The 57,671-nt window shown below is 46.6% G+C and carries 46 protein-coding genes (1 of these 46 running past the window's edge); 26 read left to right on the forward strand and 20 right to left on the reverse strand.

Features of this window, described 5'->3' with window-relative positions:
- Positions 1–6 precede the first annotated feature (6 nt).
- Together corA and nth are read left to right on the forward strand one after the other, a co-directional pair.
- Positions 7–1,047, forward strand: coding sequence for a magnesium/cobalt transporter CorA (gene corA / locus H9626_RS06755; protein WP_191710101.1), 1,041 nt, complete (start codon positions 7–9; stop codon positions 1,045–1,047).
- A gap of 15 nt (positions 1,048–1,062) precedes the next feature.
- On the forward strand, positions 1,063–1,710 hold the full coding sequence (gene nth / locus H9626_RS06760) for an endonuclease III (RefSeq protein WP_191710014.1): 648 nt from the start codon (positions 1,063–1,065) through the stop codon (positions 1,708–1,710).
- Here nth and H9626_RS06765 read toward each other — a convergent pair.
- Together H9626_RS06765 and H9626_RS06770 are read right to left on the reverse strand one after the other, a co-directional pair.
- Positions 1,707–2,924, reverse strand: a complete 1,218-nt coding sequence (locus tag H9626_RS06765; protein ID WP_191710015.1) for an S-adenosylmethionine:tRNA ribosyltransferase-isomerase — start codon at positions 2,922–2,924, stop codon at positions 1,707–1,709. The genes nth and H9626_RS06765 overlap by 4 nt on opposite strands.
- 335 nt (positions 2,925–3,259) lie before the next feature.
- Positions 3,260–4,147, reverse strand: a complete 888-nt coding sequence (locus H9626_RS06770) for a hypothetical protein (RefSeq protein ID WP_191710016.1) — start codon at positions 4,145–4,147, stop codon at positions 3,260–3,262.
- Between the two features lie 227 nt (positions 4,148–4,374).
- On the opposite strand from H9626_RS06770, the gene H9626_RS06775 reads away from it, so the two are divergent.
- The 3 genes from H9626_RS06775 to phnW all read left to right on the forward strand — a co-directional run bounded on the left by H9626_RS06775 (position 4,375) and on the right by phnW (position 7,718).
- On the forward strand, positions 4,375–5,760 hold the full coding sequence (locus tag H9626_RS06775; protein ID WP_191710017.1) for a DUF5690 family protein: 1,386 nt from the start codon (positions 4,375–4,377) through the stop codon (positions 5,758–5,760).
- Positions 5,757–6,551: a phosphonoacetaldehyde hydrolase gene (gene phnX, locus H9626_RS06780; protein WP_191710018.1), complete on the forward strand. Its 795-nt coding sequence runs from the start codon at positions 5,757–5,759 to the stop codon at positions 6,549–6,551. Before H9626_RS06775 ends, phnX begins: the two co-directional genes overlap by 4 nt.
- A gap of 75 nt (positions 6,552–6,626) precedes the next feature.
- Entirely contained in the window at positions 6,627–7,718 is a 1,092-nt protein-coding gene (gene phnW / locus H9626_RS06785; RefSeq protein ID WP_191710019.1) for a 2-aminoethylphosphonate--pyruvate transaminase, read from the forward strand.
- 50 nt (positions 7,719–7,768) lie between these two features.
- Here phnW and H9626_RS06790 read toward each other — a convergent pair whose 3' ends face one another.
- Together H9626_RS06790 and H9626_RS06795 are read right to left on the reverse strand one after the other, a co-directional pair.
- Positions 7,769–8,245 (reverse strand): GNAT family N-acetyltransferase, encoded by a 477-nt coding sequence (locus H9626_RS06790; protein WP_178257585.1) that lies wholly within the window; start codon positions 8,243–8,245, stop codon positions 7,769–7,771.
- A gap of 184 nt (positions 8,246–8,429) precedes the next feature.
- Positions 8,430–9,320, reverse strand: coding sequence for a hypothetical protein (locus tag H9626_RS06795; protein ID WP_191710020.1), 891 nt, complete (start codon positions 9,318–9,320; stop codon positions 8,430–8,432).
- A 211-nt stretch (positions 9,321–9,531) separates the two neighbouring features.
- Between H9626_RS06795 and H9626_RS06800 the strand changes: the two genes are divergently transcribed.
- The 6 genes from H9626_RS06800 to H9626_RS06825 are packed head-to-tail and all read left to right on the forward strand — an operon-like array spanning position 9,532 to position 17,202.
- Positions 9,532–10,851, forward strand: coding sequence for a DUF5690 family protein (locus tag H9626_RS06800; protein WP_178257587.1), 1,320 nt, complete (start codon positions 9,532–9,534; stop codon positions 10,849–10,851).
- A 3-nt stretch (positions 10,852–10,854) separates the two neighbouring features.
- The gene (locus H9626_RS06805) at positions 10,855–12,081 is read left to right on the forward strand and encodes an NAD(P)/FAD-dependent oxidoreductase (protein ID WP_191710021.1); all 1,227 of its coding nucleotides are present in this window, start codon (positions 10,855–10,857) and stop codon (positions 12,079–12,081) included.
- 60 nt (positions 12,082–12,141) lie between these two features.
- On the forward strand, positions 12,142–12,921 hold the full coding sequence (locus H9626_RS06810; RefSeq protein WP_191710022.1) for an electron transfer flavoprotein subunit beta/FixA family protein: 780 nt from the start codon (positions 12,142–12,144) through the stop codon (positions 12,919–12,921).
- Between the two features lie 12 nt (positions 12,922–12,933).
- Positions 12,934–14,139: an electron transfer flavoprotein subunit alpha gene (locus H9626_RS06815; RefSeq protein ID WP_178257590.1), complete on the forward strand. Its 1,206-nt coding sequence runs from the start codon at positions 12,934–12,936 to the stop codon at positions 14,137–14,139.
- The gene (locus H9626_RS06820; RefSeq protein ID WP_191710023.1) at positions 14,136–15,260 is read left to right on the forward strand and encodes a porin; all 1,125 of its coding nucleotides are present in this window, start codon (positions 14,136–14,138) and stop codon (positions 15,258–15,260) included. Before H9626_RS06815 ends, H9626_RS06820 begins: the two co-directional genes overlap by 4 nt.
- A 52-nt stretch (positions 15,261–15,312) precedes the next feature.
- Positions 15,313–17,202, forward strand: a complete 1,890-nt coding sequence (locus H9626_RS06825; RefSeq protein WP_178257592.1) for an AAA domain-containing protein — start codon at positions 15,313–15,315, stop codon at positions 17,200–17,202.
- A 2-nt stretch (positions 17,203–17,204) separates the two neighbouring features.
- Here H9626_RS06825 and H9626_RS06830 read toward each other — a convergent pair whose 3' ends face one another.
- On the reverse strand, positions 17,205–18,224 hold the full coding sequence (locus tag H9626_RS06830) for a BF3164 family lipoprotein (RefSeq protein WP_191710024.1): 1,020 nt from the start codon (positions 18,222–18,224) through the stop codon (positions 17,205–17,207).
- Positions 18,225–18,831: 607 nt separating this feature from the next.
- Positions 18,832–19,653 (reverse strand): tetratricopeptide repeat protein, encoded by an 822-nt coding sequence (locus H9626_RS06835; RefSeq protein ID WP_191710025.1) that lies wholly within the window; start codon positions 19,651–19,653, stop codon positions 18,832–18,834.
- A 113-nt stretch (positions 19,654–19,766) separates the two neighbouring features.
- Between H9626_RS06835 and msrA the strand changes: the two genes are divergently transcribed.
- The 3 genes from msrA (at position 19,767) to H9626_RS06850 (ending at position 21,911) form a co-directional block, all read left to right on the forward strand.
- Positions 19,767–20,252 carry a peptide-methionine (S)-S-oxide reductase MsrA gene (gene msrA / locus H9626_RS06840; RefSeq protein ID WP_191710026.1) on the forward strand — a complete coding sequence of 162 codons (486 nt, stop codon included), beginning with the start codon at positions 19,767–19,769 and terminating at the stop codon, positions 20,250–20,252.
- A gap of 6 nt (positions 20,253–20,258) precedes the next feature.
- Positions 20,259–20,870, forward strand: coding sequence for an L-threonylcarbamoyladenylate synthase (locus H9626_RS06845; protein ID WP_178257596.1), 612 nt, complete (start codon positions 20,259–20,261; stop codon positions 20,868–20,870).
- Positions 20,871–21,047: 177 nt separating this feature from the next.
- Positions 21,048–21,911 (forward strand): mechanosensitive ion channel family protein, encoded by an 864-nt coding sequence (locus H9626_RS06850; RefSeq protein WP_191710027.1) that lies wholly within the window; start codon positions 21,048–21,050, stop codon positions 21,909–21,911.
- Between the two features lie 52 nt (positions 21,912–21,963).
- Here H9626_RS06850 and thrC read toward each other — a convergent pair whose 3' ends face one another.
- From thrC to H9626_RS06885, 7 genes are all read right to left on the reverse strand, one after another.
- Positions 21,964–23,265, reverse strand: a complete 1,302-nt coding sequence (thrC, locus tag H9626_RS06855; RefSeq protein WP_191710028.1) for a threonine synthase — start codon at positions 23,263–23,265, stop codon at positions 21,964–21,966.
- 20 nt (positions 23,266–23,285) lie between these two features.
- The gene (locus tag H9626_RS06860) at positions 23,286–24,497 is read right to left on the reverse strand and encodes a cofactor-independent phosphoglycerate mutase (RefSeq protein WP_191710029.1); all 1,212 of its coding nucleotides are present in this window, start codon (positions 24,495–24,497) and stop codon (positions 23,286–23,288) included.
- Positions 24,498–24,520: 23 nt separating this feature from the next.
- Positions 24,521–26,953, reverse strand: a complete 2,433-nt coding sequence (gene thrA, locus H9626_RS06865) for a bifunctional aspartate kinase/homoserine dehydrogenase I (protein ID WP_191710030.1) — start codon at positions 26,951–26,953, stop codon at positions 24,521–24,523.
- Between the two features lie 369 nt (positions 26,954–27,322).
- The gene (locus H9626_RS06870; protein ID WP_191710031.1) at positions 27,323–29,152 is read right to left on the reverse strand and encodes a DNA polymerase III subunit gamma/tau; all 1,830 of its coding nucleotides are present in this window, start codon (positions 29,150–29,152) and stop codon (positions 27,323–27,325) included.
- A gap of 472 nt (positions 29,153–29,624) precedes the next feature.
- Positions 29,625–31,424: a RagB/SusD family nutrient uptake outer membrane protein gene (locus H9626_RS06875; protein ID WP_178255729.1), complete on the reverse strand. Its 1,800-nt coding sequence runs from the start codon at positions 31,422–31,424 to the stop codon at positions 29,625–29,627.
- A 30-nt stretch (positions 31,425–31,454) separates the two neighbouring features.
- The gene (locus H9626_RS06880) at positions 31,455–34,718 is read right to left on the reverse strand and encodes a SusC/RagA family TonB-linked outer membrane protein (RefSeq protein WP_191710032.1); all 3,264 of its coding nucleotides are present in this window, start codon (positions 34,716–34,718) and stop codon (positions 31,455–31,457) included.
- A gap of 29 nt (positions 34,719–34,747) precedes the next feature.
- Positions 34,748–36,181, reverse strand: a complete 1,434-nt coding sequence (locus tag H9626_RS06885; protein WP_191710102.1) for a calcineurin-like phosphoesterase C-terminal domain-containing protein — start codon at positions 36,179–36,181, stop codon at positions 34,748–34,750.
- Positions 36,182–36,493: 312 nt separating this feature from the next.
- On the opposite strand from H9626_RS06885, the gene H9626_RS06890 reads away from it, so the two are divergent.
- Entirely contained in the window at positions 36,494–36,799 is a 306-nt protein-coding gene (locus tag H9626_RS06890; protein ID WP_191710033.1) for an FtsB family cell division protein, read from the forward strand.
- Positions 36,796–37,146, forward strand: a complete 351-nt coding sequence (locus H9626_RS06895) for a hypothetical protein (protein ID WP_225230912.1) — start codon at positions 36,796–36,798, stop codon at positions 37,144–37,146. Before H9626_RS06890 ends, H9626_RS06895 begins: the two co-directional genes overlap by 4 nt.
- A gap of 205 nt (positions 37,147–37,351) precedes the next feature.
- Here H9626_RS06895 and H9626_RS06900 read toward each other — a convergent pair whose 3' ends face one another.
- Together H9626_RS06900 and H9626_RS06905 are read right to left on the reverse strand one after the other, a co-directional pair.
- Positions 37,352–38,809 (reverse strand): aminoacyl-histidine dipeptidase, encoded by a 1,458-nt coding sequence (locus H9626_RS06900; RefSeq protein WP_191710034.1) that lies wholly within the window; start codon positions 38,807–38,809, stop codon positions 37,352–37,354.
- The gene (locus H9626_RS06905; protein WP_178255733.1) at positions 38,806–39,819 is read right to left on the reverse strand and encodes a lysylphosphatidylglycerol synthase transmembrane domain-containing protein; all 1,014 of its coding nucleotides are present in this window, start codon (positions 39,817–39,819) and stop codon (positions 38,806–38,808) included. Before H9626_RS06905 ends, H9626_RS06900 begins: the two co-directional genes overlap by 4 nt.
- A 102-nt stretch (positions 39,820–39,921) precedes the next feature.
- On the opposite strand from H9626_RS06905, the gene rsmA reads away from it, so the two are divergent.
- From rsmA to H9626_RS06920, 3 genes are all read left to right on the forward strand, one after another.
- Positions 39,922–40,710: a 16S rRNA (adenine(1518)-N(6)/adenine(1519)-N(6))-dimethyltransferase RsmA gene (rsmA, locus tag H9626_RS06910; protein ID WP_178255734.1), complete on the forward strand. Its 789-nt coding sequence runs from the start codon at positions 39,922–39,924 to the stop codon at positions 40,708–40,710.
- Complete coding sequence (mgtE, locus tag H9626_RS06915) at positions 40,707–42,050, forward strand: magnesium transporter (RefSeq protein WP_178255735.1); 1,344 nt, start codon at positions 40,707–40,709, stop codon at positions 42,048–42,050. The genes rsmA and mgtE overlap by 4 nt, the downstream gene beginning before the upstream one ends.
- Positions 42,051–42,175: 125 nt before the next feature.
- Complete coding sequence (locus H9626_RS06920) at positions 42,176–43,990, forward strand: DUF349 domain-containing protein (RefSeq protein WP_191710035.1); 1,815 nt, start codon at positions 42,176–42,178, stop codon at positions 43,988–43,990.
- Between the two features lie 80 nt (positions 43,991–44,070).
- Here the strand turns inward: H9626_RS06920 and H9626_RS06925 are convergent, their stop codons facing one another.
- Both H9626_RS06925 and mnmL read right to left on the reverse strand, forming a co-directional pair.
- Positions 44,071–45,261, reverse strand: a complete 1,191-nt coding sequence (locus tag H9626_RS06925) for an FprA family A-type flavoprotein (protein WP_178255737.1) — start codon at positions 45,259–45,261, stop codon at positions 44,071–44,073.
- Between the two features lie 14 nt (positions 45,262–45,275).
- On the reverse strand, positions 45,276–46,202 hold the full coding sequence (mnmL, locus tag H9626_RS06930; RefSeq protein ID WP_191710036.1) for a tRNA modification radical SAM protein MnmL/YtqA: 927 nt from the start codon (positions 46,200–46,202) through the stop codon (positions 45,276–45,278).
- A gap of 297 nt (positions 46,203–46,499) precedes the next feature.
- Between mnmL and H9626_RS06935 the strand changes: the two genes are divergently transcribed.
- On the forward strand, positions 46,500–47,294 hold the full coding sequence (locus H9626_RS06935) for a thymidylate synthase (RefSeq protein ID WP_191710037.1): 795 nt from the start codon (positions 46,500–46,502) through the stop codon (positions 47,292–47,294).
- Positions 47,295–47,356: 62 nt separating this feature from the next.
- The gene (locus tag H9626_RS06940) at positions 47,357–47,845 is read left to right on the forward strand and encodes a dihydrofolate reductase (RefSeq protein ID WP_191710038.1); all 489 of its coding nucleotides are present in this window, start codon (positions 47,357–47,359) and stop codon (positions 47,843–47,845) included.
- A gap of 3 nt (positions 47,846–47,848) precedes the next feature.
- On the opposite strand, the gene H9626_RS06945 is transcribed toward H9626_RS06940, so the two are convergent.
- Complete coding sequence (locus tag H9626_RS06945; RefSeq protein WP_191710039.1) at positions 47,849–48,325, reverse strand: Lrp/AsnC family transcriptional regulator; 477 nt, start codon at positions 48,323–48,325, stop codon at positions 47,849–47,851.
- A gap of 86 nt (positions 48,326–48,411) precedes the next feature.
- Between H9626_RS06945 and H9626_RS06950 the strand changes: the two genes are divergently transcribed.
- Both H9626_RS06950 and H9626_RS06955 read left to right on the forward strand, forming a co-directional pair.
- Entirely contained in the window at positions 48,412–49,701 is a 1,290-nt protein-coding gene (locus tag H9626_RS06950; RefSeq protein ID WP_178255742.1) for a M64 family metallopeptidase, read from the forward strand.
- A gap of 62 nt (positions 49,702–49,763) precedes the next feature.
- A complete protein-coding gene (locus H9626_RS06955) occupies positions 49,764–50,291 on the forward strand; it encodes a GNAT family N-acetyltransferase (RefSeq protein WP_191710040.1) in 528 nt (175 codons plus the stop codon).
- Positions 50,292–50,476: 185 nt separating this feature from the next.
- Here H9626_RS06955 and H9626_RS06960 read toward each other — a convergent pair whose 3' ends face one another.
- Together H9626_RS06960 and rplS are read right to left on the reverse strand one after the other, a co-directional pair.
- Positions 50,477–52,075 carry an aspartate:alanine exchanger family transporter gene (locus tag H9626_RS06960; RefSeq protein WP_191710041.1) on the reverse strand — a complete coding sequence of 533 codons (1,599 nt, stop codon included), beginning with the start codon at positions 52,073–52,075 and terminating at the stop codon, positions 50,477–50,479.
- 398 nt (positions 52,076–52,473) lie between these two features.
- On the reverse strand, positions 52,474–52,830 hold the full coding sequence (rplS, locus tag H9626_RS06965; RefSeq protein ID WP_178255745.1) for a 50S ribosomal protein L19: 357 nt from the start codon (positions 52,828–52,830) through the stop codon (positions 52,474–52,476).
- A 223-nt stretch (positions 52,831–53,053) separates the two neighbouring features.
- On the opposite strand from rplS, the gene H9626_RS06970 reads away from it, so the two are divergent.
- The 3 genes in view from H9626_RS06970 to H9626_RS06980 are tightly spaced (at most 34 nt apart) and all read left to right on the forward strand, a layout consistent with a single transcriptional unit that may run on beyond the window.
- A complete protein-coding gene (locus H9626_RS06970) occupies positions 53,054–53,833 on the forward strand; it encodes a 5'-nucleotidase C-terminal domain-containing protein (protein WP_191710042.1) in 780 nt (259 codons plus the stop codon).
- Between the two features lie 3 nt (positions 53,834–53,836).
- Positions 53,837–54,679: a bifunctional metallophosphatase/5'-nucleotidase gene (locus H9626_RS06975; RefSeq protein ID WP_178255747.1), complete on the forward strand. Its 843-nt coding sequence runs from the start codon at positions 53,837–53,839 to the stop codon at positions 54,677–54,679.
- A gap of 34 nt (positions 54,680–54,713) precedes the next feature.
- On the forward strand, positions 54,714–57,671 hold the 5' portion of the coding sequence (locus H9626_RS06980; RefSeq protein ID WP_191710043.1) for a serine hydrolase domain-containing protein. Its footprint extends 24 nt past the window's final position; 2,958 of the gene's 2,982 nt are visible here — the first part of the coding sequence; its start codon is at positions 54,714–54,716; the stop codon falls past the right edge of the window.

The following is a 57,671-nucleotide window of genomic DNA, read 5'->3' on the forward strand; positions in this document are numbered from 1 at the left end:
ACGCTTATGACGAGAAATAACCAGTTGAGCGAGCAACTCAATTATACCGGAATCAGCCGCACACCCACTCATTTGTATCTGCACAGTTACGATACCGAAAGAGTAGATGTCCATGAAGGAGAAAACATGGATGAAATCAGCCCTTATATTCGGAGCAACGCAATTAACTGGATACATGTGTCGGGGCTTCAGAATACGGAGGCAATACAGCAGGTATGCCGTTTCTTCAACATAGACTTCCTTACCACCCAAGATATTCTTAATGCAGAACATCTCACGAAGATAGAAGTGCATGAGTCTTACAATGTGATAATCCTGAAATTGCTTTTCGCAGAAAAGGAAAACGGATATACCCCGCAGCAGTTTTGTATCATTCAGGGAGAAAATTTTGTGCTTACGTTTCTTGAGCGCGATACAGACAGGCTGAACGAAATAGTCTCCGGTTTAAAGAACAATGTGCTTAACATCCGTAACCGCCATTCCGACTTTCTGCTTAGCGTAATCCTTAACAGTGCGATGACCAGTTATATGGCTATTATTTCAGAGATAGAAGACGAGTTGGAGGATTTGGAAGAGCGGCTCCTTTCGCCGGATGAATATCGCGATTCAAGCATCAAAGACATGCAACCTTATCGGCGTAGCGTGCGGTTGATAAAGAAGAGTATCCTTCCGCTGAAAGAAGAAATGAGCACGCTGCTTCACGATAACAATAAGCTGATACATAAGGCAAATCATCCGTTTTTCAGCGATGTGAACGATCATCTGCTGTTTATTCTTCAAACGCTCGACGGATGCCGTGACATGCTTTCGGCGCTTGCCGACCTGTATCTTTCAAACAATGACCGCCGCATGAATAATATCATGAAGCAACTCACCATTGTTTCCACCATCTTTATTCCGATGACCTTTCTTGCCGGCATTTGGGGAATGAACTTCAATTACATGCCCGAACTGGACTGGAAATACGGTTATGTGTTTGCATGGGTCATTATGATTCTGCTTGGCGTGAGCGTATACATTTATTTTAAACGCAAGAATTGGAATTGATAAAACGATATTGATATGAGAAAACAAGAACTATATAATAAGGTAATAACCTACTTTCAGTCGGCTATGCCGGTGGCAGAAACCGAGCTTCATTACAAGAATCCTTTCCAACTGTTGGTGGCAGTGATTCTGAGTGCACAGTGTACCGACAAGCGTGTTAATCAGGTTACTCCTCCACTGTTCGAAGCGTATCCCACGCCCGAAGCCCTTGCAGCCGCCACTCCCGAGGCTGTTTATGAGTACATCCGCAGTGTGAGTTACCCCAACAACAAGGCTAAACACTTGGTAGGCATGGCACAAATGCTGCTGAAAGACTTTCAGGGCGAAGTGCCCGATACGTTGGAGCAACTGGTCAAACTGCCCGGAGTAGGGCGGAAGACGGCAAACGTCATTCAGAGCGTGGTATTCAACAAAGCGGCGATGGCGGTCGATACGCATGTGTTCCGCGTAAGCCACCGCATCGGGTTAGTGCCGAAAACCTGTACCACGCCGCTCGCCACCGAAAAATATCTGGTAAAATATATTCCCGAATCATTGGTTGCCACCGCCCACCATTGGCTGATTTTGCACGGGCGTTATGTTTGTACGTCCCGTTCGCCGAAGTGTGAAACTTGCGGTCTGAACGGGATTTGTCAGGAATCGCTGAAAAGCAAAATCCGTTAAGGTATCAAGAGCGAGGAGTCTCCGTAGCTCAAGAATCGGAAATCGTGGTCAAGTGCGTAGTCGTAGATGCGGTGCCAGTCTCCTTTTACGAATGCCGATACGAGCAGCAACAGCGTGCTTTGCGGCTGATGGAAGTTCGTAACCATTTTTTTCACAATCTTATAGCTGTATCCCGGAGCAATGATGATTTGCGTGCTGGTATGCAAGGCGTCTAACCCGTGGCGCTCCATGTACGTCCGTATGTGCGTCAGTGCCTCAACCACGCTGAGCGAAGGTTGTGTTTCATACGGTTGCCACTGGCGCACGTGCAGTTCCTCTTGTCCCGCATCGGGATGCTGACTGAGGGTTACGCCTATATAATATAGGCTCTCCAGCGTGCGGACAGAGGTAGTGCCCACGGCAATCGCTTCTCCGTTATGGGCTATCAGCTTTTCGATGGTCTGCCGGTTTACCGAAATGTATTCGGTGTGCATCTCGTGTCCCTCTATTTCTTCACTCTTTACCGGCTTAAACGTACCGGCACCTACGTGGAGGGTAACTTCTTCCAAGTCTACACCCTTATCTTTCAGTGCAGTCAGAACCCGTTCGGTGAAGTGCAGCCCTGCCGTAGGAGCAGCCACCGAGCCTTTTATCTTCGAGTAAACCGTCTGATATGTCTCCTTGTCGCTTTCCTGCGTCTCACGGTTCAGGTAAGGCGGAATAGGCAGTTCACCGAACACCTCCAATATATCGGCAAACGTAACCTCCGGGTTATCCCACGCGAAGTCCACCCAATGGCTCGTACCGTGACAGGCTCCGCGTGTGGCAGTCAGCGTTACAGGCTTTCCCTTGACCGTCATTTCGCGCCGGAGCGTACCCTCTTTCCATTTCTTCAGATTCCCTATCATGCAGAGCCAAGCGGAGTGGGCCGTCTGTTGGAAATTCAACGCATAATCGTTGGGTTGGATGGGTTCCAGACAGAAAATCTCTATTAATGCTCCCGTTTCTTTGCGGAAGTGCAGGCGGGCTTGGATCACTTTTGTGTTGTTGAAAATCATCAGCTCGTTGGCTTCAAGGTAGTCGGGGAGTGAAGTAAAACGGGTTTCCTCTATCGTTCCGTGGCGGTAGACTAATAGTTTCGACTGGTCGCGTACCGCGAGTGGGAATTTGGCTATGCGCTCATCGGGCAGCGGATAATTATAATCGCTTATCTTAATATGTTTGGTTTCTTCCATACGTATAAATTTATTCTGCAAAAATAGGACTTTCTATCCGATAAACCTCTATTTTCCGGACCTATTTAAACAGGCTCTGAACTTTCCCGCCCGGCGAAAAATTACCCGGCAATATGCCTCCCGAAACGCTACCGTTAGTGTTACCCAACCCATGCGGTAGCGTTTACTGTTTCTACCCATAGAACCGACCGGTTCTACCGCAAGCGTTTTTTCAGATTTCGGAAAGCCGGAATTGTTTAATGGGTTTAGATGATAAGTTGTTGATTCATAGTGATGAACACGGAAAAAGAAGGGCGTGGAGGCTCAGCGGTCTGCCAGACAGCCGGAATCCCGGTTTACATGGAAAGAATCTTCTTTTCGATTATCAAATCTTCTTCGGTCATTTGTGGAGAAGGGATGTTACACATTCGTATGATGTCCTCCGGCTGGCAGGTATAATCGTAATACGCCATTTCTTTTTCGTTCAACACCTCACGCGCTTTCAGTTCGCCTTTCAGTTTCAGAAACTCATCGCGGGCAATGCTGTCAGAGTGTTTGACGAAAAGAATCCGCCTCGCCACGGGATTATAATTATAGTCGAAACACATATAAATGCCGCGCAAGAACGGGGGGCGGTCATACATCGGTAATTTGAGGCAGATGTGAAACAACGCCAGTTGAGGCGGCTGGTTTTCGTTGAACATCAGAAACAGGTGGTTCGAACCGTTAATCATTGCCGCCCCACGGTGAGTCACGCCGTAAGCATTGTTATGAATCACCTCAACATAACTTCCGTTCTCGGCAGGGGCAATCAGGTAGGGTTCTATTTTCAGGCTTCGGCTTCCCGATGATAAACTGTAACTGATATACGTTCCGTTGTAATTCGCTGTATGGTTCAGCGTATTGCGCATTCCGTTTTCTAATTGTCCGAGGAAAGGAATCGGCGCTTCTTCCGAGTAATTTTTCGGACTTGCCTCCATAGCAAACAGCGCAGTTTTCAGGCTGGTGAGCGAGCCGAGCAGTTTTTTCTTCGAAACATTGTTTACCCATACCAGCGCGTTGGTAAGCGCTTCGTCTTCGCCCTGTCCTTTTTCCTTATTCTTGAAATAAGCCGGCAGTACGGTAGAATAAATGGCAGACAGTACGCTGGGCGAGAATCCGGCTTTCTCTGCCATTTCTTTCATTTTGATTCCCCTTTGTCGCAAGAAAGTCATGCGGTCGTATATCTCTTTCAGTTCCTTCATAACTCGATAGATGTTTTGCCGGAGTAAAGATACACATTATTCTTCCTGCGCGGAAATACTTCGTGTTACAAAGTTGTTTCAATCGGGTTTTATCTTTGTTTCAGCATTGTAAAAGTATTGTTTCATGAATATTTCTGAATTGTTACGGCTTTATGATTCCTGTTTTATTCATTTTTGCTTTGGAAGTGAGGGTTTACTTTTGCACCGGAATCAAAAAACGAAAGTGAATGGAAACATCAACTCAAACATATACCAACGGCGGAAGCAAAGAAAAGAAACCGATGCCCGACTGGATTTTCGTATTATGGGCAGGAGGTACGGCGCTTCTCTCTTATTCGTTGGTTTACGCCCTGCGCAAACCGTTTACGGCGGCAGAATTTGAAGGACTGCAAGTATTCGGTATGGATTATAAGATAGTGGTCAGTATCATTCAGCTGTTGGGATATGTAAGCGCAAAACTGCTGGGTATTAAATACATCTCCGAACTGCGTCCTGAGGGGCGGTTGAGGTTCATCATCGGTTCGGCAGCGTTGTCGGAAATCTCCCTGATAGCGTTCGGTCTGCTGCCCATGCCTTATAACATCATGGCGCTATATTTCAACGGACTTTCGCTGGGGTGTATGTGGGGAGTTATTTTCAGTTTCCTTGAGGGACGACGCACCACCGACATCCTTGCCAGCATAATGGGAGTTAGTATGGCACTTAGTTCCGGTGTGGCAAAATCATTGGGATTATATACCTTGAACGTGCTTCATGTCAGTGAATTCTGGATGCCCGCCCTGATTGGTGCCATAGCCTTTCCGCTGCTTTGCTTCACGGGATGGATGATGACCCGCTTTCCTCAACCCACGGCGGCGGATATTGCTTCTCGTTCGGTACGTGTTACGCTGAACGGCCACCAGCGATGGGCACTGTTCCGTCGGTTTATGCCTCTGCTGATTATGCTGTTTGCAGCCAACCTGCTGCTTACCGTACAGCGCGATATCAAAGAAGACTTCATCGTATGTATCATCGACGTCAGTACGGTATCTTCATGGGCTTTTGCTCAGATAGACTCTATCGCCACGCTGGTATTGCTTGCCACTTTCGCCTTGCTTTCTACCACGTACGACCATCTGAAAGTGCTTTGCATCCTGCTGGTACTATCGACTTGCGGAATGGGGACACTTGCCTTTCTCGGAGCAAACTTTGAACAGGTTGGATTGCCTACCACCATTTGGCTTTTCCTTCAGAGTCTTTGCCTCGACATGGCATACCTGAGTTTCCAGACCATTTTCTTTGAACGCTTTATAGCCTGCTTCAAGATAAAAGGAAACGTAGGATTCTTTATCATCACGATAGACTTTGTAGGCTATCTCGGAACATTGGCATTACTGCTCTTCAAAGAGTTTTACGCATCGCATATCGACTGGGCATCGTTCTATAACAGCATGAGCCTCTATATCGGTATTGTCTGCTGCCTTGCCTTTATCGGTTCGCTGGTTTATATGATTCAGGTGCGCAAACGCAAGGAAGGTCCCCTGCCCGAAAAAGCAGAGGAACCGGAAAAGAAAGAAGAAACGGATAAAGAAACAGATAAAGAAAATATTTATTTAACAACTACTGCTATATGAAAAAAATTGAATGTGTTATTTTAGATTGGGCAGGAACTGCCGTAGACTATGGATGCTTTGCTCCGGTATCTGCCTTCATTGAAAGTTTTAAGACCTTAGGTCTGGAAGTTACTGCTGCTGAAACACGCGCCCACATGGGTTTGACCAAGATTGAAGAAATCCGTGCGCTGTTCAAAATAGAGCGTGTAAGTAAGGCATTCTATGAAAAATACGGACGTGAGTATAACGAAAGCGACGTACAGGCATGTTATACCGAATTCCAACGCTTGCTGTTCTCTACCCTGCGCAGTTACTCTGGTCCTATTTCGAAGGTAGTTGAAACCATCGATGCCCTCCGCGCAAAGGGCATCAAGATTGGGTCTACTACGGGATATACCAAAGAAATGATGGACATCGTTATACCGGCAGCAGCCGAACAGGGATACCATGTTGACAATCACGTAACCTCAGACGGTTTGCCGGCCGGCCGCCCGTACCCGTATATGATTTATAAGAACATGTGCGATCTGAACGTTCCTTTCCGTACCTCGGTATTGAAGTATGGCGATACGATTTCGGATATCAAAGAAGGCATTAATGCCGGAGTGTGGACGGTTGGCGTTGTGTTGGGAAGCAATGAATTGGGTCTGACCGAAGAAGAAGTGAATAACATGCCTGCCGACGAGCTGAAGAAACGCATGATGGATGTAAGATACCGCATGTATGCTGCCGGTGCGCATTATGTAGTGGACTCAATAGAAGAACTTCCGGCGCTGATTGAGGCTATCAATACGCGGATGAATAACGAGTAAAAGAATGCATACGTTTTAAATCCATTGAGAAACAATAATCTAAATAACTGATAACGAATAAAGATAATACGCAATATGAGACCTTATTTATTATTGACACCCGGACCTTTGACTACAAGTGAAACCGTGAAAGAAGCGATGATGAGCGACTGGTGTACGTGGGATGAAGATTACAACGTGGGCATCGTAGAGGTTATCCGCAAAGAACTGGTAGAACTGGCAAGCAGCCGCCCCGAAGAATATACGGCAGTACTGATGCAGGGCAGCGGCAGCTTTTGTGTAGAAGCTACGTTAGGCTCGGTGGTTCGCCCCGAAGACCATCTGTTGGTTGCTGCCAATGGTGCGTATGGTAAACGTATGGGAGTGATAGCCGACTATTATCACCTGAACTATCACTTGATGAAGTTTGAGGAAACTCAACAGGTAGACCCGCAGGCGGTAGACGCTTACCTGAACGAACATCCTGAAGTGACCCACGTTTCTGTGGTACACTGTGAAACCACTACCGGCGTGTTGAATCCGCTGGAAGCCATTGCCGAAGTGGTAAAGAAGCACGACAAGGTACTGATTGTCGATGCAATGAGCAGTTTCGGCGGTGTTCCTATCGACATGGCAACGCTGGGAATCGACTTCATGATAAGCAGCGCCAACAAGTGTATTCAGGGAGTTCCCGGTTTCGGCTTCATATTGGCTCGCCGTTCGTTGCTGGAACGTTGCAAGGGAGTAGCGCGCTCACTGTCGCTCGACCTCTACGACCAATGGGAAACAATGGAGAAAGGACACGGAAAATGGCGTTTTACTTCGCCCACCCATGTGGTTCGTGCGTTTATGCAGGCGCTGAAAGAGTTGAAAGCCGAAGGCGGCATCGCAGCCCGTCATGCCCGTTACTGTGAAAACCACCGTACGCTGGTAGAAGGTATGCGTTCGTTGGGCTTTAAAACTTTATTGTCCGATGAAGAACAGTCTCCTGTTATCACTTCGTTCTATTATCCCACAGCCGATTTCGATTTTAAGGATTTCTATCAAAAACTGAAAGCCAAAGGTTTTGTGATTTATCCGGGTAAGATATCACAGGCAGATACGTTCCGTATCGGTAATATCGGAGATGTATTTCCTGCCGATTTCGTTCGCTTGACAGAAGCTGTAAAAGAACTTCATTTGCAGTAATTGTTTTTATTTTCCCTGCTTCGGCTTTTTGGGTCGGGGCAGGGATTTTTTTATCTGCCCAACCGGTTCACGCTGTCTTGCGGTGAAGCAAAATTGAGTGAAAACTTATAGTGAAAATTATGCATCCCCCGTGCTTCATAAAAACGGTGCGTGCGGGTTCTCAACCGGTTGCAACATACTTCTATCTGTGTACATCCCTCTTGGCGGGCATGGTGGCAAGCCTCGTCAAACAGTTGTTTCCCGATACCCCTGCTGCGGCATTCCGGAGAAACCGACAGCTCCATGATTTCGCAAATACGTTCCGCATGATGAAGCTGGTATTCCATCCGCAAATTGATGCATCCCTTTACTTTACCGTCGGATACATAAACCAGACACGCATAATCCGCATCCTTTAGTTGCTGTTGAAAGATCCGCTCGAACGCCGCATACGGAAGTTCTTTTTCCTCCATGTTACAGATGAGGGCGTACACATCCCGGCAGTCATCTGCCGTACTGCTTCTGATAAATTCTGTCTCTGATTCCATAAGTATATATTGGCATTTGCGTTGGTTGTTTTAGGGCTTATTCTGCGCCTCAAAAATTCTATTCGGAAGACGACCGGACTCTCCGAATAGAATTGAGGGACTTTTCGGGATGAAATAAAATTTCTAACCGTAGCGTTTCAGACTCCATGTTTTAACGGTAAAATGTTGAAAGAGAAGTAGCTCTTCAGAGTAATTTCAGCAAATCTTTTTCACGCTTTAAGTCGTCCACATTCTTCTCCGGCGAGACCAGCATCATACTCTTAATCACGTCGCCCGGTTCGCAGGTGTAGTGGTAATATGACAGTTGATCCTCGGTCAGTTTCTCCTTCGGAATCACCTCGGTATGCAGTTTGGCAAATTCGTCTAATGAGATTTCGTCTCCCTGCCGAATGAAGATAATCCGCCGCGCTATGGGATTACGGTTGTAATCGTGCGTCAGATAAATTCCCTTTAAAAAGGTAGGATATTCGATGATGGGCAGTTGGAGATATACCACTTTCAGCGCCAACTGCAAACGTTTCTGTTCGTTGAACATCAGGTAACCTATCTGGAAAGGAGAAAAAAGTCCCACCCCCGTGTAATAATCGCCCGACATGTTTTGCGAGTAAACTTTCGGCATCGTGTCGCCATCGGTAATGGAAGCAATCATGTACGGTTCAACTTTCAGTCCGTCAGAGAAAGAAGAGGAGCTGTATGCCAGATACAGTCCGGTATACACCCCGGCATTGGGCAGGTAATTGATGGCTTCTTTCTCAATGTCGTCCAGAAACGGACGTCCGTTGTTCTTCGAGTTAATCAGTCGCGGCTCAATGGCATGAACCTTTTCGTAGAGAGCGTCCAAACAGCCCAACAGTTTGCGTTTCGATACATTGTTTACCTGTTGGAGCGATTTGTCGAGTGCCTTTTCCTTCTCTTCCCCGTTGGAAAGCAAGTTTACATACATAGGCAATACCGAAGAATACAGCGACGACAGCACGCTCGAAGCGATGTCGGTTTCTTCGGATATGTCTTTCATTCTTACTCCCGATTCGCGGAGTTTTTTCATCCTTTCGTAAAGAGATACTAATCTGTCCATAAGCTGAGTCTTGTTGAGGCAAAAATACGATTAAGATGTTACAATAGTATTTCATTTGTTGCATTTTTATGACATTATCTTTTAATAAACATAACATTATAAATACAGGGCAGCCGGCTTTTATAATACATAATAAATTAATTCTTTCAGACGGTTTCTTGGTGTAGTTTTGCTCCCGAAAAATTTAGAAACATCTTATTATCAGGTTTATATGGAACAGATTACGAAAAACAAGAAACTTTCAGAAGTGCTTCTGATTCTGTGGGCGGGTGGAGCTGCCCTGCTCTCTTATTCGTTGGTTTACGCATTGCGAAAACCTTATACAGCCGCTTCGTTCGACGGGCTGACCTTTTTCGGCAGCGATTACAAGGTGGCTGTAACTACCATTCAGATTTTAGGATATGTGATTGCAAAGTTTTTCGGCATCAAGATTATTTCGGAGCTGAAAAAAGAAAACCGCTTCCGTTTCTTTGTCGGTTCGGCAATTCTTGCCGAGGCAGCTCTTATAGGTTTCGGTATGCTGGATACTCCGTACAATGTGATAGCCATGTTTGTCAACGGACTTTCGTTAGGATGTATGTGGGGAGTGATATTCAGCTTCATCGAAGGCCGTAAGGTGACCGATATACTTGCCAGTCTGTTGGGCGTAAGCATGGTTTTCAGTTCGGGTGTGGCGAAGAGCTTCGGTTTGTTTGCCATGAACGAAATGCACATCGATCAATTCTGGATGCCGGCAGTTATCGGCGGTTTTGCCCTGCCTCTGCTGGTTTTTATGGGATATATGTTGAAAAGACTGCCTCAGCCTACGGCAGAAGACATCGCCCTGCGCAATGAGCGTGTGGTGTTGGACGGCAAGGGACGTAAGGCACTCTTTATGAAGTACGCGCCGATATTGTCACTCTTGTTTGTCGGTAACTTCATGCTGCTCGTGCTTCGCGACATCAAAGAAGACTTCCTTGTTTACATCCTTGACATGAGTAACCAGTCGTCGTGGATGTTTGCCCGCATCGACACCATTGTTACACTGATAATCTTGGGACTGTTTGCACTGTTCATCTTCTTCCGCAGCAACATCAAAGCCTTGCTCTGGCTGATGACGCTGGTAATAGCAGGCTGTCTCACCATGACATACGTGTCGTACCATTACGAAACCCTTGACTTGGAACCGGTAACTTGGTTGTTTATCGAAAGTCTCTCGCTCTACATTGCATACCTGACTTTCCAAACCATTTTCTTCGACCGCTTTATCGCTTGCTTCCGCATTAAGGGAAATGTGGGATTCTTTATCGCAATGATTGATTTCATCGGCTATTTGGGAACCGTTACCTTGCTCTCTACCAAAGAGTTCTTAGATATCAACATCGAATGGTTTGCCCTGTTCAATCACATAGCCTGCGCGGTAGGTGCGGTATGTACTGTCCTTTTCACGGTAGCGGGAATACTGATTTATCGGAAATACAACAAGACTTTCCGACTGAAAGAAGCCGACAAGACTTACATGAATACACAATATAACATACTATCGGAATAAAAAATGGAAAAGAATTACGACATTATCATTATAGGCGGAGGGCTGTTAGGATGTGCCACGGCATATCAGCTTGCCAAGCGTAATGCTGGGAAGATATTGCTTCTCGATGGAAACGAAATAGCTTCGCAGGCATCATCGCGGGCTGCCTGCCTGTTGACGAGGGCACGCACAAAGCCGGGACTGATGGAGATTGTTCAGGAAACGTATGACTGTATCGAAGAAATCGAACACTTGTTGGGCGAATCGCTCGAACTCCAGCAGTGCGGAAGCATCACCATCGCTTCGTCGGAGGCTTCGCTGAAAGAGGTGGAGACATTGGAAAATGCGGCTACACGGTTTGGCATCCCGAACGAACGCATCACCCGTGAACGTACGCAGGAACTTTTGCCGTGGATTGATGCCGAAGCCGTAGACGTGGCGCTGTATATGCCCACCGATGCGTTTATCGATTCGGCACTGCTTTGTTCAGGCTATGCAAAAGCCGCTGCCAAGTTGGGTGTGGAACTGCGTCCGAACTGCAAGGTGAAAGAAATCGTAACCGCTGACCGGAAAATAGCTGGCATCAAGCTCTGTGACGATGAAGTTGTGTCGGCTCCCGTGGTGGTCAATGCCGCCGGAGCATGGGCAAACCTGCTGATGCGTCCGCTTGGCGTAGGGCTTCCTTTTACGCCCGTCCGCAGTCACTTCTGGATAACGGAGATTGACAAAAAACGTTTTCCGGCGGGACATCCCTTTACGGTAATCCCCGATGCACGGGCATTTACACGTTCCGACGTAGGTGCATTGATCATCGGACTGCGTGAAAGTCATTGTCAGGCATTCAATCCCGATACGCTGACCGAGAAGTTGGAAGACTTTGACTTCAATAAAGCAGCGAAATGGACGGTGCTGGATGAATGTGCTCCGCTGCTGAAACGTTACTTGCATGACATCGACGACCTGCCCATCGCTCACTACATGTCAGGACCTTCCTGTTACGTTCCCGATGCTTTTTTCATTATCGGAGCTGTAAAACCTTACGAAGGACTGTATACCGTAACAGGTTGTTGTGGCGGTGGAGTAGCTGCCGGAGGCGGAATGGGACGTTTGGCTGCCGAACTGATTCTGGGTGAACAGCCGTTTGTCGACCCCATCCGGTTTGCTCCCGAACGCTTTGGCGAGGTTAATCCTTTTTCTCCTGAATTCCAGCAGCGGTGTGCCGATGCCCGTTCCAATAAAAAGGGTGGATAACAGATACTTGTCTATTACAAGCCTCTAAACAGTTGTAACAATAAACAGAAAATCGAATCAATGAAACGCTATATTGTATTTTTAAAGCAAGTTCCCGCCTCAACAAAAGTTGGGATAGACCCTGTAACCAAAACCTTGAAACGTTCGTCGGCACTGACTCAGACCAATCCGGATGATTTGTATGCCTTGCAAGCAGCCCTCGACTTAAGTCGCGCCACGGGAGCAGAAGTCGTAGCCGTCAGCATGGGTCCGGCTTCGGCAGAAGAAGTGTTGCGCGAAGCGCTTCAGCGTGGGGCAGACCGTGCCATCCTGCTCTCTTCTCCCGCCTTTGCCGGCAGCGATACATGGTGTACCAGCTTGGTGCTGGCTTCAGCCATTCGTCGGATAGGAGAGTACGACCTCTTGTTTTTCGGGCGGATGGCAATCGACGGCGATACGGCGCAGGTAGGTCCGGAAGTAGCCGGTCAGTTAGACATCCCGCAGATAACCTGCCTCTCGGCGATTGAAAACGTATCGGCAGACCGTATTTGCGTAAGCCGGAGGGTGGGAAACCTGACGCAGCGTATGGAAGTAAAGACTCCTTGTGCCGTTATGGTGAGTCGCGAGAATGGAGAACTGGCTTCTCCCACCCTGTCGGGATGGCGGCGCGCACAGGCTCAGGAGATTACCCGCTGGAGCGAAACCGACCTCGGATTAGACCGCTCATTGATAGGGCTGTATGCTTCGCCAACGAAGGTAGTTACCACCGCCGTTCCCCAAGTAACCAAAAATATCCGGTGGCTTGACGGTGGGGGTGAGGTCTTTGCTATCATTCAATCATTTGTTCAACCTTCTTGTTAAAATACCAATCGTATGACAGACAATACTTCTTTTGCGCTTCGTGTGCTGAACGACCGTTGTACAGGTTGCGGGCTGTGTGCCGATACCTGTGCTTACCATGCCATCCGTTTTACTGATTATCCCGAAATAGACCCATACGCTTGTCGCCTGTGCGGAAGTTGTGTACAGGCATGTCCCGCTGAGGCTTTGCAAATGACCGAACCGGAAAATTCCTGCTCTGTCACATCCTCCGGACAATCGTCGAAAGGTATTTGGGTACTTGCTGAAGTAGAAAATAATGAACTTGCACCGGTTACCAAAGAATTGTTGGGTAAAGCGGTGGAACTCTCGACAAAACTTCATCAAGACGTTGAGGTTGTTTTGGTGGGACGCGAAGTAGTCTCGCTCGCACCGTGTCTGATAGCTTACGGAGCCAAACGTGTACATGTGGTGGAAAATGAATTGTTTGCTTCGTTCATCGAAGAAAACTATGCCCGTGCGGTGGTGGAGCTGGTTGGAAAACACAATCCTGAAATTCTGCTGGTAGGAGCTACGCTTCGCGGTCGCGGACTGTCGGCCCGCATAGCCTCGTTGCTGCAAACCGGACTTACAGCCGATTGTACCGAGTTGGATATTGATTCGGAGACCGGACTGCTTCATCAGATACGCCCTGCCTTTGGCGGAAACCTGATGGCAACCATTGTAACCCCCGACCGTCGTCCGCAAATGGCATCGGTTCGTCCGGGAATCATGAAAGCCATCATTCCGGATGCTTCGGCAGAAGGCGAAATCATCCGTCACGATTTCTCGGCATTTGAAGGCGATAACCGCATCCGTCTGATTAGTGAAATTACGGAAGCAATCAGCGAAGAGTCGTTAAGCAACAGCAAAATCATCATTGGAGTAGGGCGCGGCGTTAAGAATAAAGAAACGGTGGCACAGATTCATCGCTGGGCAGAGCGTTTGGGGGCTGTGGTGGCAGGTTCGCGTGCAGCTGTAGAAGCCGGACTGATTGATGCCCGGATGCAAGTAGGACAGACGGGACACACCATTGCGCCGGATTTATACATTGCCATCGGCATCAGCGGACAGATTCAGCACACGGCGGCTATCACCGGAGCTAAGAAAATCATAGCGATTAACCCCGACCGCACAGCTCCGATATTCAACGTGGCAGATTATGGGTGGAATACATCAGTAGAAGAAGCATTACCCCAACTGACAAACGGATGGTTATGAAAAAACTGTTGACCTGCATGGTTATCTTCTTTGTCGGAATGATAACACTACAAGCCCAAGAGTCTTTAAAAGTCAAGTTCCGTTCGCGTGCCTTGCTGGATGCCACGCTGTCGGGCTATGGAAAAGAAAGCACGCAGGGATATTACCGGTTGGAAGACTTCCGGGTGGGTTTTAAAGCAACCTACCAGAAGTTTGAAGTAAAAGCAGACATCGGTCTCGGGGGAGGAAAAGTCGCCATCAAGGATTTGCTGTTGAATTACCATTTCAAGAACAGCGTGCTTTCTTTCGGCAACGGCTACGAACCCTTTTCGATGGATATGCTCATCAGTACCGCCGACCTGCGTTTTCATCAGTCGGCAGCCTCGGTCTTGGCGTTTACCAACAGCCGAAAGTTAGGCGCTACCTACCATTTTTACAATAATCACTGGTATCTGGCTACGGGAGTTTATACACATAATGATATCAACAAGCTCGGCAGCGAACAGAAAAATGCTTTCGTATCGACTTCGCGCGTGGTGTGGCGCAAAATGGAAGAAGAGCATCGGCTGTTTCATATCGGCGGAGCTTTCTCATTCCGCACGAAAGAAGTAAACACCGATACACCTCCCACTGGCAGCATATCGAGTGCCGGAGTTACATCCATGTTTCCGGCATCCATGCTCGAAGCCGAAATCCCCAATATGGGTACGGAAGTAAAGGGGTTGGTTGAGGCACTGTATACAGCTCCCCGTTTCATGCTTCAGGCAGAATACTACTTCGACCGCATGAATCGCACCGCAGGCGGAAAGGCATATCGTCCGCACGGCGGATACATTCAAGGAGGTTTTTTGCTGAAAGGACGAGGATTTGAGTACGATGTCATGTATGGCGTTCCCGGTCGCCCCGTTACGCCGCAGGCGATAGAGTTGGTAGCCCGTTTCAACTATACAGACCTCAACGATGGGAGTGCCGGCATAATGGGAGGCGAAGAAAAAGACCTCTCAGTGGGTGTAAACTTTTACTTGAACCAATATTTTGGAGTAAAACTAAACGGAAGCTACGTATGGGTGGGCGACCATTGCAATGAGTTCTACCGGGAAAACTTCTTTTTGGCACAGTTGCGGCTGCAGTATATATTTTAAGTATTTTTCTTTACCTTTGTGCAAGTCCGGATAAAACCGGATGCTGAGAGAAATGAAAGAAAATACAACCATACAGTCTCCTATCCTTTATTTGCAACGTCAGTACGACTTGCTGCGGATGGAGTATGAATACGAAAAAGAACAGTTTAAACAACAGACGGAACTGATGGGCATCGGTCGCAAAATCAAGCGCGGGATGTGCTGGTATCCGTTAAACGTAGGACGCAGTTATTATAACGCATTAAATCAGTTGGTGGTAGAGGTAGAACGGCGTGAGGATAAGGAAATCGAACACCTGTTTGAGTACGGACGCCCCGTCTGTTTTTTCACGCAGGAATTGTCCGGCAAGCTGAATTATCTGAATTTTACCGCTACCGTTAATTACGTCGACGAAGACCGTATGGTGGTTATCCTTCCAAACGCCGATGCGCTGCTCGCTTTACAAAGCAAGGAAGTGCTTGGCGTACAACTTTACTTCGATGAAACCAGTTATCGGCTGATGTTTGAAGCACTGAAACAGGTCATTGCGGCAAAAAACAACCGGCTGGCAGAGCTGCGCGATATATTCCACGGCTCACAGCCTGCTTCCTCTTTTTCTTTCCAGCCCATGCGCTTCCCGTGGCTGAACCGCACGCAGGAAGAAGCCGTGAATAAGGTGTTGCACGCCAAAGATGTGGCAATAGTCCACGGGCCTCCGGGTACGGGAAAGACTACCACGCTGGTAGAGGCGATTTATGAAACGCTGCACCGCGAAAATCAGGTTTTGGTGTGCGCGCAGAGTAACATGGCGGTGGATTGGATTAGCGAGAAGTTGGTCGACCGCGGGGTAAGTGTGCTCCGCATCGGCAATCCCAGCCGTGTGAACGACAAGATGCTGTCGTTCACCTACGAACGGCGTTTCGAGGCGCATCCCGATTATCCGCAACTGTGGAGCATCCGCAAAGCCATCCGCGAATTATACTCCAGAAGCCGGAAAGGGGCGGAACGTGAGTCGGTTCGTCAGAAGATAAATTCGTTGAAAGACCGTGCCACGGAGCTGGAGATACGCATCAACGAATCGCTTTTTGCCGAAGCCCGCGTGATAGCCTGTACGTTAGTAGGCAGTGCCAACCGCCTGTTGATGGGACAGAAGTATGGGACGCTTTTTATTGACGAGGCGGCACAAGCCCTTGAACCTGCCTGCTGGATTCCCATCCGTAAGGCAGATCGGGTAATCCTTGCCGGCGACCATTGCCAGCTTCCTCCCACCGTGAAGTGTTTGGAAGCATTGCGTGCCGGATTAGGCGATACGCTTATGCAGTCGATTGTGCGCAACAAACCCGGCGTGGTGTCTCTGCTGAAACTCCAATACCGGATGAACGATGAGATAATGCGCTTTTCCTCCGATTGGTTTTACGGCGGGATGCTCCAATCGGCTCCCGAAGTGAAATACCGAAGCATTCTCGACTTCGACACTCCGATAGAGTGGGTAAATACCGAAGGAATGGACTGTAACGAGGAGTTTGTTGGCGAGAATTACGGACGCATCAACAAGCCCGAAGCCGAACTCTCGGTCAATCAACTGAAGGAATACATCACCCGAATCGGCCGCACCCGTTTCCTTGAAGAACGTATTGATGTGGGACTGATTTCGCCTTACAAAGCGCAAGTACAATACCTGCGTCAGCTACTGAAGCGCGACGCATTCTTTAAGCCTTTCCGTCCGCTAATAACCGTCAACACCGTCGATGGCTTTCAGGGGCAAGAGCGCGACGTTATCCTCATCAGCCTCGTGCGAGCCAACGAAGAAGGGCAAATCGGTTTCCTCAACGACCTGCGCCGTATGAACGTAGCCATTACCCGCGCCCGTATGAAACTGATAATCTTAGGCGATGCCTCCACCCTGACCAAACATGCGTTTTATAAGAAATTGTACGAATACATTCAGGGTTTGAATACGTAATTTCATTCTAATGACGACAAGTCAATTTTGATTAAAGTGTAATCAGGGGCAAGTACGATGGCATACATGAAGTCGGTTTTAGTATCTCCGCATATTCTCAGGATAGGGAATTTCGTATTTACGATGTGTGTCAGATTCAAATTGTAATCATATACAAATAAAGAATGGGGTAAAACCGAAAGGTCACGCGGGGATTTGCTTTCAGTTTTTTCCCCTTCTGTTACTACGTCTCTATCTAATGTTACGATAGACCTCTTGGTCAAAGCGAGTTCCATAGCGCCTCGCTTTGACTGTTTTTCTAATACGAGGTTGCCATCGCGGACACTGCTTTCTATTTCGCCGACAAACTCTTTCTCTAATGTTAATGCTTTGTTTTTCCATGCGTAAACAGCAAGGTAAGGCAAACTCATGCAATTATAAACCAACAAGTTCTTGTCCGCATTGTATGTTATCTGCCCTTGATACAGGTAGAAAGAATTTTCATATTTTTCTGACAGGGGAAATTTTCCGCATACATCAACCTTGCTGTTTGCGATAATCTTAAACAGATTATTGGCGCCGGGCGTTAAATTAACGGTAGTGTTATCATCCAAATGAGCCAACGCCGTTGTTTCCATATCCCTTTCATATTTCGCTTTCTTAATCTGGTAGGTCCCTGTTTCGTCTACCGTGTACAAGTGTTCTATACCTTTTTCAGTGTCATTTAAAAAGAAACCCTTTGTGGGAGAAACAGACGGGATAGGCAACACGAAATCATCAGGGCCATCGCCTTTATTACCGAAACTGCATAGTTCTTTACCCGACCGGATATTTACTACATGAATAAAATTTTCAATCCCGGTGGCGTCGTGCCAATAAACATTGCCATCTATGGCAGAAATCGTACCGGGCATACTGCTGTAAATGCTATCAGTAATGACTGAATAGTTGATATCGTTTATGCGTTCTATTTCTTTTTTCTCATTCGTAGTGCAATTTGCCAGTAAAAAAACGGATAGAAGGCAGTAACATAGTTTCTTCATAGCGTTGTTCTGATGATCATTCCCAAATGTACGAATTTCTTTTAGATAATATCCAAAAGCCTCATAAAATGGTAGAAACTGTTTTGAATTTCTCCAAAAAGTTTTTTTCGTCTTGATGCATTCCTTTTCGTGTGTGCTTTGGGCGATTTTTTGGTCCTTTCCGCTTCCGTTCTTCGTCAGATAGCCCGCTATCTTTCTCATCACACAAGCGGAAATGCCTCAAAAACTCATCCCAAATCATCGCACGATAAATTCAAAACAGTTTCTAATATCTTGATAATAATATCAATTTGTGAAGAAATATATTTTCGTTCATCCGCATAAATTTTATAGCCCTGCATGGTGGGTTGTATAACCCGCCTTGCTGAGTCGTATAACTCTCCATGCCGGGTTTTATAACTCACCTTGCAGGGTTGTAGAGTTTGATGGGAAGAAATGGGGATTTAATAGGCAGTGGCTGAAATCTTGTTCTTCTAATATTGGATATTAGAATGAACCACTTGTGATGAGGAAAATCATTGATAAAAAGGCTTTTGGGGATAACTAAAAGCTTTGATTGTGGATATTGGCAGGCAACTTAATAAGTTTGCGGTTTCTCCGAATAAACTTATTTGCACTGCCTCAGTCTTTCTTCCAATTCCGGGCGGGGGATTCCCTGCCTGATAGCCTGCTCGTAAGCCTTGCGTGCTTCGTCTTTCTTCTTCATCGATAACAGGATGTCTCCCTGCATGATGTAAGCCTCTGCGTCGGCAGGCGTTACGTTTATAACCTCTTCGATGTCTACCAAAGCAAGTTCGGGGTGATTGTCCTCTAATTCGATGTTGGCACGCATCTTTAAAAGCGACGTGTCATGCGGATTTTCTTGTATCATCAGGTTCAAACCATCGCGTGCCGATGCGTAACGCCCTTCTTTCTCGTCGAGCATAATGATGCCTAACCGGGCGGTACGGTTTTTGGCATCTTTCCCCAAAACCACATTGTAATCTATCCGCGCTTCTGCATATTGCCGCTGCTCCATGTAGATATATGCCCGGAAAAGACGGGCTTCTATGTTTTCGGGCAGCAGGTCGATTACGTTACAGTAGTCTACATACGCTTTGTTCAGCAGGTTCTTTTCCATGTAAAGTGCGGCGCGGTTCAGCAGGATGGAAGTGGCATACGGCGTAATGTTCAGCGCCATCGTGTATGCTTCAAGTGCTTCATCGGTCTTTCCCTGACGTTTCAGTACCGTACCCAAATTGGAGAAAAGCAAAGCGTTGCGGGCATTTTTCGGGTCGGATTTCAGTGCCTGCCGGAATAAGTCTTCGGCCTGTACGAGACTGTCGCGCTTGGTATATTCCATCGCTTTTTCAATTAACTGGTTATACGACTGGGCTTTTACGGATAAAGCCATGAAGAGGCAGACTATAATGCTAAGTATTTTATTCATCAGTATATTAATAATTTATCCGCAAAAGTAACAGATTTATCCATGCCCGGCGGATTATATTAAAAACTTTTTGTAAGTTTGAACAATCATTATACATAAAAACAAGAACTGACATGGAAACAGAAAAAGCCATATTTGCCTGCGGATGCTTTTGGGGAGCGCAACACCTGTTTGAACGCGCTGCGGGGGTAGTCCGGTCTACGGTAGGCTATATAGGAGGACATAAAGAAAAACCTACTTATCAGGAGGTGAAAGCCCACACTACCGGACATGCCGAAGCGGTGGAAGTGGAGTTTGACCCGGCGCAGACTTCGTTTACTGAACTTTGCAAACTGTTTTTCGAAATCCACGACCCGGCGCAAACCGACGGACAGGGACCCGATATAGGGCCTCAGTACCGCAGTGAGATATTCTATCTGAACGAACCCCAAAAACAACAGGCAGAGGAGGTTATCGCCCTGCTTCGCTCAAAGGGGTACGAAGTGAATACCCGCCTTACGCCTGCTTCTACATTCTGGAAGGCGGAAGAATACCATCAGCATTATTATGACAAAACGGGTGGAGAGCCTTACTGCCACATCCGTGTGAAAAAGTTTTAAGCGACTATGATACTGAAACTATACGACAAAAACAATAATCCGGACGATTTGCAGCGCATCGTCGACACGCTGGAAGAGGGGGGCATCATTATTTATCCTACCGATACAATGTATGCCATCGGCTGTCATGCGTTGAAAGAACGCCCCATAGAGCGTATCTGCAAGCTGAAAAATATTGACCCTCGCAAACATAATCTTTCAATTATTTGTTATGATTTGAGCAACATCAGCGAGTATGCTCGTGTGAGCAACGCTACGTTTAAGCTGATGAAGCGTACGCTGCCGGGGCCTTTTACATTTATTCTGAATGCCGACAGCCGTTTGCCCAAGATATTCCGCAACCGTAAAGAGGTGGGAATCCGTGTGCCGGACAATAATATCATCCGGGAGGTATGCAGGATGTTGAACGCTCCGATACTGACTACTACATTGCCGCTGAAAGAAGGGGAGGACATAGAGTATGTAACCGACCCCGAACTGATAGACGAGAAGTTCGGCGATAAGGTAGATTGGGTTATCGACGGGGGAATAGGCGGCATAGAGCCGTCGACGGTCATTAACTGTTGCGGCGACGAACCGGAAGTGGTGCGTCAGGGAAAAGGACGGTTGGAAGACTGATTGATATGTTCCGAAAAAACGCTACCGTTAGTGTGGGTTGTTCCATGCTGATAAGTCGGTTGGTTCTACCCATAGAACTTGTCTGTTCTACGGGTAGCGTTTCTTAGCATCGGGATGAATATTTTTTGCACTGAAAAACAGGCTATTATGTTTAATTGTATTTAAAGTAAAAAGATTATGTTTTTAACGACTACATTGTTAGACGCTTCGGTAAAACTTGCATCGAGAGTAAACGTCGAACAGATTATCGACAGATTGGTAAATTGGTCAATCGAGGTGGGGAAAGATATTCTTGCCGCCGTATTGATTTATATCATCGGGCGGTTTGTCATCAAGCAAATATCCCGGCTTCTTGCCAAAATATTAGAGAAACGGAAATTGGAAATCAGCGTGCAGACGTTTTTGCGCAGCCTTGTCAGCTTGTTGCTTAATCTGGTTCTGGCATTTGCCATCATCAGTAAGTTGGGGGTTGAAACCACAAGCCTTGCTGCTCTGTTGGCTTCTGCCGGTGTAGCTGTAGGTATGGCGTTGTCCGGTAATCTTTCCAACTTTGCCGGCGGGTTAATTATCTTGATTTTCAAGCCCTATAAGGTAGGCGATTATATTGAGACAAACGACGCCAGCGGCACGGTGAAAGAAATTCAGATATTCCACACCATACTGACCACGCTCGACAACAAAATTATTTACGTGCCGAACGGAACGTTGAGCAGTGATGCCGTAACGAATTACAGCCGTCAGGTGACACGCCGTGCGGAATGGGTGTTCGGAGTAGAATACGGAGAAGATTACGAAAGGGTAAAAGCTGTGTTGGAGCGCATTATCGCAGCCGATGACCGCATCTTGAAAGACCCTGCTCCGTTTATCGGACTGGGTGCACTCTCGGCAAGCAGTGTCGATATAAAGGTACGTGTCTGGACGAAAAGCAGTGATTATTGGGACGTATATTTCGATATGAACCGAATCGTATACGCCACGTTTAATAAAGAAGGTATCGGCTTTCCGTTCCCGCAACTTACGGTGCATCAGGCAAAAGATTGAGTATAAAAAATCCCGCGTTTCAAAAACGCGGGATTTTTATTGGGCATGATTCTTATTGCTCCATCAAATAAGCCTTGAACGAGGCGAAATCTTTCGTCATAGGCACGCTCTGTTTCGTACCCTTCATAAACGCCTGCAATTTTTCGGGAATGGCAACCTTGTTTCCGATAATCTCTTCCACCGTTTGCAGGAACTTGGCGGGATGAGCCGTTTCGAGGAATACGCCCGTTTCGCCGGGTTTCAAGCCCTCTTCCAGCGCACGGTAACCGCAAGCTCCGTGAGGGTCGAGCAGATAACCCGTTTCAACGTATGTTTTCTTCACCGTTTCGCGGATTTGTGCATCGGTATAAGTCGCGCCGCTGATTTCTGCCGATATTGCCGCATGGCTGTTATCATACAGAGCCAATATGCGGGCAAAATTGCTGGGGTCGCCTACATCCATGGCATTGGCAATGGTAGCCACCGACGGGCGCGGACGGTATTCGCCGGTCTGTAAGTATTGGTAGAAAATATCGTTGCGGTTATTTGCCGCAATGAAACGCCGGACAGGGAGTCCCATTCGTTTACCGAAAAGCCCGGCAGTGATATTTCCGAAATTACCGCTCGGCACACACACCACCAAGTTATCCGCTTTGCCGAGTTTCTTCAGTTGGGCGTATGCATAGAAATAGTAAAACGCCTGCGGCAAGAAACGCGCCACGTTGATGGAATTGGCGGATGTAAGCTGCATGTGTGCATTCAGCTCTTTATCCATGAATGCGTTTTTTACCAACGCCTGACAGTCGTCGAACGTACCGTCTACCTCGATGGCGGTAATATTTTGTCCTAACGTAGTAAACTGTTTTTCTTGTATTTCGCTGACCTTCCCTTTCGGATAAAGTACGTAGACGTGAATACCCTTTACGCCGAGGAAGCCGTTAGCCACCGCGCTGCCTGTATCCCCCGATGTGGCAACCAGCACATTCACCTGCTGTTTGCCTTCTTTGCGGATGAAGTAGCTCAATAACCGTGCCATGAAGCGTCCGCCTACATCCTTGAATGCCAACGTAGGTCCGTGGAAAAGCTCCAGCGAGTAAATATTCTCTTTTACCTTAACGGCAGGAACATCGAAGCTCAGCGTGTCGTAAACGATTTGTTTCAACGTATCGGCAGGAACATCTTCGCCGAAAAACGCATCGGCTACGCGGTAAGCCATTTCCTGAAACGAGAGATTTTCTATTTCATCGTAAAACGAGGAAGGAAGCGGTTTGATTTCGCGGGGCATGAATAATCCCTTGTCGGCCGCCAATCCTTTTACAACGGCTTCTTCCAACGTAGCGTCGGGAGCCTGTTTGTTGGTACTGTAATACTTCATGTTGTTCTTTTGATTATTACCTAAATGTTCATAAACAAATTCATAAACTCGTCTTTTTCCAGTTGTCCGTATGCACCTTGCCGACAAGCCACTTCATCATACGTCTGTACTCCGTCCGGCTCTATTCCCGGATAATAGATAAGAAAAGGAACAGGCTCGGCAGTGTGCGTACGAAGCTCGCAGGGGGTAGGATGGTCGGGCAGAACTGCGATTGCCACGGGTTCATCCCACGTCTTGATTGCCTCATAGATGGGAGCAATGGCACGGCGGTCGAGGTATTCGATGGTTTTCAACTTCAAATCCACATTACCTTCGTGTCCGGCTTCATCGCTTGCTTCAATGTGTAAGTAAACGAAATCATCTGTCTTTAACGCCTCGATAGCGGCAGCGGCTTTGCCTTCGTAGTTGGTGGTGTACAGTCCCGTAGCCCCCTCCACGTCGATACAACGCAATCCCGCATAGCGTCCGATGCCCCGGATAAGGTCGACGGCAGTAATGACAGACCCTTTCCGGATGGAAGGATATTTCTTGGAAAGCGGTTCCATTTGCGGACGATACCCCGGACTCCACGGCCAGATACTGTTTGCCGGGTCTTTACCTTCCGATATGCGTCTCAGGTTTACCGGATGGTTGGCAAGCAATTCCTGCGATTTGAGAATCAGTGCATTTATCAATTCTGCTGTTTCTTGAGCTTCGGGACAGAGCGCTTTCACCATATTCGGGCGGAAAGGCTGTAACGGAATATCATGCGGCGGTACACATTCCAATCGTTTGTCTCCACCTTTGATGACCAACAAATGACGGTATTGTACGCCTGTATAAAACCGGATACAATCAGTGCCCAACTTCTCATTCAGGTATTTAATCAGTTCGTCTGCCTCTTCGGTAGTAATATGTCCTGCCGAATGGTTTTTCAGCATATCGCCTTCTACGCAGATAATATTACAACGCATAGCCATATCATCCGGTTGAAGGTCGACACCGATGCTTGCAGCTTCCAGTACGCCGCGTCCTTCATACACCTTCTTCAAATCATACCCCATTACAGACATGTTCGCTACTTCGCTGCCGGGATGGAATCCGTCGGCAACCGTTTTCAGCATTCCCGTTCGTCCCATTCGGGCGAGCATATCCATGTAGGGCGTATTCGCATATTGCAGCAAGGTCTTATTTCCTAAGGAGGGTACAGCCCAGTCTGCCATACCGTCTCCTAAAATGATAATATGTTTCACGGTTATAATCCTTATATTCTTAATTAGATGTTGGCAATACTCATGATGTCGGCAAAAACTCCTGCCGCTGTAACTCCGGCTCCTGCGCCATAGCCTTGTATCAGCATGGGGTATTCATTATACCGTTCGGTGGTAAGCAAAATAATATTATTGCTTCCTTCAAGATTATAGAACGGATGATGAAACTCTACCTCTTCTAACGCTACGGATGCTTCGCCGTTTTCCAAGCGTGCAACAAAGCGCCAGCGTTTTCCTTCGCTTTCCAGTTTCTGGCGGCGCATTTCGAAATCGGCATCCAATTCTCCGATATGTTTCCAGAAGTCATCCAGAGAGCCTTCAAAGTATTTGTCAGGAATGAAGAGATGAGTCTTTACGTCTTCCTGTTCCAACCGATAGCCTGCTTCACGTCCTAAAATCACCAGTTTGCGGATAACATCCTTCCCACTCAGGTCGATGCGCGGGTCGGGCTCAGAGTATCCTTCTTCTTTTGCTTTGCGGATAATCTTGCTGAGCGGCATATCGGCGCTCAGTTCGTTGAATATATAGTTCAGTGTGCCACTCAGTACGGCTTCTATCTTCAGAATCTTGTCGCCGCTGTTAATCAGATCATTAATCGTATTGATGACCGGAAGCCCTGCACCTACGTTTGTTTCGAACAGAAACTTCACACCTCTCAGTCGGGCTATTTGTTTCAGTTCGGCATAAATGTCATACTCCGATGAAGCCGCAATTTTGTTGGCAGCCACTACAGCAATGTTATGGCTCAGAAAATCTTTATAAAGTCCGGCTATTTCCGGGCTGGCAGTACAGTCTACGAATACCGGATTGAAAATATTCATGCCGATGATTTCATCGTGCAGCACTTGCGGTGAAGACGGAATGCCTTTTTCTTCTAATTCTTTACGGAAATCGGCAAGGTCGATACCCCGGCGCGTAAAGTAAGCAAGATGACCGTTTGCTATACCTACGATACGCAGCATGAGTCCCCGTTCTTGTTTCAGCTTTTCTTGTTGGGCATGAATCTGCTCAATCAAGCTGCTCCCTACCGTACCGATTCCGCATATAAAAAGGTTTAATACCTGATATTCGGATAAGAAAAAAGAATCGTGGATGACATTGAGTGTCTTGCGCAGCGAACCGCCGTCTACCACAAACGAAATGTTTGTCTCCGAAGCACCCTGCGCACAGGCGATTACATTGATACCGTTACGTCCTAACGTACCGAACAGCTTTCCGGCTATTCCCGGAGTATGTTTCATGTTTTCTCCTACGATGGCAACCGTAGCCAGTCCGCCTTCTGCTTTCATCGGACTGATTTCGCCCATTTCGATTTCTTTCGAAAATTCTTCATTCAGTACTTCACATGCCAGAGCCGCATCTTCGTTACGCACACCGATAGAAGTAGAGTTTTCTGACGAAGCCTGCGAAACGAGGAATACGCTGATACCGTTTTCTGCCAATGTTTTAAAGATGCGATGATTCACACCGATAACACCCACCATACCCAGTCCGGTCATGGTGATAAGGCAGGTATCATTGATAGAGGAAATACCCTTAATCGGTTTCGATGAATGGTCGGCTTCCTGTTTGATAATGGTACCCGGAGCATCGGGGTTAAACGTATTCTTTATTAATATAGGTATGTTTTTATGACATACGGGGTAAATGGTAGGCGGATAAACCACCTTCGCACCGAAGTTACACAGCTCCATAGCCTCCACATAGCTCAGTTCGGTGATAGGATAAGCGGTACTGATAACACGCGGGTCGGCAGTCATAAAGCCGTCTACATCTGTCCATATTTCCAGAATATCTGCATCGAGGGCAGCGGCAATGATAGATGCCGTATAATCTGAGCCACCCCGTCCGAGGTTGGTTACTTCGTTTGTCAATTTGTCGGTCGAAATGAATCCCGGTACGAGCGATACCTTCGGAATCTCGCGGAACGTTTTGCGCACCAATTGGTTCGTCAGTTCCGAGTCGAGGATATGGCGGTTATGTTTCTTTTCGGTCTTGATGAAAGTACGCGAGTCAAACCATTGCGCTCCTTCTATCAGCGTAGCCACAATGATGGACGAAAGCCGTTCGCCGTAGCTTACAATCGTAGCCGAAGTTTTGGGAGACAAGTCGCGGATTAAGTAAATGCCCTGAAAAATATCTTTCAGTTCGCTTAACAGTTCGTTTACTTGGTCAAGCAACACCTCTCGTCCGTGTCCGGCAGGAATCACGGTATAAACCATTTCGATGTGTCGGTTTACGATTTCTTTCATTTCTTTTTCGTACGAAGAATCGCCTGCCGCTGCCATTTTGGATGTGTTAATCAGTTTATCGGTGATGCCTCCGAGGGCGGAAACTACCACGATTACTTTATCGTCTACTGCTTCGACTATTTTTTTCACGCTCAACATGCTGTTCACGGAACCTACGGATGTTCCGCCGAATTTCAATACTTTCATGTACGGTATGGTATTGTGCCTCTTCACCTGTCATAGCCAGACAGAAAGGAAGAGCCGGATTAAAATAAAATCTTGATTACTGGAAAAACGAAAAAAGTCTGCCTTTGCAGACGTGTATCGCGTAGATACACATAAACATACTATCCTTACCCCCGAGGGGTCATCCCGGTAGCCGATGTGACAGCGGGCATTCGCCCTGTCCCCGTCAAGATGATATAAAGATAGCGTTCAGTCATAGATTAATGTTTTCTCGACGGCAAATATAACAACATTTTTCTACAAACAAATACTTTTCCCGTTATTTTTTGCACAAATATGTCTATTCTTGCCGATAATGTCTTTCAAAGTATCACGATTGAAATATTCCGGTTATGCCAACTCTAATCCTAATTCTTCTTTCAGTTTGAGCAGGCTTGGGTTTTTTTTGCTCATCATCTGGAAGCGTTCCAAATGGCTGTATGCGCGCACGTTTTCTTCAGGAGCGCTGACACGTACGGTCATTTTTATCTTCCGGTTATGCAGTTGTTGGCGGAGGTAATCTTCAATCTGCGGCATCAACTGCTGCATATATTTCTGAACAATCTCATTGTCTACGGCTACTTCGAATGTTGTCTGGTCTGCTTGCAGTTGGGGGTGCATGTTCTGCATACGTCCGGCGTTGGCGGCTTCTTCTTTGGGCAGGCGTACCGCAAATTCCCGCCAATAATAATTCAAATCTTTTTCGTTGAAGATATAGTCTTCCCATTCTTCTTCCGCTTGTGTAACGGAAGAAGCTGCCGGAGCGTTTTGCTGCGTCGCAGTAGCTTGTTGGGCATGAGGACGACGGATTGACATGCCGATACTTCCTGCTTTGAGTACCGGAGTTTTCTTTCCTGTATCTGTTTTAGGCAGTGGGTTGGCATGAATGTTCGGCTGGGCAGGTTCGCGCAATGTCTCTGCCGGAGCTGCCGGTTGAGTATAGGCAGTAGCCGCCGGCTGTTGTGCGGAAGCCGCAGGTGCCGACTGTGGTTGTGGCGCCGGCGAAGCGGATGCCGCTTGCGTTTGGTTAAATACAGGGTTTAAAGTCTTTTTAGGGCGATGCCCGCCTGCCGCGTCTTCCGGTTCGGCAGTAAGTTGAGCCACCTCAATGAGGGTCAGTTCCACTAATAAGCGTTTGTTCTTGCTGACGCGATAGTTCAGGTCGCAATCGTTACAGAGCTTCATGGCGCGATAAAGGAACTTGGGAGAACACTGCTGTGCCTGTGCTTGGTAACGTTCGCGAATGGAAGCTCCAACCTCTAATAAAGGAAGGGTAGCGGGGTCGCGGCTAACCAGAAGGTCGCGGAAGTGAGAACTTAATCCGGTAATGAAGTGGTTGCCGTCGAAGCCTTTTCGCAGAATGTCATTGAATATCAGCAGACAGTCTGTTACCTTGTTATGCAAGAAACAGTCCGTCAGCTTGAAATAATATTCGTAATCAAGTACGTTGAGGTTTTCGATAACGCTTTGGTACGTAATGTGTCCGTTGGTGAAACTCACCACTTGATCGAATATCGAAAGCGCGTCGCGCATACCGCCGTCTGCTTTCTGGGCGATTACGGTAAGCGCTTCGGGTTCGGCATCGATACCCTCTTTCTTTGCCACGTTTTCCAGATGCTCTACCGTGTCGGTCACGCTGATTCGGTTAAAGTCGTAAATCTGACAGCGGCTCAATATGGTAGGCAGAATCTTATGTTTTTCGGTAGTGGCAAGAATGAAAATGGCATGATGAGGCGGCTCTTCTAACGTTTTCAAGAAAGCGTTGAAAGCCGCTTGTGAAAGCATGTGAACCTCGTCGATGATATATACCTTATATTTCCCGATTTGGGGCGGGATGCGTACCTGCTCGATAAGCGAACGGATGTCCTCCACCGAGTTGTTCGAAGCGGCATCGAGTTCATGGATGTTATACGACCGCTGCTCGTTGAACGCCTTGCAAGATTCACACTCGTTACATGCCTCGCCGTCGGCAGTAGGCTGCAAACAGTTGATGGTCTTGGCAAAGATACGCGCACACGTGGTTTTTCCCACTCCGCGCGGACCGCAGAACAGGTATGCGTGAGCCAGCTTGTGGTTGGCTATGGCGTTTTTCAGCGTAGTGGTCAAGGCGCGTTGCCCCACTACCGTATCGAATGTCGCCGGGCGGTATTTCCGAGCCGATACAATGTAATTTTCCTCCATGAACAGATTGGTTTTCGTTGCTTGACAGATGCAAAAATACAAAAATAACGGGAATATCCGAGAGATTGGATGGATAAAAGAATAATTCATTGAAATACATCCGGCATGAAAAAACCTGCTTAAATTTCCTGATGGGTTAATTTAAACAGCACCACGCAAAAAGATATTGTTATTGGCATCCGACAATATTTAGAAGCAGAAAAAAAATAAACAACTGTAAAACAGGTATATACAAAACCAAAAATCTTACCGCTTGGATTGCCTCGTCTTACCGCTTAGGCGGAGCCGTTTTACCGCATGGAAGACCTCGTGTAACCGCAAGCATTTCAAACCATATAGTATAGAGAAAAAAAGGTCGCCTTACTGCCCGTGCAGGCAATAAAGCGACCTTTGATACCATAACTGAAAAACGCTGATTTTATAGCCTTATTATCCGTTTTTCCTTATTAATCACCCGTCTTATAACAAAATATCAGATAGAAAGTCCGTCGTCCCAACCCGGGTTCTGTGCCAGACTCGGATTCAACGAACGTTCGTTGATTGGTATCGGATAGAGATAATCGCGTTCTTCATCAAACGGCGTACGGCTAATGTTATGGTGATAATTGATATATCCGTGGTTGCCTTCAGAAAGAGTTATATCCGAACCAATCCGATATATCTGCGCACCGTCAAGAACCGGTTCGTTATCTCCCTCATACAAAACCACATCAATCTGACCGTCTCCGCTCAGGTCGTATTCGCCTGCACTGGGGAAATACATACCCATAAGAGACTGGTCGATACAAGCACCGGCTTTCCAACGGACCAAGTCATCGAAACGGAAACCTTCCTGAGTCAGCTCGATAGCACGCTCACGGCGGATCTCCAAGATTACGCCCTGATTGCTTCTGGTTACGTTGGTATAACCGTATTCGGCAGACGAAAGGTAGCTGTCGGGATTGGCATTGGCTTGAGCCATATCCAAATGAGGCATATCTACACGGTCGCGGATTTCATTGACCGATTTGTCCAAATCTTCTTGGGTCAGTGTTCCTAACTCGGCTTTAGCCTCAGCAAAATTCAGCATCACTTCAGCAAGGCGGAATACCGGAAGGTCGCAAGTAGAACGGTCGTTACGGTCTACCTGACCACCCGAAGCCGACGGGTCTTGCACGTATTTAATCGGCTGGTAACCTGTTACGCTAACCGACAAATCAGGAGCCAGAATATCCGTCCTGCCGATACGGTGATAGCCCGGAGTACGGATGCTCTGCGCCAGACGCGGGTCGCGGTCTTTCACTTCCTCGGTAAACGGCATGGTTTCCCAACCGGCACGGTCGGTAAAACGTGTTCCGTCTTTCATCAGATACGTATTAATCAATTTACGGGTCAGCCCCGGACGTCCCTGCGTAGGCACCAGCGTATGCGCCGTTGCATTATGGTAAACGCTCATGCCGTAATCAAATTTGATGGCAAGGATGTATTCATCGGGATTGGCATCTTCTTCGGCAAACAGCATCAGGTAATCTTCTTCCGGATTTCCGGTAGAATACAAATGATATTCACCGCCGTCAATCAATTCTTCTGCTGCATCCGCTGCCTGTTGCAGGTAATACGTATAATCATTCCCATCCAAAGTCAGGTTATGGTATTTGCGGTAAGTACCTTCGTACAGGCAGAAACGAGACTTCAACGCCAACGCTGCCCCACGGGTCACACGGAAAGGACTGCTTGATTCTTCCGCACGGGTAGGCAGGTTCTCGATAGCATAGTCAATATCGGCAAGCATGTTGGTCATCACCAGTTCGCGCGAATCACGCGCCTTATACAGGTCGGGGTCGTCCGAAAACATTTCTTTATCATACCAAGGCACATCGCCGAAACGTTTTACCTTGTCATAATAGAAGTAGGCACGGAAGAAACGTGCCACTGCGGTATATTTTGTAGCCGCTTCCGCATCTTCACATTTATCCACATTACCTAATAAGGTATTGACACTGCGCAAGGCTGTCCAGCTCCATCCGCCTCCGCTTGCCGGGACGATACGGTTTTCTCCGCCCAATATTTCATCGGAAAGTTCTTGCTGTACATATACATCGCTCTGCTCGTCATACGGCGATTTATTGAGAATGCTGTTATAAAAACCGTTGCTGAAAAGCTGGAGGTCGGTTTCTGTTCTGAAATAGTTTTCCTCCTCTATTTCACTCAAAGGGCTTTTATTTAGCCAGTCGTCACACGATGAAAGTCCGGCGAACAATGCAAGTGCTATAAATATATTTCTTTTTTTCATAATCGTTTTGCTTTTGTTTAATAGTTCATGTTAGAAAGTGACATCAATACCGAACAGGAATGATTTCTGCCACGGATAGAATGCATTGTTGTAAGCTCCGCTCCGGTCGATAGCTCCTTCAGGGTCGACATACTTCGAATGTTTCTTCAACGGAGACCAGTAGCAAAGGTTTTCACCCGTAAAATATACACGTACAGACTCAATGCCGGCTTTCTTCGTCCACTGTTGCGGCAGGGTATAACCCACAGTCAGGTTCTTGAAACGCATGTAACGTATATTCTGCAAATAACGGTCGTTTACATTGCTCAGCACACCGCCCGATGCCGAATAAGCCATCGCACGCGGGAAATAAGCTCCCGTATTATCTTCTGACCACACATTCTGCAAGAAATCCTTCTGCAAGAAAGACAGGTACGGATAAGAGTAAGCTCCCCAGAAAGGCATGGATTCTCCATCGGGATACCAATAATGGTTTCCTGTCCCTTGGAAGAATGCCGACACATCAATGCCGTTCCAGCGCACGCTTACCGTAATACCGTATGAAAGCGAAGGCAACGAATTACCGAGTATCTTGCGGTCGCCCGGATTATCCACATTATTGCTTCCGATACCTATCTTGTTATCTCCATCCAGATTGACAAACTTCACGTCACCTGCTTGCCAACCTCCGGTTTGTCCTTTCAGTACATAACTCAAATCCAACTGTTCGGCGTATGCTTGGGCTTCTTCATCGCTTTGGAAAAGTCCGTCGGTCACGAATCCCCAGATCTCACCGATTTCCATACCTTCATAATAAGGTTGTGCAAAAGTCTTGTTTTTATTATCATACTTAGTTACGATACTCTTATAGTCGCTCAGGTTAAGCCCGACGCTGTATTCAAACGGCTTGCCTCCCAATGTTAATTGGTCACGCCAGTTCAATGTGATTTCATATCCTTTTGTACGCAGGTCGGCAGCATTCATATCAGGCACACTCGCACCGTATACAGCAGGAAGTTCCACGCCGTCGGTCAACATATCGCGTGTATTACGTATATAGCCGTCTACCGTCAGGTTCAAGCGATTTCCTAACATCGTCAGGTCGAAACCGAAATCCCATTGCTGGGCTGTTTCCCAAGTCATGTCCGAAGCTATCGGAGCACCCAATGTAGAATATTTGGGCAACACACTTCCTTCGCCGAACGTATAGCCTAAATTGGCTATCGAAACCAGACGTGCGAAAGTATAGTAAGACGATACATTTTGGTTACCCAAGCTACCGAAAGACGCTCTGATTTTCAAGTTATCTACCAAACGGCGTGCAGGCTGGAAGAAAGATTCTTCCGAAATACGCCATCCCACAGAAGCTGACGGGAAGAATCCCCAACGGTTGCCTTTCGCAAAACGGGAAGTACCATCGTAGCGTCCGCTCACTTCGAATAGGTAGCGGCTCATATAGTCATAGTTAATACGTCCGAAGATACCTAACAAAGCATATTCGTTCTGACCACCGCCTACACCGGTAATGGTAGCACCTTCGGCATTCTGACCTACCAAATCCAAGTCGTCCAAATCGGCAGATACCAAGTTCTCACCGTATCCGGAAACATTTTTGCTCTTCCATGCCTCGTAGTTCATACCGGCTACTACAGTCAAATGATGTGCATCGTTAAACGTATCGGTATAATTACCAAAGATGTTCGTAGAATAATAATTACTTGTATTCACCGACTCGTCCAAACGGTTGGCACCGGCACCGGTAGCATACGAAAGCAAATCGCCATCGGGATATTCACGGTAATACATCGGATTGGAACGGCTCGTATTGCGCGTCTGATACAAACGGTAAGTAAAGTCGCCCGTAAAGCTCAGTTCTTTTATGGGAGAATAAACCAAACGGGTAGTATTCGAGAAGTCAGTACCCCGTTCTATATTGCGGTGTGAATCTTCACCCAACAAGATATGCCGGCCATTGGCTACCTTATAATTCAAATAAGGTGTACTATACAACCACGAACCGTCAGGGTTCTTCTGAGGGAAACAAGCCAAAGCATGGCGGGCACTATATGCCAAGGTATTTTCTACGCTGCCATCGCCCAAATAATTGTATTGCGAACTGTAGAACGAAGTATTGTTCGACATTGTAAACCACTCATTGATACGGAAATCAATCTTCGAACGCAAATTATACTTCCGGAAAACATCGGGATTTTCGCGCAAGATACCGGTCTGTTTGTCGAACGAACCCGACAAATAATATTTGATATCGTCTTTTCCGCCGCTGATTGAAATATTGTGCTGCTGCATCGGGCGGTTATCGCGATACAATTCGTGCCACCAGTCGTGGTTTCCGTAATATACCCACTGGCGACGGCCGTTGCGTACATCTTCCACTACCCACGGGCGGTCGGGGTTTTCGGTCTTGTCGTTCACACGGTCCCACAATGCCTGCATGTCTTGATCGGTATAATCGACATACAATGTACCCGAATCGGCTTGCCAGAACTGATTGATGGTATAAACCGACCAATAACCGGTTGTTTCATAATCGGTAGAAGTAGTAGGCGCCTGCCAACCGAAGCGGCCACTATAACGTACTGTGGCTTTTCCGTCTTTGGCGGCTCCCGACTTGGTTGTGACCAAAATCACACCGAAGGCTGCACGCGCACCGTAAATAGCAGCTGCCGACGCATCCTTAATGACAGAAATCGACTCTACGTCGTTCGGGTTGATGCGGTCAATCTCGCCTACCGCACCGTCTATCAATACCAGCGGTTCGGCATCGTTGATAGAAGTCACACCACGCACATTGATAGAAGCCGAACTTCCCGGAACACCCGAAGAAGTGGTTACGTTCAAACCGGCTACCGTACCTTGCAGCATGTTACTCAACGAAGTAGTTACGCGGTTTTCCAGCTCATCACCTCCAATGTTGGCAACAGCTCCGGTAAGGTTTACTTTCTTCTGTTTACCGTAACCTACCACAACCGTTTCGTTCAGCAATACTGCATCTTCTTTCAGGTGGACGGTTACAGTCGACTGGTTTGCTGCTACTGTTACCTGCTGCGAAGCAAAACCGATGTAAGATACATTCAAGACCACTTTCCCTTCCGGTACTTGAATGGTAAACGCTCCGTCTATATCGGTCACAGCACCGATAGTAGCACTTTCCACCGCAACCGTCACCCCGATAAGAGGTTCTTCGTTTGCGTCAAACACTTTTCCCGAAATGGTTCTGTTTTGAGCCGAAAGCGTCATTACACTTCCTGCCACCAACAGCATCAGGAATACAACTACTGATTTTAATGTTTTCATTATTTATGTATTAAAAGAAATATGTATTTTTAGAGATTGATGGTCTGTGTATAGACTTCCCCGAAACGATTGGTAAACTCTATTTTAATCTGTTTGGCACCGTCGGAGGGCATGGCACGGAACAAATGAGCCGTAGGCTCTGCATCGCTACGCTTCTTTAATTGCGAAGCACGTTCTTCATCAAAACCGATAAACTGTTCCATGTCTCCCATCGGTTTTCCGTCTTGATACCATACCACACGGCAGGCACTGTCCCAATCCCATACATTAGCTACTACGAAACTGCTTTGAGCCGTAAACTCTCCTTTTTTATACACACGGAACTGGTAAGCAAAATTACGGCGCGTAGCCTTATAATGCCATTTCACGTCGGTACCATCGACATCTACCACCATATAACCGTTGGGCGCGCCACACTGGTTTACCCATCCTGACCACCAGCCGCCACAAGCCGCACCGATGTTATGTTCATAAAGCGTAGGAGTAACTTCATTATTCTGGAAGAAATGTGTATGACCGGAAAATACATGCACCCGGTAGTCTTTCAATACTTCTTTCAAAGCGTTTGCATTGCGGACATTTCCACCCGGCGAAACCTTGTTCCATACCGGCGCATGGAGGTTCAATATAACCAGACTGCCTTTCGGCACGTAGTTTAAATCGTTCTTCAGCCATTCCAACTGCTGACCGGTCAGGCTTTCTACATACTGCTTCCCGCCCACATAGTTGATATCTTTCATAGTTACCACATGCGCCTTGCCTATATTAAACGAATAGTCGGTAGGACCGAAATAGCGTCCGTACACCATTTCGCCATACACGGGCGTGCCTTTCGCCATATTATGAAGGTCTTGGTATTGCTTGTCGAAATCATGATTACCGATACATTGGAAGAAAACCGCACCGGTGTTTTTTACCGACTCACGGTATTCGTCGAACAACGGCATGTTATCCCACACCAAGTCGCCCAACGTCATAGCCACCACTTCGCGCGACTGTTTCAGCGAATCGATTACCTCTTTCAAATCAGGCACTGTTTCCTGTCGCCAACGCTTCATCTGGTCGGCGTTACGTACCTGAGGATCTGATATGGCAATGTAATGAAAGCTCTCTTCCGTCTGGTCTCGCTTTTCCAACACAAAATCATGCTTCCCGCCCGTTTGCGCCAACGCGCGTACAGATATATAATAGTTGTTTGCCAGCCCGTCTTGCTGAGGCAAAACACAAGATGCCGGCACTGATATACTTACAAATTTGCTTAACGTTGTATCCGAAACCAAAGACCATGCCCCTTGCGCATCGGTCTTGGTAAAGTGGATACCGTCGTTTACCACCACACCGGAAATACCCTTCCCGCTTGGGTCGGTTACCTTTCCACCAAAATCGAACACTACTTTCTGGGCACTTGCATTCAGGCAGAATCCACCCATCACCAGACTAAGAATCAACGCCTTACAGTCCATCCTTTTCTTCGCTTTATTAAAATTAACCATAGTTTTATTTTTAAATGCAAAAAAACAGATTGCAGACTTCGAAACAGATACGATAAGATTACATTGCCGTGAGGATGTTGTTACAAAACCAATACAGCAAAACCTGTTGTAAAAGAAACTGTTTTGAATTTATCGTGCGATGATTTAGGATGACTAACCCAACCAACACAGGCAAGCATCCTGCTATGTTAAGCAGCATCATACGAAAGATATTTTTTTTACGACAAACGAGGTTGCAAAAATATCGTTATCTTTGCCCACGCACAACAAAAGGATTAGTTTATGGTCACTTTAAAAGAAACCGGACGTTTTATCAGCCGATACAAATACTGGGTTACGTTGGGGATATTCTTATTGGTCATCGGGGTGTTAGATGAAAACAGCCTGATTCAACGTTTTGCGCACAAGCGCGAGATTAGCAAGCTGAATGCTGAGATAGAATTTTACCGCAAGCAGTATGAAGAAGACAGCAAGATGCTGAAAGAGATAACCTCGAATAAGGAAGCGCTCGAAAAAGTAGCACGTGAGAAGTATCTGATGAAGAAAGAAAACGAAGACATTTTTATATTTGAAGAAGACTTGAAATGACAGCGAAAAATGCGAATATATTTGGTATGACGGGAGCGGTTTTACTGTTTGCCGGACTGGTGGTTCAGTTTATGAAACTCGACTTTGCTCCATATATTTATTTGGTGGGTTCCATACTGTTTGCTTATGCTCAGTTTGTGACAAGTCCTGAAACCACGAATTTTGCAATTCGCCGTCTGCGCCGTCAGCAACTTTTAGGTGCAATGTTATTGATTATGACGGGAGTCATGATGTTGTTATGGCATCATAATGAGTGGATTATCTGCCTCACCATTGCGGCGTTGCTCGAACTTTATACCGCCTTCCGTATTCCGCATGAAGAAGCCAAAGAAAAGGGTGGAAAATGACCGGCGGAGCGGTGCTGAAATTCTACCGCAAGCGTTCATCAGTTCTACCCGAAGCGTTACTTAACGCTACCGCATGTGTAAAGCAACGCTATGGGTAGAAAAAAAGGTCGTCTTTTTTTGTTCACATCGAACATAAAGACGACCTTTTTTATCTTAGAGCTTGTCGTTTAAATATTCCAATTAAACAGGCTTTTATTGTTTTAGCCTATTTTTCAGGCGTGTTCTCCAGTGTGGCAATCAAGAAATCATAGAATTTCTTTACGCTTGCAATGTTGCAACGCTCTTCGGGAGTGTGCGGACATTGCAGGGTAGGCCCGAACGAAATCATGTCCAGTCCCGGAATGGTAGCGCCGATGATGCCGCATTCCAAACCGGCATGAATTACTTTTACTTCAGGGCTGTCGCCAAACTGAGCCTTGTAAGATTCTTTCATGGCGCGCAGAATGGGGGAATTGACGTTGGGCTCCCATCCTGAATAAGAGCCTGAACGGACAACCTGCATACCTGCCATAGAGAAACAGCTCTCGATAGAAGTGTTGAGATAATCTTTCATCGAGTCGCGCGAGCTGCGGGTCAGAATCTGGACAGTAGCCTTGCCGTTTTTGATGTCTACGATGGCGAGGTTCGATGAAGTCTCTACCGTGTCGGGGATGGTAGGAATGTAACGTTCCACTCCGTTGGGACACGCATAGATGGCATCCACCAAATTGTCGCGGATTTCTTCGGGCACCATCATCTTGGGCAATTCAACCCGCTCGGCAGTAAAGCTGAGACCGTCTTCGATGGTAGCGTATTCGTCTCTCCAAACATGTTCGCATTCTCCCACGAAAGCCAGAACATCTTCTACCTCTTCGGCAGGGATGGTAATTATGGCTTCACATTCGCGCGGGATGGCATTACGCATGTTTCCGCCTTCCCATGAAACCAGACACGCTTCGTCGTAAGCAATAACCTGATTTAAGAACCGTGCCATCAGCTTGTTGGCGTTGGCATGTCCCCATCCTATTTGGATGCCTGAATGCCCGCCACGCAGTCCTTTCAGCGTAACTTTCAAAGCCACGTCTTCGGGGTCGGTTTCTTCTTCTTTATATTCTAATGTAGCAGTCAGGTCTTCTCCTCCTGCACATCCGATATACAGTTCACCTTCTTCTTCCGAGTCAAGGTTAAGCAGGATGTCCGCTTCTATTTCGCCCGGTTTCAGTCCGAATGCTCCATACATACCCGTTTCCTCGTCTGCCGTAATCAGTCCTACCAGCGGTCCGTGTTTCAGGGTGTTGTCTTCCATCACCGCCATGATGCTTGCCACCCCCATTCCGTTGTCCGAACCCAGAGTAGTGCCTTTAGCCTTTACCCATTCGTCGTCAATGTAAACTTTCAGCGGATCGTTTTCAAAATCATGTTCCGTATCTTTGTTCTTTTGTGGAACCATATCCATGTGAGCCTGCAAAATCACCGTCTTGCGGTTTTCCATACCCGGTGTGGCAGGTTTGCGGTAAATGATATTTCCGGCTTCGTCTTGGCTTGTTTCGATGCCTACGTTTTTTCCGAATTCAAGCAAGAATGCCTGAATCTTTTCCAAGTGTCCTGACGGGCGAGGAATCTGTGTCAACGCATAAAAATGTTTCCACACATTTTGTGGAGCTAAAGAAAGAATGTCGTTCATACTACTGTTTTTTTAGTTTTTTTGTTAGAGAGCGGCAGCGCCACTAATCCGTAAATACCTAACAAAATTAATAAAAAGGTTTGAATACCATGCACTAACAGGGCAAATATTCCTGCTTCTTCTTTATTTACGCCATACATCATCATCATGGTGATGACTGCAAAGTGCCACGGGCCGGCTCCGTTGGGGGTGGGAACGGCTACGGCGATACTGCCGACAACGAACATAACCAGTGCGGGTATGATACCTAAGTCGGTAGAAAAGTCGAAGCAAAACAGGCTTACATAAAACTGAAAGAAATAGCAGGCCCAGATGCTGATGGTATAAATAATAAAGAGCGGCGGATTTTTTACGTTCCGAAGCGAAAGACACCCTGTCCAGATGTCGTTCAGTATACCTCTTACTTTGGCGAAAATGGTCAGGTTTCGTACAAGGAAAAACGCCATGACCAGTACGGCAACAATACAAATCAGCGTAATATAAAAGTTGGTAGAGGTAAACAGGCCGGAAAGGAAAGACATGTTCGTTCCCGTTTTTGCGAAGAAAGCCGCGAATACCCCCGATTGAAGAAGCAGTGTAACTCCCGTAATAAGGAGTACGCAGAGGGTGTCTATCAATCGTTCGGTAACAACCGTACCCAGCGACTTGGAGAACGAAACTCCGTCATACTTAGCCAACACGCCACAGCGGGATACTTCTCCCACACGCGGAATAACTAAATTGGCTGCATAAGATATGAAAACGGCATACACACTGTTCGACAGTTTGGGATACTCTCCGAGCGGAGCAAGCGTAAGGTTCCACCGCCATCCGCGGAACAAATGTCCGAAAACTCCGAATACCAGTGAAAAAAGCAACCACCAGTAGTTGGTTTCTCCGTTTAAAACACTCCAAACACGGCGGAAGTCGAACCCGTGATAAGTCCAAACCAAGATGGCTGCTCCCAAAAACAAAGGCAGGGCTATTTGGATGGTTTTATTAATGACAATTTTTAGTTCAGTTCGTTTCAAAATAAGTCGGTTTATTTAATATTAATGCTTACCTTTGCACGATAGCAGGTAAGACAAGTTGCAAAGATAATATCTTGGTGGAATAAACTTAAATTTTGTGGAATGAAATTGGTAAAACCCAAAAAGTTTTTAGGACAACACTTCTTGAAAGATTTGCAAGTGGCGCAGAGAATAGCGGATACAGTGGATGCTTATCCGGACATTCCGATACTCGAAGTTGGACCGGGTATGGGAGTGCTTACTCAATACCTTCTCCCCAAAAAACGTTTGCTTAAGGTTGTGGAACTCGATTTCGAATCGACCGCATACCTTCGCGAAAACTTTTCGCAATTAGGGGAGGAGAATATCATTGAGCAGGATTTTCTGAAAATGGATTTAGAGAAAGTTTTTGGCGGACAGCCGTTTGTGCTTACAGGAAACTATCCGTATAATATTTCCAGCCAGATATTTTTTAAGATGCTTGATAATAAAGAATTGATACCCTGCTGTACGGGCATGGTGCAGAAGGAGGTGGCCGAACGTATAGCGGCTTCTCCCGGAAGTAAAACGTATGGCATATTGAGCGTGCTGATACAGGCTTGGTATCATGTGGAATACCTGTTTACGGTAGACGAACACGTGTTCAATCCTCCTCCAAAGGTGAAAAGTGCGGTAATCCGCATGACACGTAACGATGTGAATGATTTGGGATGTAATGAAAAACTGTTTAAGCAGATTGTGAAGACAACGTTTAACCAGCGCCGTAAAACATTACGTAATTCGATAGCATCCATTTTGAATAAAACAAACCCGCTCAGTGCGGAACCGATTTTCAGCAAGCGTCCCGAACAGCTTTCGGTTCAAGACTTCATCGGTTTGACTAATTGGGTGGAAAAAGCATTAGAGGCATGAATAACGAGGAATTGTTGAAAGAAGTATCAGAATTGATAGAGCAGAAAGAATCGGACAAGTTAAAGGAAATCTTGCACGATTTACATCCTGCCGACATCGCTGAACTTTGTAACGAGCTGGATGCGGAAGAAGCACGTTCTGTTTATTTGCTGTTAGATAACGAGACGGCAGCCGATGTTCTTATCGAGATGGATGAGGATGCGCGAAAACGTTTCCTTGAGATATTGCCGTCAGAAACAATCGCCAAGCGTTTTGTCGACTATATGGATTCGGATGATGCGGTTGACATCATCCGTGAAATGGATGAAGACAAACAGGAAGAAGTGCTTTCGCATATCGAAGACATCGAACAGGCAGGCGATATCGTCGACTTGTTGAAATACGACGAAGATACCGCCGGTGGTTTGATGGGTACGGAGATGGTGATAGTAAACGAAAATTGGAGTATGCCCGAATGTCTTCGCGAGATGCGTATCCAAGCAGAGGAAATGGACGAGATTTATTATGTATACGTTGTAGACGATGACGAACGTTTGCGCGGTGTGTTTCCTTTGAAGAAGATGATTACCAGCCCTTCGGTATCGAAAGTAAAGCACGTGATGAAAAAAGATCCAATATCTGTTCATGTAGATACGCCGATTGAAGAAGTGGTGCAGACCATTGAGAAATACGACTTGGTAGCTGTGCCGGTGGTCGACAGTATCGGCAGGTTGGTAGGGCGAATCACCGTCGACGACGTGATGGATGAAGTGCGTGAGCAAGCCGAAAGAGACTATCAGCTGGCTTCCGGTTTGTCGCAAGACGTAGAATCAGATGATAACGTATTTCGTCAAACCACTGCCCGTTTGCCGTGGCTGCTTATCGGAATGTTGGGCGGAATCGGTAACTCCATGATTTTGGGAAATTTTGATTCGACGTTTGCCGCCCATCCGGAAATGGCTCTTTATATTCCGCTTATCGGTGGAACCGGAGGAAATGTAGGTACTCAATCTTCAGCGCTTGTGGTACAGGGCTTGGCGAACAGTTCGTTGAATGCAGAAAATACAATCAAGCAAATTCTGAAAGAATCGGTTGTGGCATTGATTAATGCTACGATTATCTCCATGTTGGTCTATACCTATAATTTTATTCGTTTCGGAGCCCATGCTACGGTCAGCTATTCTGTTTCCATCAGTTTGTTCGCAGTAGTAATGTTTGCGTCTATATTTGGTACATTGGTTCCTTTGACGTTAGAAAAACTGAAAATAGACCCGGCTATTGCCACCGGACCGTTTATATCGATAACGAATGATATTATCGGTATGTTAATGTATATGGGAATAACCGTATTGTTATCGTAGTCTTTTGCTGTTATCAGAATTTGCGGGTATAAATTAAAAAAAATCTGCAAAAAAGTATGAAAATCAGATTTTATTTCTTTAATTTGTAAGTTAGAGATAAAATTACTCTTTAAAATCTAAATACGATGGAACTGAATGAAACCAATCGCCCGTTAACTGAAGTGCCGGTAGAAGAAACATCGGCTGCTCCGGTTTCTACTGTTTCTGCAACGGAAGAAACAGAAAGCGCTACGCCGCGTACAGAGATACAAACTCAGGAAGAGGTCATACAGCGCTTGAAAGAGATAAATAAGGATGTTTGTAATGCCGATAAGCAGGAAATAGATCAGCTGAAGCAAACGTTTTATAAACTGCACAAAGCAGAACAGGACACTGCGCGTAAAGCCTTTGTTGAGAACGGAGGAAATGCAGATGAGTTTGTGCCTGTTCCCGATCCTTTTGAAAAAGAATTTAAAGAGGTGATGGGAGCTATAAAAGAAAAGCGCAACGCAATGACTGCTGCCCAAGAGCAGGAAAAGGAAGAAAATTTGCAGAAAAAGTTGGCAATTCTCGAGAAAATGCGAATGCTTATCGAATCAACCGAAGACACCAACAAAATATATAATGATTTCAAGCAATTACAGCAAGAGTGGAGTGAAATAAAACAAATACCCGCCGGTAAACAGAATGAATTATATAGGAGTTATCAGCTTTATACAGAGAAGTTTTATGACATGGTGAAACTGAATAACGAGTTTCGCGAATACGACTTCAAAAAGAATCTGGAACAAAAGACACGCTTGTGTGAAGCCGCTGAAAAGTTGGCGGAAGAGCCCGATGTAGTTTCGGCTTTCCATCAATTGCAGAATCTGCATCAGGAATTCCGGAGTATAGGTCCTGTGTCAAAAGAATTGCGGGAAAGTTTGTGGGCGCGCTTTAAGGCTGCTTCTACGGCTGTGAACCGTCGTCATCAGCAACACTTCGAAGAGTTGAAAGAAAAGGAACAGAATAATCTGGATCAGAAAACCGTTATCTGCGAAATAGCAGAGGCGATGGATTATGATTCATTCAAGACTTTCAGCGATTGGGAAGAAAAAACGCAGGAGATATTGGCTCTGCAGGCTAAGTGGAAAACCATAGGTTTTGCTCCCCAAAAGATGAATGTGAAGATATTCGAACGCTTCCGCGCCGCGTGCGATGAGTTTTTCCGTCGCAAGGCTGCTTTCTTCAAATCCGTCAAAGAGAATATGGCGAAGAATTTGGAGAAGAAGAAAGAGCTGTGCGAAAAGGCAGAGGCACTGAAAGACAGTACCAACTGGAAAGAAACCGCAGAGATATTGACCCGTCTGCAAAAAGAATGGAAAACCATAGGACCCGTAGCGAAGAAACATTCGGATGCAGTATGGAAGCGCTTTATCGGAGCGTGCGATTATTTCTTCGAGCAGAAAAACAAAGCCACTTCTTCACAGCGTTCGGTTGAGCAGGAAAACTTAGCAAAGAAAGAAGACATCATTAAGCGACTGGCTGCTTTGGAGGCTTCGGGAATTACCGATGAAAGTGCTGCCGAACAGACTCGCGCATTGATGAAGGAATGGAACGAAGTAGGTTTTGTTCCGTTCAAAGAGAAAGACCGTATCTATAAAGAATATCATTCGCTGGTAGACAAGTTGTTCGATAAACTGAATCTTTCGGCTACGGAAAAGAGATTAAGTAACTTTAAGTCGGGATTGAGCAAAGAAGGAAATCTGTATCGTGACCGTGAACGTTTGGTTCGTACTTACGAAGGATTGAAGAACGATATTCAGACATACGAAAATAACCTCGGGTTCCTTAACTCTTCTTCAAAGAAAGGTAACAGCCTTGTTACTGAAATAACCCGCAAGATTGAACGTCTGAAAGCCGATTTGGATTTGGTTACAAAGAAGATTGCTGCTATCGACGAAGTTTTGAAAGAATCGTAAATACTTATTATGTATTAAAAAGTAAGGGATGACCCGATTTTCAAGTCCGGTCATCCCTTTTTTCGTATGCTTTTCTGACTTTATTTGCGGTCGGCTTTCAGACGGTCTGCCATTGCTTTAGCCAGTGCTTTTGCCTGCAAATAGTTGTCGGCTTTCATGGTCTGTTTCATTTCTACCGGGTTTCCTACTACCTCAAACTTCAGTTTTTCAGTGTATTCGCCCAACTTCTTTACGGCTGCGCTTGCCCATGTGAACGAACCGAAGTAACCCATGATGCGGTTCTTCATCTCGCGGGCGGCAACCTTGTCTAACAGCGATTGAATTTCAGGATAGAGATTCATGTTATACGTCGTACAACCCACTATCAGACCTTTGTATTTGAATATATCAGACAGAATGAACGAATGGTGCGTATACGAAGCGTTGTGCATGATGATGTTTTTAATACCCTGTGCGCTTAATTCTTCGGCGATGGCTTCAGCCAGCTCTTCCGTGTTGCCATACATGGTGCCGTAAACGATTACCACCCCTTCTTCGCCTTCGTAACGGCTCATCTTGTCGTACATGTCGACCACCTGAGGGATGTTTTCCTCCCATACCGGACCGTGGGTAGAACAAATCATCTTGATAGGCAGGCCGCTGCATTTCTGCAATGCCTTTTGTACCGGATTTCCGAATTTTCCTACGATGTTAGAGTAGTAGCGGCGCATCTCATTCCAATAGATGTCGGTATTGATGTTTTTGTCGATACATCCGCCGTTCAGTGCGCCGAAACATCCGAACGCATCTCCCGAAAACAAGATGCCTTCCGTTTCATCGAACGTAACCATTGTTTCGGGCCAGTGAACCATCGGGATGAGGTAGAAGCGCAAGTTGTGATGTCCTATTTTCAAGAAATCGCCTTCGCCTACCACGTAACGGTCGCCCGTCAGTCCGTAATAGCCTTCTACCATGTCGAAAGTTTTTTTATTTCCTACCAGTACGATATCGGGATAGTATTGTTTAATCAGCGAAATAGAACCAGAATGGTCCGGCTCCATGTGGTTGATGATAAGGTAATCAATCTTGCGGTCGCCGATTACGCTGCGTATTTTCTTCAGATAAACTTCAAAGAAAGCTACATCTACCGTATCTATCAGTGCTACCATCTCATCGTCTGCTATCAGGTACGAGTTGTAAGAAACGCCGTAAGGCAGCGGCCAAAGATTTTCGAACAATGCTTTTGTGCGGTCGTTCACGCCTACATAATGTACTTTACCTTTTAGTTCCATGTTGTTTTCTATGTTTATAAAGTGTAATATTTCCCTTGCCATGTGTCTCGCTCGCGCATCCGTTTTCTTACCCGGCAACTGAACTCATGGTTTTTCAGTCCCCAGTCGGGTGCGATGAGTAGCTCTTTGGGAGATTGCGAGACGAAACGCTCTAAAACCAAATCCGGACGAAGCCTTTCTACATATCCGATTACCAAGTCGATATATTCGTCTGCCGTATAAAGGTGGAAATCTTCAGGCGAATGTTCGTATTCGTATGCCATGCGTGTGCCCTTTATCAGTTGCAGCTGATGTAGTTTGAGTGTAGTCAGTGGTAAAGCCGAAACCTGCGAGGCCTGTGCGAGCAGCATTTCACTGGTTTCTCCGGGCAGTCCGAGAATGATATGTCCCCCCGTGCGTATGCCTCTCGCCGCTGTGCGCCGTATGGCATCGGCAGTACATTCGAATGTGTGTCCTCGGTTGATACGCTTCAGTGTATCGTTGTTTGTGCTTTCTATGCCATATTCTACCAGCAAGAAGGTTTTTCGGTTCAGTGTTTCCAGATAATCAAGCAGACTGTCCGGCATACAGTCGGGACGTGTCCCGATAACCAGCCCCACCACGTCTTTTACCTGTAATGCTTCTTCGTACATGCGTACGAGTTTTTCCTGTTCGCCGTAGGTGTTCGTGTAGGCTTGGAAGTAAGCCAGATATTTCATTTGCGGATATTTATGGGCGAAAAAAGCCTTTCCTTCTTCCAGTTGTATCGCCACGCTTTTATCCGTATGGCAATAAGCCGGGTTAAATGTTTGGTTATTGCAGTACGTACAGCCGCCATAGCCTTTCGTTCCGTCCCGGTTAGGGCATGTAAAGCCTGCATTGACAGAGATTTTCTGTACTTTAAACGGAAATTGTTTGGCTAAGAATCCGGCAAAATCGTTGTATCGTATGCTTTCTTCCATTTCCTGATTTGATTTTAGGGTGCAAAGATACTTCTTTTTCAGAAAACAGGCAGAGGTTGAAGCCATATTTTAATCTCTATTAAGAGCTTGTTCCGGTTTGTGGCATAGAAAATTTCTATTCGTATGACACCTGCTTCCTATGGGTAGAACAGCAGCACTTATCCGCATGGGATGAGGGACGCTTACGGTAGCGTTTTGCGGGCTGTTTTGTCCCGAATACAAATTATGCACCTTTCATATATCAATATATTCCAAAATAACCCGTACCTTTGCTGCCTCTATAAAATAAATATCGGAATGAAACAATATTTGGATTTGCTCCGTCGCATCCGTACCGAGGGAGTGAAGAAAGAAGACCGTACGGGAACCGGAACTATCAGTGTGTTCGGACATCAGATGCGTTTTAATCTGGAAGACGGCTTTCCGCTGGTAACTACCAAGAAACTTCATTTGAAATCCATTATCCACGAGCTGCTTTGGATGTTGAAAGGCGATACGAACGTGAAATACCTGCAAGAAAACGGTGTGCGCATCTGGAACGAGTGGGCCGACGAGAACGGCGATTTGGGGCACATCTACGGATACCAGTGGCGCTCGTGGCCTACGTACGACGGCGGATTCATCGACCAGATAGCGGAAGCTGTGGAGACGATCAAGCATAATCCCGATTCACGCCGCATCATCGTAAATGCTTGGAATGTAGCCGATTTGAAGAACATGAACCTGCCGCCCTGCCACATGTTCTTCCAGTTTTACGTAGCAAACGGACGCTTGAGCCTGCAAATGTATCAGCGTAGCGCCGATACTTTTTTGGGCGTTCCCTTCAACATTGCTTCGTATGCCCTGCTGCTTCAGATGATGGCTCAGGTAACGGGACTGAAAGCGGGCGATTTCATCCATACATTGGGCGATGCCCATATTTACCTCAACCATCTGGAACAGGTAGATTTGCAGTTGACCCGCGAGCCTCGTCCGCTTCCGGTTATGAAACTCAATCCCGACGTAAAAGATATTTTCAGCTTTACTTACGACGATTTCCGACTTGAGGGTTACGACCCGTGGCCTCACATAGCCGGAAAGGTATCGGTGTAAGTGTGATTAATGTGTTGAGAACTTTGAATTATTAATGTTATAAAATTAAAAACTCACCTTTCATGTTTTTATCGATTATTGCTGCAATTAATAAAAACCGAGGACTTGGTTTTCAAAACAAACTACTTTACTGGTTGCCGAACGACTTAAAGCGGTTTAAGGCTTTGACTACGGGACACACCGTTGTAATGGGGCGCAAAACTTTCGAGTCGCTTCCCAAAGGAGCTTTGCCTAACCGCCGCAATATTGTGTTGACTCGTCAGGAAATTTGTTTTGAAGGAACGGAAACATTCCATACGCTGGAAGAGGCGTTGGCACACTGTGCATCAGACGAAGAAGTATTTATCATGGGGGGAGCCACGCTTTATACAGAAGCCATGCCGCAGGCAGACCGCCTGTATATTACAGAAGTAGACGATGACAAGGCTCCTGCCGATGTGTTTTTCCCTGAAATAAACCCGGAACAATGGCAAGAAAAAAGTAGAGAATGTTATCCGACTGACGAAAAACATCTCTACTCTTACTGTTTCGTTGATTATGAGCGACGCTGATTTTCAGTCTTCGCTCGTTATATCGATAATAGGCATCTGTCGCTTAATAGCTTCGCGGAACGAGATAATCGTTTCCGAGCGCGACAGCCCTAACGGTTGAAGTTTGTCGTGGATGACTTCTAATAAGTGATGGTTGTTCTTTGCATAGATTTTGATAAACATATCATACTGCCCCGTAGTATAGTGACATTCTACAACCTCCGGGATTAGTTTTAATGCCTCCGTAACAGAGTCGAACTGTTCGGGGTCTCTCAGGTACAGCCCGATGTAAGCACACGTTTCATAACCTATCTTTTCCGGGTCGATGATAAACTCCGAACCTTTCAGGATTCCCAAGTTGGTCAATTTCTGAATACGCTGATGAATCGCAGCTCCTGATACGTTACATGCACGTGCTACTTCCAAAAACGGAATACGTGCATTGTCAGCAATCAATCGTAAAATTTGTTCGTCTAAGCTGTCTAATTGGTGATGTCCCATTTTTATATCTTTAAATATTTATGCAAAGATAGTATTTTTTCGGTTTCATTCTTTAACTTTGCCGCCTATAAAATCTTAAATGCGATATGAAAAATTTATTTGTAGCTCTAATTTTATGCTTTTGTACGTCATATTCGGCTTTTTCACAAAGTTTTGATGATTATTTTGTTGATAAGACTTTACGGGTCGATTACCTCTTTACGGGCGATGCAAACCATCAGGATATTTATTTGGATGAACTCTGTTCGTTGCCCCGGTGGGCAGGCAGAAGGCAACGGCTCAGTGAGTTGCCGTTAGAGGGGAACGGTGACATCACGGTAGCTGATAAAGCTACTGGGACAGTGATTTACCGCACTTCTTTTTCAAGTCTGTTTCAAGAATGGGTGAGCGAAGATGAAGCAAAGCATGTAAAGCGGGGATTTGAAAATACATTTCTGCTGCCTTTCCCGAAACAGCCCGTAACGGTAACCGTCCGCCTGAAGGATGTCTACCATAAGCCGGTAGCTTCACTGACTCATGAGGTGAACCCCGGCGATATATTGATTCACCGGCGCGGACTGGAGCGTATTACTCCTCACCGCTATTTGCTCGAAAGTGGTCCGGCTACCGATTGCATCGACGTGGCCATTCTTGCCGAAGGCTATACCGCAGCCGAAATGGATGTATTTTATGCCGATGCACAAAAGGCGTGTGATGCTTTATTTGCCCACGAGCCTTTCAAGCATCTTAAAAGCCGTTTCAATGTCGTTGCGGTGGGAAGCCCCTCGGACGATAGCGGCGTAAGTATTCCCCGCGAAGCCCAGTGGAAATCAACGGCGGTAAGTTCTCATTTCGATACTTTCTATTCCGACCGATATCTGACGACCCGTCGGGTGAAAGACATTCACAACTGGCTGGCAGGGATTCCTTACGAACACATCATCATCCTTGCCAATACGGATACGTACGGTGGCGGCGGCATCTATAATTCGTATACGCTCACCACGGCTCATCATCCGATGTTCTGGCCTGTTGTGGTGCATGAGTTCGGACACAGTTTTGCCGGACTTGCAGACGAATATGCTTACGATGAGGCTCCCAGTGCGCAATATCCGTACAGCGTAGAGCCGTGGGAACAGAATATAACGACGCTGGTCGACTTCGACAGTAAGTGGAAAGATTTGCTTCCGGAGGGTACTCCCGTGCCTACTCCGTTGGAGACCGATTCGGCTACCATTTATACGAAGGTAGGCTTGTACGAAGGAGGCGGATATACCCTGAAAGGCATTTATCGTCCTACTACCGAATGTAGGATGAAAATCAACGAAGCACCCCGTTTTTGTCCCGTATGCGAGCGGGCGATAGAGCGCGTCATCCGGTTTTATACCGACAAGTGACTGCATTTTTAACCCTGTGTCAAAATACAGAATCGTATGTTTTACTCATAATCAGAATCATTATGTTAAACTTTACTCCAATTAAAACAGACCACAAGGCTTATTCTTTTGTAGAGAATCTTTTGCACGAATCGTTTCCTGAAGTAGAGCGCCGGGACGATGAAGACCAGCGGCGCAATGCCGATACCAATCCGCTTTTTACGTGTTACCTCATAACCGACGATGAGCTTCCGATAGGGCTGATTACGGCATGGAATCTCGGCGATTTCTATTATTTGGAACATCTGGCTACTTCTCCGGCTGTTCGCAACAAGGGATACGGAAAGCAGGTTATGGAGTATATAAAGCAGCTGCTTCCGGGTATCATCGTATTAGAAGTAGAACGTCCGGAAGATGAAATGAGCATACGGCGGATAGGTTTTTACCAAAGATGCGGTTTCTCGCTTTGTGAAAAAGATTACTTCCAGCCCTCTTATAGAAAGGGGGGAGAAGGGCTGCCGCTATACCTGATGTTTGCAGGAGCAGACAGCATCGATGCGGACTTTGAGGCAATACGCGACCGGATACACCGTGAAGTATACGGAGTTTGAAAGCATAAGAAAAATCTGCCGGTATATCCCTCAAAAACGCTACCGTTAGTGTCATTCATCCCATGCGGTAGTGTTTGCTGTTTCTACCCGTAGAACCGACCGGTTCTACGGGTAGAATTTTTTATGCTTTTTACTGAACTGTAAACCCTTAAAAATAAGTTTGTTATTTTTTTTCTTCAGGGAGGCTAATTTATAACCATTGCTATTACTTGAATGAATAAAATGAGCAGCACCATTGCAATGGGATAAACCGTAGCGTATGCCACACCGGGGATGTTGCTGTCCGTCATCGAGTCGGCGGCCGCCAAGCCCGGTGTACTGGTCATACCTCCGGTGATTGTTCCCAAGAGATCGAGCATACTGATTTTAAATACCAGTCTCCCGATAAGTGCGGCCGTCAGCATGGGTACGATGGTAATGAGCGCCCCGATGCCGAACAAAAGAAATCCGCTTTCTTGGAATGTTGCTACCAAATTTTTTCCGGCAGACGTTCCTACTTCGGCAAGGAAAAGCAGCAATCCCAACTGACGCAAAAGCTGATTCGATGCTCCGGACATTGACCACAAAATAGGTCCGGTTTTTCCTATCGCGCTCAGGAAAAGCGCCATCATCAGCACACCTCCCGTCAGCCCCGGTGAGAAAGACATGCTTCCTCCAAATGAAATGTTCAGTTTGCCGAACAAAACTCCCAGCACAATACCCATCGCGATGGGGAAGAAGTCGGTGTCGGAAAGTTTTTTCGCATCATTCCCCAGCAGGCGCGCAATGCTTTGAATCCCTTCTTTTTCGCCTACCACGGTCAGTTTGTCGCCAAACTTCAGCGCCAGTTCTGGCGATGGAGCTATGTCTATTCCGCTTCGCCGTATACGGGTAACGGTACATCCGAAGTTCCGTTGCAAGTTAAGGTCGCCCAGCTGTTTGTTAATCATATCTTTCTTGGTCAGTAACAGAGACTCGATGCTTTGTGTATGCTCTAAAGGCAGTTCTCCGTCTTCGCGCGTGCCCAACATGACGGTAAGGTTATTCAGGGCTTCTTCGCTGCCCACGGCTTGTATCGTGTCGTTCTCTTTTAAAACCGTGTGTGCTGTTGGGATAATGATAGAGCCGTCACGTTTCAGCCGGGAGATTACAGCTCCGGTTATGGCACGGATATTCAGTTGCTGGAGCGTGCGATTCAATACCGAAGGATTGGTAACGCGGAACAGACAGGTGTTTAGCTCCGGGAAATTGTTCCGGCGTTCTTTTTCCAGCTTCCGTGCTTCTTGTTCCACGTCTACTTTAAACAGCTTGGGTAAGAGTTTTACAAATAAAATAACACCTATCACTCCGAACGGATAGGCAATACCGTAAGCGATGGATGCCAATGGCGACTGTGTACTGTCGATGGCAACGGCAAGTCCCGGCGTACTTGTCAAAGCTCCGGCTATCAGTCCGACGATGCTTGGTGTATCAATATTAAACAGGTATTTCATCCCGACTCCCGTAAGACAGGCAGACGCAACAATAAGTAATGTAATAAGGATGAGCGTTTTTCCTTTGCTGCGGAACGAATGGAAAAATCCCGGTCCTGCCTGAATACCTATGGTAAAGATGAAAAGTACCAATCCGAAAGTGCCTAACTCTTTCGGTATGGATACTCCCCAATGTCCGAAAGCCAGTGCGATGAATATCACGGCAGAGACATCGAGCGACAGTCCCATGATTTTAACACGTCCCAGCATGAAGCCGAGAGCCACTATCAAGAAAATAGAGAAATAAGAGGATTGGAGTAATTCTATTAACATACGTATGATGGAAAACAAGATTGATAAATAAAATGAGCGTGGAGAAGGATTTAGGGATTTAGAAACTGTTTTGAATTTCTCCAAAAAGTTTTCTTGGCTTGATGTCTTCATTTTCGTGTGTGCTTTAGGCGATTTTTTGGTCCTTTCTGCTTTTGTTCTTCGTCAGATAGCCCGCTATCTTCCTCATCACACAAGCAAAAATGACTCAAAAAACTCATCCTAAATCATCACACGATAAATTCAAAACAGTTTCTTAACAAGTGATGCTGTTTGGGGAGCAACAAAAAATTAGGCGCATATTGTGCGAGAACATAACGGAAACAGAAAGAAGAGTTTTCGTCTGACCCGCGCAATGTGCGCCTAAAGGTTATGTAAGAACACGTTATAGTTTCCGAGACTTAGGCGTTGCTTGTACGCTTTTCTTGGATTCTTGCTTTCTTACCTGTCAGTTTGCGCAGGTAATACAGCTTAGCGCGACGTACTTTACCAATCTTGTTGACAGTGATGCTGTCAATAGCCGGAGATTCCAACGGGAAGATACGTTCTACACCAATTGTTCCTGACATTTTACGTACGGTAAAACGTTTCTTTTCACCGTGACCTGAAATTTTGATAACAACACCGCGATACTGCTGAACACGTTCCTTGTTACCTTCAACGATACGATATGCTACCGTAACCGTATCACCTGCTTTGAATGAAGGATGCTGTTTGCCGGTAGCAAATGCTTCTTCTGCAATTTTAATTAAATCCATTTCTTTTTTAAAATTAAATTGTTTCATCGTTACAACGCAACATATCAAGTAACTCCTCTTGACAGCGATTGCGCGAAAGCGGTGCAAAGTAAGTGATTTTTCGGTACATAGCCAAATCTTTACCCTATATTTTGTAAAAATGAGCGGTAAAGATGCTATCGGTATGAAGTTTTCTTGTCGAGTTTTGCTTTTTTGGTTACTTTTGAATGATAAAACGAAAAGTATGAATAAGAATTTGATAAAAAACCATTGGCTTGTTGTAGCGGCAAGCGGACTCCTGATAGGCTTGGGAAGTTGTAGTTCGGGATATTCGGTGGTAAGCGTTGAGGGAGGCAGATTCCCTATGACAGAAGCGTATGATGTAAATCCTGATGCGAGGGCTGAGGCGATTCTTGCTCCGTATAAACGTCAGGTAGACAGTATTATGTCGCCGGTTATCGGACATTCGGCGGCTACATTGACATCGCAGCGTCCTGAGTCTCCGTTGTCTAATCTGATAGCCGATGTGCTTCGCCGGAGTGCTTCATCGGTTATCGGAGGTGAGGCAGATGTGGCAGTGATGAATATGGGTGGTATCCGGAATGCGTTGCCTGAGGGTGTGGTTACTTTCGGTACGATTTACGAGATTGCCCCTTTTGAAAATGCGTTATGTGTTTTAACGATGGATGGAAAGACTTTAATCCGTTTGTTTGAACAGATAGCTGCTGTACATGGAGAAGGCTTGAGCGGAGCGCGGCTGGTGATTACGTCCGACGGAAAACTGGTGGATGCAAAGGTAGGAGGAAAGTCGGTTGACCCTCGGAAAGACTATACCGTGGCAACGATTGACTATTTGGCAGAGGGGAACGATAAAATGCCGGCTTTCCGGGATGCGAAATCGAAAACCTTCCCGAAAGACAAGGTGTTGAGAGATTTGCTTATCGATTACGTGAAGCAGTGTGAAGAGAAAGGACAGTTTGTAACCGCCCGTACCGAGGGACGCATAAAAGTATCGGAGGATTAAACCATGAAAAAGAGTTTTTTGTTATTGCTGTTGTGTTTGGTAGCGAATCTGTTGCCGGCGCAAACTGAGAAAGAATTATATATTCTTCATACCAATGACATGCACAGCCGTATTGAGCCGTTTGCTCCTTACTATCCCGATTCGGTCTTGGCGGGAAAAGGAGGAGTAGTGCGCCGTGCTACGTTTATCGCCCAACAACGTAAAGAATATCCCGATTTGCTGCTCTTCGATTGCGGCGATTTCTCTCAGGGCAGTCCGTACTATAATTTGTTTAAGGGAGAAATCGAAATAAAGATGATGAACGAGATGGGCTATGATGCAGGTACTATCGGCAATCATGAGTTTGATTTCGGACTTGATAACATGGCACGGCTGTTCAAATTGGCGAAGTTTCCTATCGTATGCGCTAATTACGATGTCACGGGCACTGTATTGGAAGGATTGGTAAAAGAATATGTGATATTGGAGCGTAACGGTATACGTATCGGTGTGTTCGGATTGGGTGCGAAGCTGGACGGACTGGTGGCTCACGCCAACTACGGGAATGTTAAGTTTGAAGACCCCGTTTCAGAAGGGCAGCGTATGGCGGATTTGCTGAAAACGCAGGAGCATTGTGATTTGGTAATCTGTTTGTCTCACTTAGGGTGGGAGGGTGAACCCTATTCCGATGTGGAACTGATAGAAAATACGCGCAACATTGATATCGTGTTGGGCGGTCACTCGCATTCTTATTTTTCCGAACCGCGATATTACAAAAATTTAGACGGTCAGGAAGTGCCCGTTCAGCAGATGGGTAAAAATTCTGTATTTATTGGTAGAATGAAGGTCGACATGCGTAAAGAGTAAGCAGTTATTCGGCATGTTTTTAGCAGTTTATTTTATGAGAGGATTTATGTATTGGTTTAGTCTGTTATGCTTGCTTTTAGTCGGGCGGACAGCAATGGCACAGTCGTCCGGACTTCGATTGAAGGCGGAAGATGAGGCAGCATGTAAACAGTGGGTGGACGAGCAGATGGCTTCGATGACCCTGAAGCAAAAAGTGGGGCAGTTGTTCATTCATACCGTAGCTCCGATAACCACGCAGGCAAACCGGAAAAACATCGAACAGGCGGTAACCGAGTATGGCATTGGCGGTCTGTTGTTTTCCGGAGGTGATATTCAGAAACAAATTCAGTTGACTAATTACGCACAGGGTTTGGCTTCTACCCCATTGCTGATAACGTTCGACGGCGAATGGGGCTTGGCGATGCGCCTGAAGGGGACTCCCTCTTTTCCGCGTAACCGCATATTGGGATGTATCGAAAACGATTCGCTGATTTACGAGTATGGTCGCGAAGTTGCTCGTCAGTGTCGCGAAATCGGGGTACAGGTAAATTTCGCTCCCGTGGCAGACGTAGATAACAATCCTAAAAACCCTGTAATCAATACGCGCTCGTTTGGCGCACTTCCGCAGCAGGTGGCGCGTAAAGTAATCGCCTACTGCCGTGGGCTGGAGGATGGTGGGGTACTGTCGGTGTGTAAGCATTTTCCCGGGCATGGGGATACGGAAACCGATTCACACAAGTCGCTGCCTGTGCTGAACTTTAGTCGTGCGCGGTTAGACAGTATCGAGCAGCGTCCTTTCCGCGAGGCGGTAGAAGCGGGTGTGGGAGGCATGATGGTAGGACACCTGAATGTTCCGGCTTTAGGAAAGAAACCGGCATCTATCTCTCCGGGAATCATTAATGGGGTATTGAAGCAAGAGTTGGGCTTTCGCGGATTGGTGTTTACCGATGCGCTGGAGATGAAAGGCATTTCCGGAAACGAGGCTGTTTGTGCACAAGCCTTGATAGCCGGAAACGATATGGTATTGGCTCCGCGTAACCTGAAGAGGGAATTGGCTGGCGTAATGAGTGCCTTGAAGACAGGTACGCTGACCGAAGCGGCTGTTGACGAAAAATGCCGGAAAGTGCTTACTTATAAATATATATTAGGACTGGCTAAGCGCAAAGATATTTCGGGCGAGGGCATCGACCGGCGCTTGAATCGTCCGGAAACCGAGGAGTTGATGAACCGGCTGAAGCGTGCAGCGGTTACCGTAATCAAGAATCAAGACGATATGCTTCCGCTGGACTTGTCTGTTTCAGAAACGGCATTGCTGAGTCTTTCGCCCACACTTACCGAAGATTATCCTTTTTACCGTCAGTTGCGCGAAGTGTTTCCCGTAACATGGATTCGTGCCAATGTCGATTCTTTGGAGTCGATACGTCGTCGCCTGAATCCGGTTCAGCAGGTGATTATTGCCATACATACATCGAAAGTAGCTCCTTATGAGTCTTTGATAAACCAACTGGCGGCAGACAAGCCTGTGGTTTTGGTTTGTTTCGATTCGTCGAAGACATTAGAGAAATTAAAAGATACCATGCAAAAAGCCTCGGCGGTTGTGCTTGCACATACCGATGTCTCCGATGTGCAACGCTATGTAGCCGATGTATTGCTGGGGCAACAGAAAGCGGACGGACGTTTGTCGGTTCCGTTGGCAGGACTTTTCCCTGCCGGGACAGGCGTTACGCTTGATCCGGATATCCCCCGTCATTATTGTGCGAAAGACTTAGGGATGAATCCCGCCGTGCTTTCCCGTTTAGACAGCATTGCTTTGGAGGGGATTGAAGTTGGTGCATATCCGGGGTGTCACGTGCTGGTGTTGCGCGAAGGGTTCCCGGTGTACGACAAATGTTTCGGCAAACACACTTACGAGGGAAACGAAACGGTAAAGGAAGGAGACATTTACGACCTTGCTTCGCTTACGAAAACCACGGCGACACTTTTGGCTGTGATGAAACTATATGACGAAGGACGGTTTGGACTAACCGATAGAATTTCTGCCTATCTGCCCTTTTTGCGTGGAACAAACAAGGCGGATATCACTATCCAAGATTTGTTGTATCACGAATCCGGACTGCCTGCTTATTATCCTTTTTATCAAGAGGCTGTCGACCTGAGTTCCTGTAAAGGAGGATTGTTTCGCAAACGTCCCGATGCGCATCACCGCATCCAAGTAGAGCCTAATCTGTATGCTTGTACCGACTTCTCGTATAAACCGGAGTGGGTTTCGCGCGTGCCGTCGGCAGATTATCCGTTGCAAGTGGCGGAAAACCTGTATATCAAGAAAGAATTCCGGCAGGTGGTGTTGGATAAAATAGCCGAAATGCCTTTGAAGGGCCGCTCTTACCGGTATAGTTGTTTGAACTTCATTTTGCTGAAAGAACTGGTGGAAGCGGTTTCGGGCACACCGATGGATGTGTATTTAGACAGTGTGTTTTATAAACCGATGGGGTTGACCCATACCGCTTTCCAGCCTTTGAAACGGTTTAAGAAAGAACAGATTGTGCCTACGGTAAACGAAGACTTTTTGCGGGGAGGCAGGTTGCAGGGCTTTGTACACGATGAGGCGGCTGCTTTCTTGGGAGGCGTATCGGGAAATGCCGGATTGTTTTCTTCGGCTCACGATGTGGCACGCATCTGCCAACTGCTGCTCGACCGTGGCGTATGCGGAAACAAACGTTACCTTACCCGCGCCACGTGCGACCTTTTCTTGAAAGCGAAATCAAAGAACAGCCGGCGCGGATTAGGGTTCGATAAGCCTAACCCGGATAATCCCGATAAAAGTCCGTGTGCAGCCGAGGCGCCGGCATCGGTATTCGGTCATACCGGATTTACGGGGACGTGCGCATGGGCAGACCCCGATAACGACATCGTTTTTGTTTTCTTGTGTAACCGCATTTATCCGCGTCCGTTCGATCGCAAGAACCTGATGAAGTACGACATCCGCACACGTATGCAGCAAGTCATCTATCAG

Source organism: Phocaeicola faecium (assembly GCF_014837055.1).
GTDB classification, from domain to species: domain Bacteria; phylum Bacteroidota; class Bacteroidia; order Bacteroidales; family Bacteroidaceae; genus Phocaeicola; species Phocaeicola gallinarum.

What these genes read in the sequence shown, in the direction of transcription:
- corA (WP_191710101.1), top strand. Translation starts at nt 7, where the DNA reads ATGACGAGAAATAACCAGTTGAGCGAGCAACTCAATTATACCGGAATC.
- nth (WP_191710014.1), top strand. Translation starts at nt 1,063, where the DNA reads ATGAGAAAACAAGAACTATATAATAAGGTAATAACCTACTTTCAGTCG.
- H9626_RS06765 (WP_191710015.1), bottom strand. Translation starts at nt 2,924, where the DNA reads ATGGAAGAAACCAAACATATTAAGATAAGCGATTATAATTATCCGCTG.
- H9626_RS06770 (WP_191710016.1), bottom strand. Translation starts at nt 4,147, where the DNA reads ATGAAGGAACTGAAAGAGATATACGACCGCATGACTTTCTTGCGACAA.
- H9626_RS06775 (WP_191710017.1), top strand. Translation starts at nt 4,375, where the DNA reads ATGGAAACATCAACTCAAACATATACCAACGGCGGAAGCAAAGAAAAG.
- phnX (WP_191710018.1), top strand. Translation starts at nt 5,757, where the DNA reads ATGAAAAAAATTGAATGTGTTATTTTAGATTGGGCAGGAACTGCCGTA.
- phnW (WP_191710019.1), top strand. Translation starts at nt 6,627, where the DNA reads ATGAGACCTTATTTATTATTGACACCCGGACCTTTGACTACAAGTGAA.
- H9626_RS06790 (WP_178257585.1), bottom strand. Translation starts at nt 8,245, where the DNA reads ATGGAATCAGAGACAGAATTTATCAGAAGCAGTACGGCAGATGACTGC.
- H9626_RS06795 (WP_191710020.1), bottom strand. Translation starts at nt 9,320, where the DNA reads ATGGACAGATTAGTATCTCTTTACGAAAGGATGAAAAAACTCCGCGAA.
- H9626_RS06800 (WP_178257587.1), top strand. Translation starts at nt 9,532, where the DNA reads ATGGAACAGATTACGAAAAACAAGAAACTTTCAGAAGTGCTTCTGATT.
- H9626_RS06805 (WP_191710021.1), top strand. Translation starts at nt 10,855, where the DNA reads ATGGAAAAGAATTACGACATTATCATTATAGGCGGAGGGCTGTTAGGA.
- H9626_RS06810 (WP_191710022.1), top strand. Translation starts at nt 12,142, where the DNA reads ATGAAACGCTATATTGTATTTTTAAAGCAAGTTCCCGCCTCAACAAAA.
- H9626_RS06815 (WP_178257590.1), top strand. Translation starts at nt 12,934, where the DNA reads ATGACAGACAATACTTCTTTTGCGCTTCGTGTGCTGAACGACCGTTGT.
- H9626_RS06820 (WP_191710023.1), top strand. Translation starts at nt 14,136, where the DNA reads ATGAAAAAACTGTTGACCTGCATGGTTATCTTCTTTGTCGGAATGATA.
- H9626_RS06825 (WP_178257592.1), top strand. Translation starts at nt 15,313, where the DNA reads ATGAAAGAAAATACAACCATACAGTCTCCTATCCTTTATTTGCAACGT.
- H9626_RS06830 (WP_191710024.1), bottom strand. Translation starts at nt 18,224, where the DNA reads ATGAAGAAACTATGTTACTGCCTTCTATCCGTTTTTTTACTGGCAAAT.
- H9626_RS06835 (WP_191710025.1), bottom strand. Translation starts at nt 19,653, where the DNA reads ATGAATAAAATACTTAGCATTATAGTCTGCCTCTTCATGGCTTTATCC.
- msrA (WP_191710026.1), top strand. Translation starts at nt 19,767, where the DNA reads ATGGAAACAGAAAAAGCCATATTTGCCTGCGGATGCTTTTGGGGAGCG.
- H9626_RS06845 (WP_178257596.1), top strand. Translation starts at nt 20,259, where the DNA reads ATGATACTGAAACTATACGACAAAAACAATAATCCGGACGATTTGCAG.
- H9626_RS06850 (WP_191710027.1), top strand. Translation starts at nt 21,048, where the DNA reads ATGTTTTTAACGACTACATTGTTAGACGCTTCGGTAAAACTTGCATCG.
- thrC (WP_191710028.1), bottom strand. Translation starts at nt 23,265, where the DNA reads ATGAAGTATTACAGTACCAACAAACAGGCTCCCGACGCTACGTTGGAA.
- thrA (WP_191710030.1), bottom strand. Translation starts at nt 26,953, where the DNA reads ATGAAAGTATTGAAATTCGGCGGAACATCCGTAGGTTCCGTGAACAGC.
- H9626_RS06870 (WP_191710031.1), bottom strand. Translation starts at nt 29,152, where the DNA reads ATGGAGGAAAATTACATTGTATCGGCTCGGAAATACCGCCCGGCGACA.
- H9626_RS06875 (WP_178255729.1), bottom strand. Translation starts at nt 31,424, where the DNA reads ATGAAAAAAAGAAATATATTTATAGCACTTGCATTGTTCGCCGGACTT.
- H9626_RS06880 (WP_191710032.1), bottom strand. Translation starts at nt 34,718, where the DNA reads ATGAAAACATTAAAATCAGTAGTTGTATTCCTGATGCTGTTGGTGGCA.
- H9626_RS06885 (WP_191710102.1), bottom strand. Translation starts at nt 36,181, where the DNA reads ATGGACTGTAAGGCGTTGATTCTTAGTCTGGTGATGGGTGGATTCTGC.
- H9626_RS06890 (WP_191710033.1), top strand. Translation starts at nt 36,494, where the DNA reads ATGGTCACTTTAAAAGAAACCGGACGTTTTATCAGCCGATACAAATAC.
- H9626_RS06895 (WP_225230912.1), top strand. Translation starts at nt 36,796, where the DNA reads ATGACAGCGAAAAATGCGAATATATTTGGTATGACGGGAGCGGTTTTA.
- H9626_RS06900 (WP_191710034.1), bottom strand. Translation starts at nt 38,809, where the DNA reads ATGAACGACATTCTTTCTTTAGCTCCACAAAATGTGTGGAAACATTTT.
- rsmA (WP_178255734.1), top strand. Translation starts at nt 39,922, where the DNA reads ATGAAATTGGTAAAACCCAAAAAGTTTTTAGGACAACACTTCTTGAAA.
- mgtE (WP_178255735.1), top strand. Translation starts at nt 40,707, where the DNA reads ATGAATAACGAGGAATTGTTGAAAGAAGTATCAGAATTGATAGAGCAG.
- H9626_RS06920 (WP_191710035.1), top strand. Translation starts at nt 42,176, where the DNA reads ATGGAACTGAATGAAACCAATCGCCCGTTAACTGAAGTGCCGGTAGAA.
- H9626_RS06925 (WP_178255737.1), bottom strand. Translation starts at nt 45,261, where the DNA reads ATGGAACTAAAAGGTAAAGTACATTATGTAGGCGTGAACGACCGCACA.
- mnmL (WP_191710036.1), bottom strand. Translation starts at nt 46,202, where the DNA reads ATGGAAGAAAGCATACGATACAACGATTTTGCCGGATTCTTAGCCAAA.
- H9626_RS06935 (WP_191710037.1), top strand. Translation starts at nt 46,500, where the DNA reads ATGAAACAATATTTGGATTTGCTCCGTCGCATCCGTACCGAGGGAGTG.
- H9626_RS06940 (WP_191710038.1), top strand. Translation starts at nt 47,357, where the DNA reads ATGTTTTTATCGATTATTGCTGCAATTAATAAAAACCGAGGACTTGGT.
- H9626_RS06945 (WP_191710039.1), bottom strand. Translation starts at nt 48,325, where the DNA reads ATGGGACATCACCAATTAGACAGCTTAGACGAACAAATTTTACGATTG.
- H9626_RS06950 (WP_178255742.1), top strand. Translation starts at nt 48,412, where the DNA reads ATGAAAAATTTATTTGTAGCTCTAATTTTATGCTTTTGTACGTCATAT.
- H9626_RS06955 (WP_191710040.1), top strand. Translation starts at nt 49,764, where the DNA reads ATGTTAAACTTTACTCCAATTAAAACAGACCACAAGGCTTATTCTTTT.
- H9626_RS06960 (WP_191710041.1), bottom strand. Translation starts at nt 52,075, where the DNA reads ATGTTAATAGAATTACTCCAATCCTCTTATTTCTCTATTTTCTTGATA.
- rplS (WP_178255745.1), bottom strand. Translation starts at nt 52,830, where the DNA reads ATGGATTTAATTAAAATTGCAGAAGAAGCATTTGCTACCGGCAAACAG.
- H9626_RS06970 (WP_191710042.1), top strand. Translation starts at nt 53,054, where the DNA reads ATGAATAAGAATTTGATAAAAAACCATTGGCTTGTTGTAGCGGCAAGC.
- H9626_RS06975 (WP_178255747.1), top strand. Translation starts at nt 53,837, where the DNA reads ATGAAAAAGAGTTTTTTGTTATTGCTGTTGTGTTTGGTAGCGAATCTG.